General features: G+C 73.7%; 54 protein-coding genes and 1 pseudogene (1 of these 55 cut by a window edge). 22 read left to right on the top strand and 33 right to left on the bottom strand.

The genetic code is table 11. From position 1 onward, the window contains the following. A pseudogene (locus tag NUM_RS28070) lies at nt 1-1,696 on the top strand (hypothetical protein); the annotation flags it as partial. Nucleotides 1,697-1,817: 121 nt separating this feature from the next. After that, a complete protein-coding gene (locus NUM_RS28075; protein WP_207127965.1) occupies nt 1,818-2,441 on the top strand; it encodes a putative glycolipid-binding domain-containing protein in 624 nt (207 codons plus the stop codon). Between the two features lie 28 nt (nt 2,442-2,469). Here the strand turns inward: NUM_RS28075 and cds1 are convergent, their stop codons facing one another. From cds1 to NUM_RS28090, 3 genes are read right to left on the bottom strand one after another with little or no spacing between them, the layout of a single operon-like run. Further along, nucleotides 2,470-3,561: an L-cysteine desulfhydrase Cds1 gene (gene cds1, locus NUM_RS28080; RefSeq protein ID WP_207127966.1), complete on the bottom strand. Its 1,092-nt coding sequence runs from the start codon at nt 3,559-3,561 to the stop codon at nt 2,470-2,472. Between the two features lie 59 nt (nt 3,562-3,620). Then, a complete protein-coding gene (locus NUM_RS28085) occupies nt 3,621-4,172 on the bottom strand; it encodes a Clp protease N-terminal domain-containing protein (RefSeq protein ID WP_207127967.1) in 552 nt (183 codons plus the stop codon). Between the two features lie 2 nt (nt 4,173-4,174). Continuing rightward, nucleotides 4,175-4,396 (bottom strand): hypothetical protein, encoded by a 222-nt coding sequence (locus NUM_RS28090; protein ID WP_030446577.1) that lies wholly within the window; start codon nt 4,394-4,396, stop codon nt 4,175-4,177. 140 nt (nt 4,397-4,536) lie between these two features. On the opposite strand from NUM_RS28090, the gene NUM_RS28095 reads away from it, so the two are divergent. After that, nucleotides 4,537-4,992, top strand: coding sequence for a methylglyoxal synthase (locus tag NUM_RS28095; RefSeq protein ID WP_207127968.1), 456 nt, complete (start codon nt 4,537-4,539; stop codon nt 4,990-4,992). On the opposite strand, the gene NUM_RS28100 is transcribed toward NUM_RS28095, so the two are convergent. Further along, nucleotides 4,979-5,566: a hypothetical protein gene (locus tag NUM_RS28100; protein ID WP_207127969.1), complete on the bottom strand. Its 588-nt coding sequence runs from the start codon at nt 5,564-5,566 to the stop codon at nt 4,979-4,981. The two genes, NUM_RS28095 and NUM_RS28100, sit on opposite strands and share 14 nt — an antisense overlap. A 252-nt stretch (nt 5,567-5,818) precedes the next feature. Between NUM_RS28100 and NUM_RS28105 the strand changes: the two genes are divergently transcribed. Both NUM_RS28105 and NUM_RS28110 read left to right on the top strand, forming a co-directional pair. Continuing rightward, nucleotides 5,819-6,016 (top strand): hypothetical protein, encoded by a 198-nt coding sequence (locus NUM_RS28105; RefSeq protein WP_207127970.1) that lies wholly within the window; start codon nt 5,819-5,821, stop codon nt 6,014-6,016. After that, nucleotides 6,013-6,399, top strand: coding sequence for a type II toxin-antitoxin system death-on-curing family toxin (locus tag NUM_RS28110; protein ID WP_207127971.1), 387 nt, complete (start codon nt 6,013-6,015; stop codon nt 6,397-6,399). The genes NUM_RS28105 and NUM_RS28110 overlap by 4 nt, the downstream gene beginning before the upstream one ends. Here NUM_RS28110 and NUM_RS28115 read toward each other — a convergent pair. Further along, the gene (locus NUM_RS28115; protein WP_225918905.1) at nt 6,389-6,883 is read right to left on the bottom strand and encodes an Lrp/AsnC family transcriptional regulator; all 495 of its coding nucleotides are present in this window, start codon (nt 6,881-6,883) and stop codon (nt 6,389-6,391) included. The two genes, NUM_RS28110 and NUM_RS28115, sit on opposite strands and share 11 nt — an antisense overlap. Before the next feature lie 135 nt (nt 6,884-7,018). Between NUM_RS28115 and hppD the strand changes: the two genes are divergently transcribed. The 3 genes from hppD (at nt 7,019) to hisC (ending at nt 10,351) form a co-directional block, all read left to right on the top strand. Beyond that, on the top strand, nt 7,019-8,218 hold the full coding sequence (gene hppD / locus NUM_RS28120) for a 4-hydroxyphenylpyruvate dioxygenase (protein WP_207127973.1): 1,200 nt from the start codon (nt 7,019-7,021) through the stop codon (nt 8,216-8,218). Nucleotides 8,219-8,424: 206 nt separating this feature from the next. Beyond that, a complete protein-coding gene (locus NUM_RS28125) occupies nt 8,425-9,279 on the top strand; it encodes an RDD family protein (RefSeq protein WP_207127974.1) in 855 nt (284 codons plus the stop codon). Continuing rightward, complete coding sequence (gene hisC, locus NUM_RS28130; RefSeq protein ID WP_207127975.1) at nt 9,272-10,351, top strand: histidinol-phosphate transaminase; 1,080 nt, start codon at nt 9,272-9,274, stop codon at nt 10,349-10,351. The genes NUM_RS28125 and hisC overlap by 8 nt, the downstream gene beginning before the upstream one ends. Nucleotides 10,352-10,540: 189 nt before the next feature. Here hisC and NUM_RS28135 read toward each other — a convergent pair whose 3' ends face one another. After that, the gene (locus tag NUM_RS28135; protein ID WP_207127976.1) at nt 10,541-11,410 is read right to left on the bottom strand and encodes a winged helix-turn-helix transcriptional regulator; all 870 of its coding nucleotides are present in this window, start codon (nt 11,408-11,410) and stop codon (nt 10,541-10,543) included. A gap of 78 nt (nt 11,411-11,488) precedes the next feature. Between NUM_RS28135 and NUM_RS28140 the strand changes: the two genes are divergently transcribed. Continuing rightward, complete coding sequence (locus tag NUM_RS28140) at nt 11,489-12,712, top strand: MFS transporter (protein ID WP_207127977.1); 1,224 nt, start codon at nt 11,489-11,491, stop codon at nt 12,710-12,712. A gap of 167 nt (nt 12,713-12,879) precedes the next feature. Here NUM_RS28140 and NUM_RS28145 read toward each other — a convergent pair whose 3' ends face one another. The 4 genes from NUM_RS28145 to NUM_RS28160 all read right to left on the bottom strand — a co-directional run bounded on the left by NUM_RS28145 (nt 12,880) and on the right by NUM_RS28160 (nt 17,619). Continuing rightward, entirely contained in the window at nt 12,880-13,626 is a 747-nt protein-coding gene (locus NUM_RS28145; protein WP_207127978.1) for a guanyl-specific ribonuclease, read from the bottom strand. A gap of 165 nt (nt 13,627-13,791) precedes the next feature. Further along, nucleotides 13,792-15,351, bottom strand: a complete 1,560-nt coding sequence (locus NUM_RS28150; RefSeq protein ID WP_207127979.1) for an MFS transporter — start codon at nt 15,349-15,351, stop codon at nt 13,792-13,794. A 91-nt stretch (nt 15,352-15,442) separates the two neighbouring features. Beyond that, nucleotides 15,443-16,675: a fumarylacetoacetase gene (gene fahA / locus NUM_RS28155; RefSeq protein WP_225918906.1), complete on the bottom strand. Its 1,233-nt coding sequence runs from the start codon at nt 16,673-16,675 to the stop codon at nt 15,443-15,445. After that, nucleotides 16,672-17,619 carry a hypothetical protein gene (locus NUM_RS28160; RefSeq protein ID WP_207127980.1) on the bottom strand — a complete coding sequence of 316 codons (948 nt, stop codon included), beginning with the start codon at nt 17,617-17,619 and terminating at the stop codon, nt 16,672-16,674. Before NUM_RS28160 ends, fahA begins: the two co-directional genes overlap by 4 nt. 132 nt (nt 17,620-17,751) lie before the next feature. Between NUM_RS28160 and NUM_RS28165 the strand changes: the two genes are divergently transcribed. Then, nucleotides 17,752-18,918: a homogentisate 1,2-dioxygenase gene (locus NUM_RS28165; protein ID WP_207127981.1), complete on the top strand. Its 1,167-nt coding sequence runs from the start codon at nt 17,752-17,754 to the stop codon at nt 18,916-18,918. Between the two features lie 187 nt (nt 18,919-19,105). On the opposite strand, the gene NUM_RS28170 is transcribed toward NUM_RS28165, so the two are convergent. The 4 genes from NUM_RS28170 to NUM_RS28185 form a co-directional block, all read right to left on the bottom strand. Continuing rightward, on the bottom strand, nt 19,106-20,152 hold the full coding sequence (locus NUM_RS28170) for a tetratricopeptide repeat protein (protein WP_207127982.1): 1,047 nt from the start codon (nt 20,150-20,152) through the stop codon (nt 19,106-19,108). 464 nt (nt 20,153-20,616) lie between these two features. Then, on the bottom strand, nt 20,617-21,093 hold the full coding sequence (ispF, locus tag NUM_RS28175; protein ID WP_207127983.1) for a 2-C-methyl-D-erythritol 2,4-cyclodiphosphate synthase: 477 nt from the start codon (nt 21,091-21,093) through the stop codon (nt 20,617-20,619). A 50-nt stretch (nt 21,094-21,143) separates the two neighbouring features. Continuing rightward, complete coding sequence (ispD, locus tag NUM_RS28180; protein WP_207127984.1) at nt 21,144-21,869, bottom strand: 2-C-methyl-D-erythritol 4-phosphate cytidylyltransferase; 726 nt, start codon at nt 21,867-21,869, stop codon at nt 21,144-21,146. A gap of 21 nt (nt 21,870-21,890) precedes the next feature. Further along, nucleotides 21,891-22,376 (bottom strand): CarD family transcriptional regulator, encoded by a 486-nt coding sequence (locus tag NUM_RS28185; protein WP_030446561.1) that lies wholly within the window; start codon nt 22,374-22,376, stop codon nt 21,891-21,893. A 305-nt stretch (nt 22,377-22,681) separates the two neighbouring features. Between NUM_RS28185 and NUM_RS28190 the strand changes: the two genes are divergently transcribed. Then, the gene (locus NUM_RS28190; RefSeq protein WP_207127985.1) at nt 22,682-23,419 is read left to right on the top strand and encodes a hypothetical protein; all 738 of its coding nucleotides are present in this window, start codon (nt 22,682-22,684) and stop codon (nt 23,417-23,419) included. A 22-nt stretch (nt 23,420-23,441) separates the two neighbouring features. Here the strand turns inward: NUM_RS28190 and NUM_RS28195 are convergent, their stop codons facing one another. The 3 genes from NUM_RS28195 to NUM_RS28205 form a co-directional block, all read right to left on the bottom strand. Continuing rightward, nucleotides 23,442-24,590, bottom strand: coding sequence for a type III polyketide synthase (locus tag NUM_RS28195; protein ID WP_207127986.1), 1,149 nt, complete (start codon nt 24,588-24,590; stop codon nt 23,442-23,444). Then, complete coding sequence (locus NUM_RS28200) at nt 24,584-25,756, bottom strand: acyl-CoA dehydrogenase family protein (protein WP_207128045.1); 1,173 nt, start codon at nt 25,754-25,756, stop codon at nt 24,584-24,586. The genes NUM_RS28195 and NUM_RS28200 overlap by 7 nt, the downstream gene beginning before the upstream one ends. A 79-nt stretch (nt 25,757-25,835) precedes the next feature. Then, entirely contained in the window at nt 25,836-26,636 is an 801-nt protein-coding gene (locus NUM_RS28205) for a methyltransferase domain-containing protein (protein WP_207128046.1), read from the bottom strand. 262 nt (nt 26,637-26,898) lie between these two features. Between NUM_RS28205 and NUM_RS28210 the strand changes: the two genes are divergently transcribed. The 5 genes from NUM_RS28210 to NUM_RS28230 all read left to right on the top strand — a co-directional run bounded on the left by NUM_RS28210 (nt 26,899) and on the right by NUM_RS28230 (nt 31,827). Further along, nucleotides 26,899-27,660 (top strand): UbiA family prenyltransferase, encoded by a 762-nt coding sequence (locus NUM_RS28210; RefSeq protein WP_225918907.1) that lies wholly within the window; start codon nt 26,899-26,901, stop codon nt 27,658-27,660. A gap of 135 nt (nt 27,661-27,795) precedes the next feature. Beyond that, nucleotides 27,796-28,488 (top strand): hypothetical protein, encoded by a 693-nt coding sequence (locus NUM_RS28215; RefSeq protein ID WP_207127988.1) that lies wholly within the window; start codon nt 27,796-27,798, stop codon nt 28,486-28,488. Between the two features lie 85 nt (nt 28,489-28,573). After that, nucleotides 28,574-30,046 (top strand): DNA repair protein RadA, encoded by a 1,473-nt coding sequence (radA, locus tag NUM_RS28220; protein ID WP_207127989.1) that lies wholly within the window; start codon nt 28,574-28,576, stop codon nt 30,044-30,046. A 258-nt stretch (nt 30,047-30,304) separates the two neighbouring features. Continuing rightward, nucleotides 30,305-31,336 (top strand): DNA integrity scanning diadenylate cyclase DisA, encoded by a 1,032-nt coding sequence (gene disA / locus NUM_RS28225; RefSeq protein ID WP_370467076.1) that lies wholly within the window; start codon nt 30,305-30,307, stop codon nt 31,334-31,336. Nucleotides 31,337-31,458: 122 nt separating this feature from the next. Further along, the gene (locus NUM_RS28230; RefSeq protein ID WP_207127991.1) at nt 31,459-31,827 is read left to right on the top strand and encodes a hypothetical protein; all 369 of its coding nucleotides are present in this window, start codon (nt 31,459-31,461) and stop codon (nt 31,825-31,827) included. Nucleotides 31,828-31,830: 3 nt separating this feature from the next. Here the strand turns inward: NUM_RS28230 and NUM_RS28235 are convergent, their stop codons facing one another. The 3 genes from NUM_RS28235 to sigJ all read right to left on the bottom strand — a co-directional run bounded on the left by NUM_RS28235 (nt 31,831) and on the right by sigJ (nt 34,443). Further along, the gene (locus NUM_RS28235; RefSeq protein WP_207127992.1) at nt 31,831-32,550 is read right to left on the bottom strand and encodes a hypothetical protein; all 720 of its coding nucleotides are present in this window, start codon (nt 32,548-32,550) and stop codon (nt 31,831-31,833) included. 102 nt (nt 32,551-32,652) lie between these two features. Continuing rightward, on the bottom strand, nt 32,653-33,432 hold the full coding sequence (locus tag NUM_RS28240) for an SDR family oxidoreductase (protein WP_225918908.1): 780 nt from the start codon (nt 33,430-33,432) through the stop codon (nt 32,653-32,655). A 90-nt stretch (nt 33,433-33,522) separates the two neighbouring features. Beyond that, nucleotides 33,523-34,443, bottom strand: coding sequence for an RNA polymerase sigma factor SigJ (gene sigJ / locus NUM_RS28245; RefSeq protein ID WP_207127994.1), 921 nt, complete (start codon nt 34,441-34,443; stop codon nt 33,523-33,525). A 184-nt stretch (nt 34,444-34,627) separates the two neighbouring features. On the opposite strand from sigJ, the gene NUM_RS28250 reads away from it, so the two are divergent. Both NUM_RS28250 and NUM_RS28255 read left to right on the top strand, forming a co-directional pair. Then, nucleotides 34,628-35,128: a carboxymuconolactone decarboxylase family protein gene (locus NUM_RS28250; RefSeq protein WP_207127995.1), complete on the top strand. Its 501-nt coding sequence runs from the start codon at nt 34,628-34,630 to the stop codon at nt 35,126-35,128. Between the two features lie 88 nt (nt 35,129-35,216). Then, nucleotides 35,217-36,104, top strand: a complete 888-nt coding sequence (locus NUM_RS28255; RefSeq protein ID WP_207127996.1) for an A/G-specific adenine glycosylase — start codon at nt 35,217-35,219, stop codon at nt 36,102-36,104. 169 nt (nt 36,105-36,273) lie between these two features. Here NUM_RS28255 and NUM_RS28260 read toward each other — a convergent pair whose 3' ends face one another. The 3 genes from NUM_RS28260 to lysS form a co-directional block, all read right to left on the bottom strand. Beyond that, nucleotides 36,274-38,796: an ATP-dependent Clp protease ATP-binding subunit gene (locus tag NUM_RS28260; RefSeq protein WP_207127997.1), complete on the bottom strand. Its 2,523-nt coding sequence runs from the start codon at nt 38,794-38,796 to the stop codon at nt 36,274-36,276. 523 nt (nt 38,797-39,319) lie between these two features. Then, nucleotides 39,320-39,676 carry a histone-like nucleoid-structuring protein Lsr2 gene (locus NUM_RS28265; protein ID WP_207127998.1) on the bottom strand — a complete coding sequence of 119 codons (357 nt, stop codon included), beginning with the start codon at nt 39,674-39,676 and terminating at the stop codon, nt 39,320-39,322. Between the two features lie 173 nt (nt 39,677-39,849). Beyond that, nucleotides 39,850-41,304: a lysine--tRNA ligase gene (lysS, locus tag NUM_RS28270; protein WP_207128047.1), complete on the bottom strand. Its 1,455-nt coding sequence runs from the start codon at nt 41,302-41,304 to the stop codon at nt 39,850-39,852. A gap of 214 nt (nt 41,305-41,518) precedes the next feature. On the opposite strand from lysS, the gene NUM_RS28275 reads away from it, so the two are divergent. Next, nucleotides 41,519-42,247, top strand: a complete 729-nt coding sequence (locus NUM_RS28275; protein ID WP_207127999.1) for a class I SAM-dependent methyltransferase — start codon at nt 41,519-41,521, stop codon at nt 42,245-42,247. Between the two features lie 191 nt (nt 42,248-42,438). Here NUM_RS28275 and NUM_RS28280 read toward each other — a convergent pair whose 3' ends face one another. Beyond that, nucleotides 42,439-43,080, bottom strand: coding sequence for a TetR/AcrR family transcriptional regulator (locus NUM_RS28280; RefSeq protein ID WP_207128000.1), 642 nt, complete (start codon nt 43,078-43,080; stop codon nt 42,439-42,441). 112 nt (nt 43,081-43,192) lie between these two features. Between NUM_RS28280 and NUM_RS28285 the strand changes: the two genes are divergently transcribed. Beyond that, entirely contained in the window at nt 43,193-44,383 is a 1,191-nt protein-coding gene (locus NUM_RS28285; RefSeq protein ID WP_207128001.1) for an FAD-dependent oxidoreductase, read from the top strand. A gap of 120 nt (nt 44,384-44,503) precedes the next feature. Here the strand turns inward: NUM_RS28285 and NUM_RS28290 are convergent, their stop codons facing one another. The 7 genes from NUM_RS28290 to NUM_RS28320 all read right to left on the bottom strand — a co-directional run bounded on the left by NUM_RS28290 (nt 44,504) and on the right by NUM_RS28320 (nt 51,568). Continuing rightward, the gene (locus tag NUM_RS28290; RefSeq protein WP_207128002.1) at nt 44,504-45,793 is read right to left on the bottom strand and encodes a S53 family peptidase; all 1,290 of its coding nucleotides are present in this window, start codon (nt 45,791-45,793) and stop codon (nt 44,504-44,506) included. 149 nt (nt 45,794-45,942) lie between these two features. Next, complete coding sequence (locus tag NUM_RS28295; protein ID WP_207128003.1) at nt 45,943-46,695, bottom strand: type III pantothenate kinase; 753 nt, start codon at nt 46,693-46,695, stop codon at nt 45,943-45,945. Further along, entirely contained in the window at nt 46,695-47,666 is a 972-nt protein-coding gene (nadC, locus tag NUM_RS28300) for a carboxylating nicotinate-nucleotide diphosphorylase (RefSeq protein ID WP_207128048.1), read from the bottom strand. The genes NUM_RS28295 and nadC overlap by 1 nt, the downstream gene beginning before the upstream one ends. Nucleotides 47,667-47,689: 23 nt before the next feature. After that, the gene (locus NUM_RS28305; RefSeq protein WP_225918909.1) at nt 47,690-49,345 is read right to left on the bottom strand and encodes an L-aspartate oxidase; all 1,656 of its coding nucleotides are present in this window, start codon (nt 49,343-49,345) and stop codon (nt 47,690-47,692) included. Further along, nucleotides 49,342-49,782, bottom strand: coding sequence for an aspartate 1-decarboxylase (gene panD, locus NUM_RS28310; protein ID WP_207128004.1), 441 nt, complete (start codon nt 49,780-49,782; stop codon nt 49,342-49,344). Before panD ends, NUM_RS28305 begins: the two co-directional genes overlap by 4 nt. A gap of 8 nt (nt 49,783-49,790) precedes the next feature. After that, nucleotides 49,791-50,654, bottom strand: a complete 864-nt coding sequence (gene panC, locus NUM_RS28315) for a pantoate--beta-alanine ligase (RefSeq protein ID WP_207128005.1) — start codon at nt 50,652-50,654, stop codon at nt 49,791-49,793. Beyond that, entirely contained in the window at nt 50,651-51,568 is a 918-nt protein-coding gene (locus NUM_RS28320) for a Rossmann-like and DUF2520 domain-containing protein (protein WP_207128006.1), read from the bottom strand. Before NUM_RS28320 ends, panC begins: the two co-directional genes overlap by 4 nt. A gap of 356 nt (nt 51,569-51,924) precedes the next feature. On the opposite strand from NUM_RS28320, the gene NUM_RS28325 reads away from it, so the two are divergent. After that, nucleotides 51,925-52,962: a DUF1611 domain-containing protein gene (locus NUM_RS28325; RefSeq protein WP_225918911.1), complete on the top strand. Its 1,038-nt coding sequence runs from the start codon at nt 51,925-51,927 to the stop codon at nt 52,960-52,962. A 131-nt stretch (nt 52,963-53,093) separates the two neighbouring features. Here NUM_RS28325 and NUM_RS28330 read toward each other — a convergent pair whose 3' ends face one another. Further along, a complete protein-coding gene (locus tag NUM_RS28330) occupies nt 53,094-53,759 on the bottom strand; it encodes a response regulator (RefSeq protein ID WP_207128008.1) in 666 nt (221 codons plus the stop codon). Further along, the gene (locus NUM_RS28335; RefSeq protein WP_308440597.1) at nt 53,756-55,228 is read right to left on the bottom strand and encodes a sensor histidine kinase; all 1,473 of its coding nucleotides are present in this window, start codon (nt 55,226-55,228) and stop codon (nt 53,756-53,758) included. The genes NUM_RS28330 and NUM_RS28335 overlap by 4 nt, the downstream gene beginning before the upstream one ends. 99 nt (nt 55,229-55,327) lie before the next feature. Between NUM_RS28335 and NUM_RS28340 the strand changes: the two genes are divergently transcribed. Then, nucleotides 55,328-55,390: the beginning of an SAM-dependent methyltransferase gene (locus tag NUM_RS28340; protein WP_207128009.1), read on the top strand. Its footprint extends 945 nt past the window's final position; the window shows 63 of its 1,008 coding nt (coding positions 1-63); its start codon is at nt 55,328-55,330; its stop codon lies beyond the right edge, outside the window.

Raw genomic sequence — 55,390 nt, forward strand, 5'->3', positions numbered from 1 at the left:
GGAGCACGGCGCCGACGACCCGGCCGCCGCGGGCGGCGCCCAGCCGGCGCAGCCCGGGTGGCCGCCGGCGAACCCGAACGGCGCCGGCCCGGCCGGCGCACCCGCGCACCGCAACGCCGCCGACCCGTACGGCCAGCAGCAGGGCCAGCCGCCGGCGCAGTACGGCGACCCGGCCGGCGCCGACCCGTACGGTGCCGCGTCCCAGGGCGCCGGTTCCTACGGTGCGGCGCCCGCGGACGCCGGCCCGGGAACGTACGGCGCGCCGCAGGGCGCCGGCACCTACGGCGCCGCACCGCAGGAGCAGGGCGGGTACGGTGCCGCCGAGTCGCAGAGCGGGTACGGTGCCGGCGATTCGCAAGGCGGGTACGGTGCCGGCGAGTCGCAGGGCGGCGCGACCTACGGCGCACCCGCGCCCCAGGACCGTGGCGGCTTCGCGGGCGGGCCGCAGGACCAGGGCGGCTACCGGTCGCCGGCACCGCACGACCCGGGCCAGTACGGCGCGCCGCAGGGCGACGGTCCGTACCGGTCGGCGAGCCAGGCCGGCGCACCTCCGAGCCAGCCGTACCAGCCGCCGGCCCAGAACCGCGCGCCCGACGACCAGTACGGCGGCCAGCAGTACGGCGCGGGTCAGCAGCCCGGCGGTCAGCAGTACGGCGGGGTCTACGGCGGTCCGCAGCAGCCCGACCAGCAGTACGGCGGGCCGGCACCGCAGGACCAGGCGTACCCGCCCGGCCAGTACGGCGGTCAGCAGCAGTACGGCGGTCAGCAGCAGTACGGTGGCCAGCCGCCGGCCGGTGGCCAGCCCGGCACGTACGGCACGGCCGCCGATCCGCGTCACCCGAACTCCGCGCCGCCGTTCCCGGCGCCGCCGGAGCCGAACGGCGCCGCACCGGACGCCGGTTCGTGGTGGCGCGGCTCGGAGCGGGCCGGCGGCGAGCAGGCGCGGCGGGACGGCGGTGAGGGTGGCGGGACCGGTGGGGGCGGCCCGGGGGCCCCGATCACCCCACCCCGACAGCAGAATCCCGCGTTCCTGGGTGACGGGGCCGAGGCTCCGCCCGGCACCCTGCCACCCGCGCAACGCTTCGCTGCCCAGCTCGCCGCCGAGCACGACCGCACCGCGGTCGATGCGGACCGCCCGCAGGCACCCGACCGGAACGAGTACCGGTCCGCCGCCCCGGGTCGGCACGAGCAGCAGTACGACCAGTCCGCCGGTGCCGCGCACCGGCAGCAGCCGGGTACGGTGCCGGACCAGTCCGGCGCCGCGCCCCGGCACGACGTCACCGCACCGGCCGCACCCGGGCAGGTCGGCACCGCCCGGCCGGGGCACGACGGTGCCGGTGAGCCGCGGTACGCGACCGATCCGCCGCCCCGACCGTGGACCGACGCGGACCGCGCCGCCACCGGGCCGGACGGCGCCGCCGTCCCGGGCGCCCCGCCGGCCACCAGGCCGGGCGGCGCCGCCGTTCCGGGCGCCCCGTCCGCCGCGACGCCGCGGGCGACCGGCTATCCCGCGCTGAACCCGCTGGAGACCACCGGGTCGCTGGCCGGCAGCATCCTCGGACCACGAAACGCCGCGCCGGACGCCACCGGCGACCTGCGCCAGCAGACCTCCACCCGACGCACCCTGCTGGTACTGCTGGTCGGCGTGGTGTTCCTGGTACTGATCGGCGTGGCGCTCTGGGTGATCCTGGCCTGAGGCAGGTGCGGACCGGGCCGGTGCACCGCCGCGCCGGCCGGCGCCGTGGCAGGCTGGTCGGGAGTCGCCCGGCGCGGGGCGCCGCGACTCGACGCGGCGGGTGGTCGACACGGGAGGCGAGATGGCGACGCTGGGCAGGTCGGCGCTGTGGCGGCGGCTGGACACCACCGGCACCGAGCACGTGCTGTACGACGACAGCCAGGGGCTGCGCGCCCGCGGCACCATCATCAGCGCCGACCCGGTGCCGTACGTGTGCCAGTTCCAGCTGCTCACCGACGAGACGTGGGCGACCCGGATGTTCGAGGTGGAGACCGAGGGCGCCGGCTGGCGGCGCCGGGTGCGGCTGGAACGCGCCGCCGGCCGGTGGCGGGTCACCGCGAACGAGTCGGGCCGCCTCGACCAGCTGCTCGCCCGGGCCGGCCGGCCCGGTGCGGCGCTGCCCGGCGCCGAGCTGCCGGAGGAGTTGGCCCCGGCCACCGACGTCGACCTGCAGTTCTCCCCGCTCACCACGATGCTGCCGCTGCGCCGGCTCGGGTTGCTGCACGAGCCGGACACGGTGCCGCACACGATCACCGCGGCCTGGGTGCTGCTACCGGAGCTGACCGTGCTGCCGAGCGAGCAGACCTACCGGGCGATCGGCGACGACAAGGTGCGCTACCAGTCCGGTTCGTTCGCGGCCGAGCTCGCCGTCGACCCGGACGGCCTGGTCCGCCACTACCCCGGCCTGGCCGACCGGGTCGTCTGACCCCACCGGCGCCCGGGACGGGCGGCGCTCAGGGTTCGCGCCAGTGGCCGGTGGCGAGGAAGCGTTCGACCGTGGCCAGGTACGGCGCCGGGTCCAGGTGCTGTGCGGCCAGCCAGTCGTCGTCGTAGTACGTGCACGCGTAGCGGTCGCCGGAGTCGCACAGCAGCGTCACCACGCTGCCGGTCCGGCCGGCCGCGCGCAGCTCCGCGATCAGCGCGAACGCCCCGCACAGGTTGGTACCGGTGGAGCCGCCGACGCGCCGCCCGAGCAGCGTCGCCGCGGCCCGCATGGCGGCGATCGAGGCCGCGTCCGGCACCCGCATCATCCGGTCCACCACGCCGGGCAGGAACGACGGCTCGACCCGGGGCCGGCCGATGCCCTCGATCCGGGAGCCGGCGCACACCGTGTGCTCCGCGTCGTCGTCGACCCAGCCCTGGTAGAACGCCGAGTTCTCCACGTCGACGACGGCGAGCCGGGTCGGGTGCTGCCGGTACCGAAGGAACCGGCCGATGGTGGCGGACGTGCCGCCGGTGCCGGCGCCGACCACGATCCACTCCGGGATCGGGTGCCGCTCCAGCGCCAGCTGCTCGAAGATCGACTCGGCGATGTTGTTGTTGCCGCGCCAGTCGGTGGCCCGCTCGGCGTAGGTGAACTGGTCCATGAAGTGGCCGCCGAGCTTGCCGGCCAGGGTGCGGGCCTCGTCGTACACCCGGGAGGCGTCCTCGACCAGGTGGCACCGGCCACCGGCGAACTCGATCAGCTCGATCTTCTCCGGGCTGGTGGTCGCCGGGATCACCGCGACGAACGGCAGCCCGAGCATCCGCGCGAAGTACGCCTCGCTGACCGCGGTGGAGCCGGACGACGCCTCCACGATCGTGGTGCCCTCGGTGATCCAGCCGTTGCACAGCCCGTACAGGAACAGCGACCGGGCCAGCCGGTGCTTGAGCGAGCCGGTCGGATGCACCGACTCGTCCTTGAGGTACAGGTCGATGCCCCAGTCGAAGGGCAGCGGGAAGGCGAGCAGATGCGTGTCGGCGCTGCGGTTGGCGTCCGCGGCGACCTTGCGCACCGCGTCCGCCACCCAGCCGCGGGCGGCGTTGCCCCGGTCGAGTTGTTCCACCCGGCGACGGTACCGCGCGGTGGGCCCCGGCTCCGGCACCCACCACAGCAGCGGCAGGATCACGCGGCCCGGTGCGGCAGTTCCCGCTCGACCGCCTCGCGTACCGCGTCCGGTTCGACGCCGAGCGCCCGAAGCGTCGCGGTCGCCGGGTTCGGTTGCCCGCGAACCACGCCGAGCAGGATGTGCCCGTCGTTGAGCTCGGTGTCCTTGCGGTGCACGACCTCCCGCACGGCGAGCTCCAGCACCTTCTTCGCGGCCGGGTCGAACGGGATGTGCCCGGCCTGGAACGGCCGTGGCGACCGGTCCAGCGCGCCGGGGCCGAAGGACTCCTCGGCGGCGCGCTTCACCTCGGCCAGGTCGATGCCGACGGTGGCGAGCGCGTCCGCGTCCAGCGCGTCGTCGTGGTCGCGACCCAGCCCCGCCACGTACGCCCGGGCGGGTTCGAACGCGACGCCGAGCGAGCCGAGCGCGGCGGCGGCCGGGCCCCGGTCGATGGCGAGGATGCCGAGCAGGATGTGCTCGGTACCGACGTGGTCGTGCCGCAGCGCCCGGGCCTCTTCCTGGGCCATGACCACGGCCGCGCGGGCGCCCTTGGTGAACCGTTCGAACATCGTCAGCGATCCTTTCGACCCTTGGCGTGTTTCTTGTGCACGGCCTGCCTGCTGACCCCGAGCAGCACCGCGATCGACTCCCAGGACCAGCCCGCCTCGCGCGCCGCGGCCACCTGCAGCGCCTCCAGGCGCTCGGCGAGCTCGCGCAGCGCTCGTACCGCCCGGAGGCCGATCGCCGGGTCCTTGCTGCCGGCCGCCTCGGCCAGCTGCACTCCAGTAGCCATACCGTCAACTTACGTTGACACGGCGGCAGTGTCAACCTTGGTTGACGAGCACCGGGCCACCGCAACAGCCATGACCCCTGCCGGCCACGCCGCCGGCGGGCACACTGGAACCGCCCGATCGGCGAGGGGGACGGGACATCATGCCGCAGCAGACCCGGACGGTACGGACGATCGCGATGGTCGCGCACGACAACAAGAAGGTCGAGCTGTTGCGCTGGGCTGACTTCAACCGGGCCACCCTGCACGGGCACCGGCTCTACGCGACCGGCACCACCGGCTCGATGCTGCAGTACGAGTTGGGCCTGCCGGTCACCCAGTTCCTGTCCGGCCCGGTCGGCGGCGATCAGCAGATCGGCGCGAAGATCGCCGAGGGCGAGATCGACATGCTGGTCTTCTTCTGGGACCCGCTGGAGGCACAGCCGCACGACCCGGACGTCAAGGCGCTGCTGCGGCTGGCCACGGTCTGGAACATCCCGGTCGCGATGAACGTCGCCACCGCCGACTTCCTCATCTCGTCACCGCTGTTCCACGGCGACTACGCACCCCGGCGCCCCGAGTTCGCCCCCCGCGACCCCACCGACCTCACCCCGGAGTGACCGAGCTTCGGCCGGACGATGGTGCCCACTCCGTACGGGTCGCGGCGATCTTCTCGACGTCGAACTCACCGGCCGCGATCGCCACGAACCGGCGCAGCCACCCGATCGGCCGTTCACCCCGCCCGGCGGCCACGGCGATGCGGTGCGCATCGGCCAGCGCCGCCGTCATGGCGCCGACGAACTCTCGCCACCGGCGCGACCCCGCCCACGGCTTTCCGTTGGCCCGCACCGACTCCGGACGCATCCGCCGGAGCCGCCGCCGGAGGCTGAGGGACGCGACGAGCGCGCCCGCCGCCACGACCACTGCAGCCAGCGCCAGGCCGATCGCCGCGAGGGAGCCGTTGAACAGGCCACTCGCGACGTTCGCCGCCATGGACACGAGGCACACCAGGAAGGCGTTCCGCAGCGCCGTCCGGAACCAGGGGCGGCCGAGCCCCCGCATCGCGACGTACTCGGGGCCGGTGAGCCCCGCGCCGAGCGCCAGGGCCGCAATGCTCCGCTGCTCCGACTCGAAGCCCTCGCCCTCCGGCCCGGCGTCCTCCGCCGAAGGGACGGAGCGCTCGCCGGTCGTCATGCCCACCTCCCGGTACGCCAACCGACAAAGCGTACGAGGCGGTCGCGAGCGCCGGGTGTCAAGACGCGCTGCTGCGGCCGAGCCACGAAGGCGGAACATCCGGTCGTGGCGACGCCCGACGCCCTCGCTCCTCGCCGCTGCTCCATGGCGACCAGGCGCCCCAACGCCCGAGTTCGCCGCCCGCAGTCCTATCGACGTCGGCGCTCAGCGAACTAGTACCGATTTTGGTACCGGATCGGGTACCATCGCGGTATGGCAGCACTCAACGTGGCTTTCAACGACGACGAGATGGACGAGCTGCGCCAAGTCGCCGAAGCGGAAGGCGTCAGCATGAAGACTCTGGTGCACAAGGCGACGATTCACTCGCTGCACGAGCGCAGGGTGCGGATGGCGACGAAACGTACGGTCGACGCGCTGGCCGAGGTGAACAAGCGGCTGGCCGAGCTGTGACCGAATCGGTCGAATACCTCGACATCGAGGACGTCATCGCCATCGCGAGCACGATCGCCGGCGAACGGGTCGCACCACGCGACTTCGGCTTGCTCGCCTCGGCAGTGGCCCGGCCGCAGGCGAGCATGTTCGGGCAGGACGCCTACCCGGATCTGCACGTGAAGGCCGCCGCGCTGCTGCATTCACTCGCCGCCAACCATGCCTTCGTGGACGGGAACAAGCGCACCGCACTCAACTCGGCGATCGTGTTCCTCGACATCAACGGTCATCCGCTGAGCAAGCCGGTGGACGTCGACGCCATGGTGAAACTGACCCTCGCCGCGGCGCAGTCGCAGCTCGATCTCGCCGAGATCGCCGGCGGCCTTCGCGCGTTCACCGATTGACCGTGGCGGCCTCGGTGACGAGGGGGAGGACGCGGTAGGGGATCTGCTCGTCTAGGGCGATGATCGTGGAGCAGCGCACCACCCCGTCGTACCCGAGGATCAGGTCGATGACGCGCTGCAGGTCGGCGTTGGAGCGGGCCACCACCCGGCACATCATGTCGCCGGCGCCGGTGATCGTGTGCGCCTCCAACACCTCCGGGATCGAGCCGAGGTGCCGGGCCACCGCGCGATGCCCGCGCTCCTGCCGGATCTCCAGGGTCAGGAAGCCGGTCACCGGGTAGCCGAGGGCCACCGGGTCGATGCTCGGCCCGTACCCGCGGATCACGCCGCGGGAGGTCAGCCGGTCGAGGCGGGCCTGCACGGTGCCGCGGGCGACGCCGAGCCGGCGGGAGCACTCCAGGACGCCGATGCGGGGCTCCGCGGTCAGCAGGGACAGCAACCGGACATCCAGGCTGTCCAGTGAATGTCCCGTTTCGCTGTACACGTTGCGCACTGTCTCACCGCCTGTCACCGGGTTTCGGAACAACCTGACCAGCATTCTCGCGCACTATTGCCCAGCGGTGGCCGGCTGCACGATGCTGCCGGCATCCAACCGGTACGACAGCCTGGGAGGCGCACCATGACCACCGCCATGGACCGTCCGGCCGAGAACATCGACGAGGCCACCCTGATCGGTGCGGTCGAGCACGACATCAGCGCCGACCCGTTCCCGGTCAAGGGGCTCGACCACGTCCGGTTCTACGTCGGCAACGCCAAGCAGGCGGCGCACTACTACTCCTCCGCGATGGGGATGACCGTGGTCGCCTACCGCGGGCCGGAGCAGGGCCAGCGCGACCTGGCCGAGTACGTGCTGACGTCCGGCTCGGCGCGGTTCGTGATCACCGGCGAGGTGCACGCGGGTACCGCGGTGGGCGAGTCCTGGGTCAAGCACGGCGACGGCATCGTCGACCTGGCCATCGAGGTACCGGACGTGGACAGGAACTACGCGCACGCGGTGGCGCAGGGTGCCGTCGGGTTGGAGGAGCCGCACGACCTCAGCGACGAGCACGGCACGGTGCGCGTCGCCGCGATCGCCACGTACGGCGAGACCCGGCACACGCTGATCGACCGGTCGGCGTACGACGGGCCGTTCCTGCCCGGCTTCGTCGCCCGCGAGCCGATGGTGAACCGGCAGCAGCTGATCGACGCCGGCCTGCAGCCGAAGCGGTTCTTCCAGGCCATCGACCACGTCGTCGGGAACGTCGAGCTGGGCAAGATGGACTACTGGGTCGACTGGTACAAGAAGGTCATGGGCTTCACCAACATGCAGGAGTTCATCGGCGACGACATCGCCACCGAGTACTCCGCGTTGATGAGCAAGGTGGTCGCCTCCGGCACCCGGAAGGTGAAGTTCCCGCTCAACGAGCCGGCCGTGTCCAAGCGCAAGTCGCAGATCGACGAGTACCTGGAGTTCTACGGCGGGGCGGGCGCGCAGCACATCGCGATCGCCACGAACGACATCATCGCGAGCTACGACGCGATGAGCGCCGCCGGCGTCGAGTTCCTCAAGACCCCCGACTCGTACTACTCCGACGCCGAGCTGCGCGCCCGGATCGGCACCGTCCGGGTACCGATCTCCGAGTTGCAGGACCGTGGCATCCTCGTCGACCGGGACGAGGACGGCTACCTGCTGCAGATCTTCACCGCGCCGCTGCAGGACCGGCCGACGGTGTTCTTCGAGCTGATCGAGCGGCACGGCTCGATGGGGTTCGGGAAGGGCAACTTCAAGGCGCTGTTCGAGGCGATCGAGCGCGAGCAGGAGCGCCGCGGCAACCTCTGAGGGATCCGTCCGGGCCGCGCCAACGACGTCGCGGCCCGGGCCCCGGCCGGTCGCCCCCGGGGGCGGGGGCGGACGTTCCGGTTGCTGCTACCCGTAACCTTGCTCTGTCAGCTTTCGCCGGGCCCTCCACCGTGCGTGGGTGGTCGCGCCCACCGGCACCGCGCCCGCTCGGGCCTGGGTCGGCACGGTGGTGTCGAGGAAGGTTCATGGGCAAATCGATCTCGCCGGGGTGGTACAAGGATCCGGCCGCGCCGGAGACGCAGCGTTACTGGGACGGCGAGCAGTGGCTCGGCGACCCGCTGCCGGCCGACGCCACACCGCCGGCCACCCCGCCCCAGCCGCCACCGCCACCGCCACCCGTCCCGGAGACCCCGCAGGTACATCCGGGCTGGACCGCCGCCGAGGTGCCGCAGCCCGGCACGCCGGGCCCCGGTCAGCAGGTGCCACCGGAGCTGTTGCGCCCCGGCGCCGTGCTGCGGGCGTTGCCGAAGCCGACGATGCCGGCCGGGTTCGTGTCGGCGTCGCTGGAGCGCCGGCTCGGCGCCCGGCTGATCGACATCGCCATCGTCGGGGTCCTCAGCATCGTGGCGAACGCCTGGCTCGGCTACAAGTACGTCGCCGCGCTGATGCCGTACGTGCGGGAGGCGATGGTCGACCCGCAGACCGAGGTGCCGAACGATCCGCAGCTGACCACCCTGCTCTACGCGATGATCGCCATCTCGCTGGTGCTCTGGTTCGCCTACGAGGTGATCGGTACGGCGCGCAACGGGCAGACGTTCGGCAAGCGGCTGGTGGGCATCAAGGTGATCCGGCTCGACGGCGCGCCTGCCGACTTCGGCTCGTCGTTCCGCCGCTGGGCGGTGATGGCGATCCCGAACCTGTTCTTCCCGTGCTGCGCGCCGGTGCAGCTGATCGACGTGCTCTGGTGCACCTGGGACAAGCCGCTCGCGCAGTGCATCCACGACAAGTCGGCCCGCACCATCGTGGTGTCGGCCCGGCCCACCGACCTGCCGCCGCCCGCGGACCGGCCGGCCAACGACGGAAGGACGTCTCATGAGTGAGCACGATCGTCGTCCCCTGACCCGGCCGGACCTGGCCGCGCTCCCGCCGTACGTGCCGGGGCGCAGTCCGGCCGACCTGGCCCGCGAGCTGGGCATCCCGGCCGCGATCAAGCTCGCCTCCAACGAGGTGCCGTACGGGCCGCTGCCCGGCGTCACGGAGGCGATCAGCGCAGCGATGGCCGAGGTCAACCGGTACCCGGACGCCGCGGTGATCGCGCTGCGCGACGCGCTGGCGGAACGGTACGAGGTGGCCCCGGACCGGATCGTCACCGGCTGCGGCTCGGTCGGGCTGCTCGACCTGCTCTGCAAGTCGACCTGCCAGCCGGGCGACGAGATCGTCTACTCGTGGCGCTCCTTCGAGGCGTACCCGCTGGTCGTGCTCGGCGCCGGCGCCCGCTCGGTGCAGGTACCGAACAAGTCGGGACACGGGCACGATCTGGACGCGATGCTCGCCGCGATCACGCCGGCGACCCGGCTGGTGCTGGTGTGCAACCCGAACAACCCGACCGGGACGGCGCTGCACCGGGCCGAGCTGACCCGGTTCCTGGACGCGGTGTCGGACGACGTGCTGGTGGTGCTGGACGAGGCGTACCGGGAGTTCATCACCGACGAGGAGGTGCCGGACGGGCTGGTCGAGTTCGCCGACCGGCCCAACGTGGTGGTGCTGCGGACGATGTCGAAGGCGTGGGGCCTCGCCGGGCTGCGCTGCGGCTGGCTGGTCGCCTCGCCGGAGGTGGCGAACACGCTGCGCACCGTGCTCACCCCGTTCGCGACGAACATGCTGGCGCAGGCGGCCGCGATCGCGGCGCTGCACGCTGCCGACGAGATGCGGCGCCGGGTCGATCTGGTCCTGGCCGAGCGGGACCGGCTGCTGCCGCAGCTGCGCGCGCTGGTCCCGGGCACGCCCGCGTCGCAGGCGAACTTCTTCTGGCTGCCGGTCGCGGACCCGGTCGGGTTCGGCAAGCAGTGCGAGAGCCACGGCGTGATCGTCCGCCCGTTCCCGGAGGGCGTGCGCGTCACGATCGGCACCGCCGAGGAGAACGACGCGTTCCTCGCCGCCGCCCGCGGCTGACCCGCATCGCGGCGGGCCTGGCGCCGCGTCGCTCGGCGGCCGGTGCCGGTGCGGCCCGCCGGCGCCGCCCCCGAGCCGCTGCGGCCCCGCCGCCGGGCCGGCGGGGCCGTACCGCCGTCGCGGGCCGGTGCGGCCGATCGGCCCGCCGCCGGGCCGGCGGGGTCGTACCGCCGTCGCGGGCCGGTGCGGTCAGCCGGACTCGACGAGGCGCAGGGCGTCGTCGACCGAGGCGGCCGGGTCGGTGATCGGGTAGTCCACCGCGCGCACCACCCGGTCGGCGTCGACCACCAGCGTCAGCCGCTTGAGCCGGTCGACGCCGGCGGCCCGGAACGTCGGCAGCCGCAGCGCGGCGGTCAGCGCGAGTTCGGCGTCGGACAGCAGCGGGAACCGGATGCCCTCGTGTTCGGCGAACGCGTCGAGCTGGTCCGGCCGCTGCGTGCTGATCCCCCGTACGCTCGCGCCGGCGGCGGCGAAGTCGGCCGCCCGGGCCTGGTAGGTACGCGACTCCAGGGTGCAGCCGGGTGCGCCGGGGATGTCGCCCCAGCCGGGTGGGTAGCCCTGCACGCCCGGCCGGTACGCGCCAGGGAAGCAGAACAGCACGGTGCGCCGGGTGTCGGCGACCGGGTCGACGGCCCCGTCGCCGCGGCCGAGCAACACCGGCGGGATCCGGGTACCGACCAGGGCGCGGGCGGCGCGCACCTCGGCGGAGCCCTCGACGCCGGTGGCGCGCAGCGTGCCGTCCCCGCTGACGTACCGGGATCCCCAGTCCTGCAAGGCGATCAGCACGGGTAGCAGGCCGCGGCCGGCGTCGGACAGGTGGTACTCGTACCGCGGCGGGTGGTCCTGGTAGCGGCGGCGGTCGAGCACGCCGTGCTCGACCAGGGTGGCGAGCCGCTGTGCCAGCACCTTGCGGCTGACGCCGAGCTCGGCGGCGAGCGCGTCGAAGCGGTGCAGGCCGCCGGCCACGTCGCGCACCACCAGCAGCGTCCACCAGTCGCCGACGACGCCGAGCGCCTGGGCGATCGAACAGTCGGCGTCGGCCAGGTCCGTGTAGCGCATCTCTCCCCTGCTTTCGCCGTTCCGCCCTCGCCATTATAGTCAGTTCCCATTGGGAACTTACTGCTTCGGAGGAGACGCGTGACGACGCTCGACCGGCGCGCCGCGACCGGCGCGTTCTGGCGGTACTGGACCGCGTCGACAATCAGCAACGTCGGCGACGCGGTCACCGCGGTGGCCCTGCCGCTGCTCGCGGTGACCACCCTGCACGCCACGACGTTCCAGGTCAGCCTGATCGCGGCCGCCTCGTACGTGTCGTGGCTGCTGATCGGGCTGCCGGCCGGCGTGCTCGTCGCCCGGCTGCCGCTGCGCGGTACCCAGGTGGCGATGGACCTGCTGCGCGCGCTCGCGCTGCTGTCCATCCCGGCCGCCGCGGCCCTCGGCGTACTGCACCTGCCGCAGCTGGTGGTCGTCGCGCTGGTCGTCGGGCTGGCCAGCGTGGTGTTCTTCGTCGGCAACTCGACGCTGCTGCCCGCGATCGTCCCGGCCGACCAGCTGACCGGACGCAACAGCCTGACCTCCGGTACGCACGCGGCGACCCAGCTGTCCGGCCCGTCGCTCGGCGGCGTACTGGTGCAGGCGGTCGGTGCGGTCACGAGCCTGCTGTTCGACGTGCTCAGCTACCTGGTCTCGGCGATCCTGCTGGCCGCCCTGCCCCGCCCCTGCCGCACCGGGGACGCGCCCACCGGTTCGCCGCTGCGGATGATCGCCGACGGCCTCCGGTACGTCGCCCGGCACCGGCTGATGCGCTCCTGCGTCGCCGCCGCGACGCTGGTCAACTTCGTCTGCGGCGCGCTGCTCACGCTCACCCCGGTGTTCCTGGTCCGTACCCTCGGCGCGGCGCCCGGCCTGGTCGGCGTGCTGATGGCGACCGAGGGGGTGGGCAGCCTGGTCGGCGCCGCACTGACACCGCGGATCGCCCGCCGGCTCGGTTCCGCCCGGGCGTTGTTGCTGGCCGGCACCGTCGCCGCGGTACTCGCACTGCTGATGCCGCTGGCCCGCGGTGGCTGGGGGCTGCTGGTGTTCGCCGCCGGCAACGCCGGCTTCGCGGCCGGTGTGGTGGTGCTGAGCGTGCTCACCCGTACCCACCGGCAGACCGTCACGCCGCCGGAGCTGCTGTCCCGGGTGATGGCGACGGTGCGGTTCGTCTCCTGGGGCGCGATCCCGCTCGGCGCGCTGGTCGCCGGCCTGGCCGCCAGCGCCGTCGGCAACCGCGACGCGCTCGCGCTGACCTGCGCGTGCACCTTCGCCGCTCCGCTGGCGCTGGTGGTCGGCCCGGTCCGCCGGCAGCGCGACCTGGACTGACCGCGGGCGGGCACCGGTCGGTGCCCGCCCGCGTGACCGGTTGGTTCGCGACGCCAGTAGGTGCGCCGCGGTGCCCTCGGCGAAGCCCGCAGGCCGGGCCGCACCGCGATCGCCGGACCAGCGATCGAAGGGAGCCGGACTGCCGGCGACCGCCAGTAACGTGATCGCTAGGACTGGACCTGGCAGAAGCTGCCGTAGTCGTCGCCGGTGTAGTAGTACTCGCCGCCGGAGCCGCTGATCAGCCGGCGGTCACCGGTGCCGGAGTCGCCCGGCGTGGGCACCACGTACAGGTGGTAGTAGTCGGCCGACTCGGCCGGCAGCACGCCTTCGCGGTTCTCGTACACGGTGCCGTCCTGCTCGTACGGGAACGGGCCGCCCGCCTCGACCAGGCCGATGGTGTCCTGCACCTGCGACGGCAGGTCGGTGCACGCCGGTACGCCGCCGCCACCGCCGCCGCCGTTCGCGTCGGTGATCTCGCAGAACGTCTCGTAGTGGTCACCGGTGTAGTAGTAGTGCGGCGGGTCGGTCACCGGCGAGCCGCCGGTGACGATGCGGCGGGTACCGCGGTTGGGCGAGTCCGGCGTGATGACGGTGTACTCGTGGTAGTAGCCGGCCGACTCGGCGGGCAGCACACCCTCCCGGTTGTCGAACACCACCCCGTCGTTGTCCGGGTAGGGGAACGGCCCGCCGGAGTGGATCAGGTTCACCGTGTCGGTGGCCTGTGCCGGGAGGCTGCCCAGCGTGCAGTCGGAGATGTCGGCCGGCGCGGCGACGGAGGCCGCGGCGACGTGGTGGGCCGGTGCCGGGCTGGCCGGTTGGGCCTGGGCGACCCCGGTACCGATGGCGAAGACCCCGGCGAGCCCGGCGACGGTGGTCACCAGAGCCCGGCGGAGCGTCAGGGCATGTAGTCTCATGTCCGGATAGTACGAATAAATCGGTTAACGGCGCATCCCCGGGCCGCGAAACTTCTCGTCGGATCCGATCGGCACCGATCGATCTCCGCCGGCCCGACGGCTCCCCCGGCGCGCGCCGGTCAGACATCGCGGCCGGCCCAGCCGCAGGTCCGAGGCCTGCCGCGGTCAGTGGCCGTCGCCGCCCGGGCGCAGGTCGCGCGGGATCAGCACCAGGCTGACCAGCGCCGCGAGCAGCAGGATCACCGCCGAGACCAGCGCCGTGTCCACGAACGCGTGGCCGAACGCGGTGAACGCACCGGCCAGCGGCCCACCGGTACCGGGCGGGTGGCCCAGGTCGGTGGAGATCTGCGCGGCGTTCCCGACCGACTCGGCGGCCGGACCGGCGTGCTCGGCCGGCAGCGTCGGCAGGTGCGCGCGGTAGAGCCGGACCGCGAGGCTGCCGAGCGCGGCCACCCCGAACGCGCCGCCCAGCTCGTAGCTCACCTCGTCGATCGCGGCGGCGCTGCCGGCCTGCTCGGCCGGCGACGACGCCATCAGCAGTACCGACGCGATCGTCGACGCGGCACCGGCGCCGAGCCCGGTCAGCGCCAGGAACGCACCGACCGGCGGGTACGTCAGCGCACCGGTACGGGCGGCGAACCACGGCACCGCCATCCCCACCGCGACGAGCAGCAACGCCAGCGCCAACACGTACCGCGGGGCGAACCGGACGATCAACGCCGGCGCGACGAGGGTGCCGACGATCAGCGTGAGCGGCAACGGCAGCAGCCGCACGCCGGCCTCCAGCGGCGAGTCGCCGTGCGCGTACTGGAACCACTGGCTGGCCAGGAACAGCAATCCGACCAGGCCGAACATGGCGAGCGCGATGGCCGCCACGGCACCGGTGAAACCGCGCCGGGCGAACAGCCGTACGTCCAGCAGCGGGTGCCGGCGGTGCAGCGAGTTGCGGATGAACGCGTACCCGCAGACGACGGCGACGATCAGCGAGACCCAGACGACCGGGTCGTGCAGGCCGTTCCTGCCGGCGAGCTTGATCGCGTTGGCGATGCCGACGATGGCGAGGATGGACAGCACCACGCCGGCCCAGTCCCACCGGGACGGCACCGGCCGGTGGTAGTCGGGCAGCAGCCAGCGACCGAGCACCATCGCGGCCATCGCGATCGGCACGTTGATCAGGAAGACCGCGTGCCAGCTGAAGTGCTCCAGCAGCCAGCCGCCGAGCAGCGGGCCCAGCGCCATCCCGGCGCCGAACACCGCCGACCAGACGCCGAACGCGAACGTCCGCTCGCGCGCGTCGGTGAACACCTGGCGCAGCATCGACAGCGTCGCCGGCATGATCGCGGCACCGCCGACGCCGAGGCCGACCCGGCTCGCGATCAGCTCGGCCGGGCTGGTCGAGATCACCGCGCCGATCGAGGCGACACCGAAGATGCCGTACCCGATCAGCAGTACCCGGCGGCGACCGGTGCGGTCGCCCATCGCGCCGGCGGTGACCAGCAGCCCGGACAGCGCCAGCGCGTACCCGTCGACGATCCAGAGCTGCTCGACCGAGTTCGCGCGCAGGCCGTCGACCAGCGCCGGCAGCGCGACGTTGAGGATCGTCGCGTCCATCGCGATGATCAGCAGCGACGCCGACAGCAGCGCGAGGACCACCCAGCGGGAGCCCACGCCCGGGACCTCGACGGCGACCGGCTCGTCCGGTTCCGCGGCGCGGTGCCTCCCCATCCGACCACCCCCGAGCCGCAGAATACGTGGCGTGATCGGAGAACCGCGGACGGTTCGATTATCACGCCACCACGCGGGCGGGGGGGGCGGGTCAGTCGCGGGCCGGCAGGATCGTCCCGGTCACCTCACCGAACCCGATCGTCGTACCGTCGGCGCCCGGTGCGGTGGCGGTGATCGTGACGGTGTCCCCGTCGGCGAGGAAGACCCGCTCGGAGCCGTCGTCCAGCGTCACCGGCTCGGCGCCACCCCAGGTCAGTTCCAGGAAGCAGCCGCTGCCGCCGGGTCGCGGCCCGGACACCGTGCCGGAGGCGTACAGGTCGCCGGTGCGCAGGCTCGCGCCGTTCACGGTGAGGTGGGCGAGCTGCTGCGCGGCGGTCCAGTACATGCCGGCGAACGGCGGGCGCGACACCGTGCTGCCGTTCCAGTGCACCGCGAGCGACAGGTCGTACGCGCTGCCCGCGGGAAGCAGGTAGTCGGCCGGCACCGGGTCCTGCGCCGGCGCCGGCACCCGGGCGGCGGCGAGCGCCTCCAGCGGTACCACCCAGGGCGAGACGCTGGTGGCGAACGACTTGCCCAGGAACGGGCCGAGCGGCACGTACTCGAACGCCTGGATGTCGCGCGCCGACCAGTCGTTGACCAGTACCGCGCCGAACACCGTCCGGTCGAAGTCCACAGTGGACACCGAGGAGCCCTGCGGGCTCGGGGTGCCGACCACGAAGCCCACCTCGGCCTCGATGTCCAGCCGGATGCTCGGCCCGTACTCGGGCTCGCCGTCGACGAGACGCTGACCGGAGGGCCGGACGACGTCGGTACCGGAGACCACGATGGTGCCGGCCCGCCCGTGGTAGCCGACCGGCAGGCGGTGCCAGTTCGGCAGCAGCGGCGGCTGGTTCGGCCGGAACAGCCGGCCGACGTTGCCGGCGTGCTCCTCGAAGCAGTAGAAGTCGACGTAGTCGGCCACCTCGACCGGCAGGTGCACCGTCACCTCGCCGCGCGGTACCAGCGCGGAGCGCAGCGCCGGCTCGTACGAGGCATCGGCGACCAGCTCCAGCAGCCGGGCCCGCACCGCGTGCCAGACGTCGAACCCCTTGGCCAGGAACGGGTTCAGGCTCGGCGCGTCGAACACGGCCCGGTCCACCACACCGAACTCGTCGCGCAGCGCATCGTCCAGCAGCCCGGTGTTCGCGGTCGCGGCGAGCGACAGCACCTGGTCCCCGATCGCGACCGCGACGTGCCGCCGGCCACCAGCCTTGCTGACGATCCCGTACGGCAGGTTGGTCGCCGGGAACGGCGAGGACGCCGGGATCTCGATCCAACTGGTCACGCGTGGGCCTTTCTGGGCGCGGGCAGGTAGGAGAGCAGATCGGGATCGAGCAGGCCGAGCTCGACCAGGTCGGTCAGCGGCTCGGCCACGCTGCACGATCCGTACGAGGCGAAGCAGCCGCGGGTCTCGCCGGGCCCCGCCAGCATCGCGCCGGCCACCTCGGCCAGCGGGCCGGCCGCGCGGCCGGACAGCGCCTGCTCGGTACCGGCGAACGGCGGGTCCGGCAGCGCGCCGAGACACACCGCCGCCAGGACGTTCAGGTACCCGTGGTGCTCGAAGCCGGTCGCCGCCGCGGTGTGCCGCACCGCGTGGTGCAGCCCGGCGGTCAGCTTGAACGGAAGCTCACGCCCCCGACACCGGTCGACGAAGCCGGCCAGTTCCGCCTCGGTCGGGAACGCCTCGGCCGACAGCCCACCGGTACGCAGCTTCGCTCGGGCGCCGGTGCCGGCCAGCGCGTCGACGCCGTCGAGCAGGTGCGGACCGCGGGGCAGCTCGACGTACCGGCGCACCGTCCCGTCGCTCGTGGCGGGGACGATCGCGTCGAGCCGGGCGGCCACGTCGCGGACCGTGGCGACCGGGTCCGGCCCGGCGCCGACCGGGCACTCGAGCTGGCGCAGCGTCACGCGCGGCTCGGCCAGCGCGGCCGGGACGACCGCCTCGAGCTGGTCGATCGGCCCGATCAGGCCGATGTCCAACCGCGGCGGCAGGACCCCGAGCGGCCGGTCCGACGCGGCCGCGCCCGGCGCGCCGTTCAGGCAGTCGACCAGCTCGCCCCACCGTGCCGCCGGAAGCAGCAGCGGCCCAACCAGATCGGTGTACGGTGCGCTGCGGTGGTGTCGGTGTTCGGCCACCGCGACCGACATGGGGGCATTGCCGGGCGGGAAGAGGGCGGCGTCGTCGACGAGCGCACGAAACAGCGCCGGGATCGGCGACTCGGTTGACATACCGCTGACCGTAGTCGACGCTACGTGTATAGGACAATAGTGTCCGATTATCGGACGATCACCATTGGTGACAACCATCGTTGGTGCCGACCGGCGTGAACCGCCCGGCGGCACCCGTACCCGGGAGGGCCGATGCCGTACTACCGGCGGGTGGGCGAGATCCCACCGAAGCGCCACACCCAGTTCCGGCAGCCCGACGGCTCCCTCTACAAGGAGGAGCTGATGGGCCAGGAGGGGTTCTCCAGCGACTCCTCCCTGCTCTACCACCGCTACCCGCCGACCGCCATCCTCGCGGCCGACGCGTACGACGCACCGCGCGTCACCCGCACCCCGAACCACCCGCTCAAGCCGCGGCACCTGCAGACGCACAAGCTCGACACCACCGGCGCGGACGCCATCACCGGCCGGCAGCACCTGGTCGCCAACGACGACGTGCGCGTCTCGTACGTGACCGCCGATGCGCCGAGCCCGCTGTACCGCAACGCCATCGGCGACGAGTGCCTCTACGTCGAGGCCGGCACCGCGACGGTCGAGACCCAGTTCGGCGCCCTGGACGTACGCCTCGGCGACTACGTGATCATCCCGATGTCGGTGATCTACCGGGTGGTGCCCACCGGCGACGAGCCGCTGCGGCTGCTGTCCGTCGAGTCCACCGGCCACATCGGCCCGCCGAAGAAGTACCTCTCGGTCCGCGGCCAGTTCCTCGAACACTCGCCGTACTGCGAGCGCGACGTGCGCGGCCCGAGCGAGCCGCTGATCGTGGACGAGACCGAGGTCGAGGTCATCGTGCAGCAGCGCGGCGGCTGGACCAGGTTCGTGTACGCGCAGCACCCGTTCGACGCCGTCGGCTGGGACGGCTGCCTGTACCCGTGGGCGTTCTCGATCTTCGACTTCGAGCCGATCACCGGACGCCTCCACCAGCCGCCGCCGGTGCACCAGACGTTCGAGGGGCCGAACTTCGTGCTCTGCTCGTTCGTGCCGCGCAAGGTCGACTACCACGAGCTCGCGATCCCGATCCCGTACAACCATCACAACGTCGACTCCGACGAGATGATGTTCTACACCGGCGGGAACTACGAGGCCCGGCGCGGCTCCGGCATCGAGCAGGGCTCGATCTCGCTGCACCCGTCCGGCTTCACCCACGGCCCCCAGCCGGGCGCCGTGGAACGCGCGCTGGGCGTCGAGTTCTTCGACGAGCTCGCCGTCATGGTCGACACGTTCCGCCCGCTCGACCTGTGCGAGCCCGGCCTGTCCGTCGAGGACACCGGCTACGCCTGGACCTGGAACCGCAAGGTCTGACCGGCACGGTGCCGGTGGCCCACCGCCACCGGCACCTGCTGCACCAATTGCGGCCGGCGCCCGGGGCCCGCGGCCGCGTCGCGTCACCGGCCGACGTCAGCGCCCGCGGCATGCCGCGTTGCCGGCGGCGGCCGGAGACGGCGCCCGCGGCCGGCGCCAGCGGCTGCGGCCAACGGCTGCGGCGGCGTCAGCGGTTGCGGCCGGCGCGGTGCAGGTCGTCGGCGCGCAGCACCAGCGCGGCGAACGCGAACGCACCCAGCAGGATCAGCACTCCCAGCGGCCACGGCGACGCCACCAGCGCGAACACCAGCAGCATCGGCGGACACGCCAACACGCACCAGCAGCCGGCCGCGAGCCAGCGATCGAGCGACGGCAGCACCCGCAACGCCGGTTGCGTCCCGGCCGGCGGATGCACCCGGAAGACGCCGAACAGCACCACCCCGAGCAGCCCCACCACGGCGGCCACCACCCGCGCCGGGCCGCCACCGGCCAGCGTGGTCAGGGCCACGACCAGCGGGCCGCCCCACGCGTACAGCGCGCCGACCGCGAGGAACCGGGACATCCCGCTGCGCACGCCCCGACCGGTCGCGGGCTCCGCTTCGGTACGGTCGTCCGGCGGCGGCTTCCCGCCGGTCCGGGACGGGCGCAGCCGCAGTACCGACGGCTGCTCGACGTCCGCCGCCCGCGGGTCCAACCGGAGCGCCTCGGCGTGCGCGCGCCGGGCCAGATCGGCGAGGCCCAGGTCCGCCGCGACCGCCGACAGCACCAGGTGCGTCTCCGGCTCGTCCGGCGCCAGCCGGACCGCCTGCCAGGCCGCGTCCAGGGTGGCCTGGCCGTTGCGCACCTGGCGCACGATCGCCGCGTAGTGCAGCTGCCGCAGCCACGACTCCGGATCGACCTCGACGAGCCGTTCCGCGGCGTCGATCGCGTCCTGCTTGCGTTCCAGCGCGACCAGCGCGTACCCGCAGACGACCTGGCCCAGCAGGTGCTCCGGGTCGACGGCGAGCGCGGCCCGCGCCGGCGGCAACGCCTGCTGCGCGCGCCCCGCCCGCAGCTCCACCATGCCGAGCGTGGCCAGCGCCTCCGGGTGGTCCGGCGCCAACCGCAGTGCATCCCGCAACTCCTCGGCCGCCTCCGCGAAGTGGCCCAGGTCGTCGAGCAGGTCGGCACGCTGGATGAACGTGCGCACCTCGGCAGCGGTGTCCCGCCCCGTCTCGTCCGGCTCCCCCGTCACGCCCCGAGCCTAACGACCCCAAGCCCGAACCGACCCCCACTCGCCCCACGCCCCGCCCCGCACGTCCGCGGGAGACCCGGCCAACGTCAGCCACGGCGCCGATCCCCAAGCTTCCGAGACGGACCAGGCGTTCGCACCGCGTCACCGAAACCCGCGGGCCGACACGGCCAGGCGGCGTCCAACCCGATCCCCGATCCCCGACCTCCCGAGACCTCCCGACCTCCCGAGGCGAGCCCGGCGGTCTCCGGCCAGCAGCACCGACTCCCCGACGTTCCGAAGCGGCCCAGGCGGCGTCAGGATCTCGTCTCCGATGCCCCGGCGGGGGATGGTCAAGGGGGCGAAGGCCCCCTTGACGGGGAGGGGTGTGGGGAGGGGCGAAGCCCCCTCCCCACGGTCCCCCACGCGGGGTGAAGCGGACAACAGAGGTGGCCTTCGCAACGCCACCCCGGGAACACCCCGACTCGTCAGGCCCGGTACACCAGGGCCGTGGCGATCGCCGCCAACCCTTCGCCCCGCCCCGTGAACCCCAACCCGTCACTGGTGGTCGCGGACACCCGCACCGGCGCCCCACCCAACGCCGCGGACAGCGCGTCCTGCGCCTCGCCCCGGCGCGGCCCGATCTTCGGGGACCGCCCGATCACCTGGACCGCGACGTTGCCCACCGCGTACCCGGCGGCACCGACCCGGCGCGCGGTCTCGGCCAGCAACGCGGTACCGGCGGCGCCGGCCCACTGCGGTTCGGCGGTACCGAAGTTCGCGCCGAGGTCGCCCAGCCCGGCGGCGGACAGCAGCGCGTCGCAGGCGGCGTGCGCGGCCACGTCGCCGTCCGAGTGGCCGGCCAGCCCGGGCTGGTCCGGCCAGTACAGGCCGGCGACCCAGCAGTCACGATCGGCCTGGTACGCGTGGATGTCGGTGCCGACGCCGACCAGCGGGATGATCACGCCGCGAGCCTAACGAACGGCGCGACCAGCGAACGCCACCCGCGCCGGGGCTACGGGTCGACCAGCAGGGCGGCGACCTGCAGGTCGAACGGCCTGGTGATCTTGAGAGCGGACTCGGCGCCGGGCACCGTGGTCACCCGGCCACCCAGCCGCTCGACCAGCCCGGCATCGTCGGTCGCGCCGCCGTCGGTGTCGACCGCGTGCGCCGCGGCCAGCACCGTACGCCGGAAGCCCTGCGGGGTCTGTACCGCGCGCAGCACCGACCGGTCGACCGTACCGGTGACCGCGCCGTCCGGGTCGACCTGCTTGATGGTGTCGACGACCGGCAGCACCGGGATCACCGCGTCGCTGCCGGCGCGGACCGCCGCGGCGACCCGGTCGACCAGCTCCGGCGGCGCGAACGCCCGGGCCGCATCGTGCACCAGGATGATCGGGTACCCGCCGGGCACCGCGGCGAGCGCCAGCGCCACCGACTGCTGCCGCTCGGCGCCGCCGACGACCAGCCCCAGGCCCACCCCGGTACCGGCGAGGACCGGGGTGAGCAGCGCGGACACCGAGTCGACCGCGCCGGCCGGCACCGCGACCACGACGTGACCGACACAGTCGGCCTGCGCCAGCCGGCGCACCGCGTGCACCAGCAGTGGCGAACCGGCCAGCTCGCGCAGCGCCTTCGGCAGCCCGGGGCCGAGCCGCTCGCCCCGACCCGCAGCAGGCACGAGGACCGCGACGTCGCCGCGTCCTGCTCTCGACGCGGTCACGTCGCGGTCCTCGTTCATGCGTATTGCGTCGTGCTTGGCTCAGGCCTCGGACAGCACCCGATCGAGCAACGACTCTGCCTCGTCCTTGGTGCTCTTCTCGGCGAGGGCCACCTCGCCGACCAGGATGTCGCGGGCCTTGGCGAGCATGCGCTTCTCGCCAGCCGACAACCCACGCTCCCGCTCCCGGCGCCACAGGTCCCGCACGACCTCGGCAACCTTGAGCGGGTTGCCGGACGCCAGCTTCTCCAGATTTGCCTTGTACCGCCGCGACCAGTTGGTCGGCTCCTCGGTGTGCGGAGCGCGCAGCACGTCGAAGACCTTGTTCAGGCCCTCTTCGCCAACCACTTCCCGGACACCGACGATCTCGGCGTTTTCAGCTGGAACCCGCACCGTCAGATCGCCCTGCGCAACCTTGAGCACGAGGTACTGCTTTTCCTCGCCCCGGATGGTCCGGGTCTCGATTGCCTCGATGAGTGCGGCCCCGTGGTGGGGGTAAACAACGGTCTCGCCGACACTGAAAGCCATAGGTTCGAAACCCCTTTCGCTGTGTTAAGGGTAACACGCCGTTGCCCCGGACCGGGACTCCGGATGCCGCCATAACCGCTGGTCAGCGGCGTGTGAGGAGGCCTACTCGACTTGACAAACGGCGATTCGCACGGCACACGGAGGCCGATCGCGACTACAGGTGATCTAATGGGCACGAAAAGTCAGCTGTCTGCTTCGTCCCTAAACACCCACCGGCACGACCCGGATCCGATCTGGTCCGGTGCCACTCTGGTGCTCTCCGGGAACGTGAGAGAGAGTGGAAGCAAGCGGCCGAGGAGGCAGCGGTGAGCGGTCAACTTGGTGACGACGACGGCGGCCGCAGGTCGCCGGATCCCGACGGTCTGCCCGGCTTCCCACCCGAGTGGGGACGCATCGTCATCCCCGACGACGCCGCCGAGCTGGACCACGAGGCCACGAAGGTGCGGCGCGAGCTGCGCCGCGAGGCACTGCTGCAACGGCACGGGCTGCGCCCCGGGCGCCGGCTGCACCACCTGATGCTGCCGCTCGTGCTGCTCACCATGGCGGTGCTGGTCGCCACCACCAGCCTGTTCGCCGCGCTGTTCCCGCAGGGCCGGCGGGCCGGTGGTACCCCGAGCAGCAAGGCGACCGCCGTGCAGACCGGCGCGCCGCTGCCCGACCTCACCCTCGCCACCGCCTCGGGCGGGTCGGTCGCGCTGCGCGGCGTGCACCCGGCCGTCGTCCTGGTGTTGCGGCACTGCGCCTGCCGCAGCCTGATCAGCGGCACCGCCAAGGCGGCGGGCAGCCAGGTGCGGGTGCTCGTGGTCGGCGCGAGCACGGCACCGACGCTGCCGACACTGCCGGCCGGCAGCCGGGTCACCGCGGTACGCGACAACGACGACCAGCTCACCGAGGCGGTCGCCGCCGGCCAGCACCGGACGAAGCTCGCCGACAAGACCGCGACCGTGCTGCTGGTCGACCAGCACGGGGCGCTGACCGCCACCGTGCCCACCACCGTCGACCCCGCCGACTTCGCCGAACGGGTACCGGCCCTCGCCGGCTGAGCCGCGCCGCGTCGCCGCGTCGTCAGACGGCGCGCAACAGCACGGCGTAGAGCGTGAGGCCGGGGCCGAACGCGAGGGCGACGGTGCGCTCGCCGGGACGTACCGGCAGCTCCTGCAGCACCGCGAGCACCGTGCCGGACGAGCAGTTGCCGTGCTGGCGCAGCGTCGCGCGGGACGGCTCCAGCGCCGCGTCGGCCAGCCCGAGCCGCTCCTGCACCACGTCCAGGATGCGCGGGCCGCCCGGATGCACCGCCCAGTGCGCGACATCGGCGACGGTCAGGCCGTGCCGGCGCAGCAGCGTCGCCACCGTGTCCGGCAGCTGCCCGGCCAGCGTGTCCGGTACCCGGGCGGACAGCCCCATCCGGAAGCCGTGGTCGGTGACGTCCCAGGTCATCTGGTCGGCCGTGGCCACGTCGGTGGTCGCCGCCACGTCCACCACCGCCAGCCCCGGTACCGGCCGGGTCGCCTCGGCCGGCCGCAGCACCGCCGCGACCGCCGCGTCGGAGAACAGCGCGTGCGCCACCACCTGAGACAGGTCCCGGCTGGCCGGCTGCAGGTGCAGCGAGGTCAGCTCGACGCACAGCAGTACCGCCGGGCGACGGTGCACGGCGACGAAGTCGGCGACCGCGGCCAGCCCGGGCAGCGCCGCGTAGCAGCCCATGTGGCCGATCAGCAGCCGCTGCACGTCGTTCGGCAGGCCGAGCTCGGCGGCGAGCCGGATGTCCACCCCGGGCGTCACGTAGCCGGTGCAGGAGGCCACCGCGAGCAGACCCGGATCGCGTACCGACAGGCCGGCGTCGGCGAGCGCCGCGGTCACCGCGGCCCGGCCGAGCGGCAGCGCCTCGGTCAGGTACCGGCGCATCCGGTCCCCGGTGCCCATCGTCGAGACGTCCTCGACCAGCGGGTTGACCGCCGGATGACGCTGCCGCACGCCGGCGTGCGCGAAGATCCGGCCGGCACTGCGCACGTCCCGGTAGTGCTCGGCGAAGAAGTCGGCCCACAGCGTCGACTGCGCCACCGCGGGCGGGAAGGCCGCGGCGAGCCCGGCCAGTACCGGGGTGACCGCCGCGCCCGCGGCGTCGGTGCGGCCGGCCGCGGACGGCAGCGTGGTCGGCGCGGTCGCCGTCCGGTTCGGTGCCCGCGGGGCCGACACCGCGTCGGGGCTCACCATCGGGGAGCCGTCCCGGTGGCGTTCGGGTCGCCGCCGAGGGCGGCCACCCCGAGCCAGTCGGCGCACACGTCGCTGGTCGCCGGCTGGAGCGCGCCGCACCGGGCGTCCCGGTACAGCCGTTCCAGCGGCTGACCGCGGCGGGAGGCGCCGGCACCGGCCGCCTCCAGCAGGTCGCTCGCCACCCGCGCCGCGGTGTCGCCGGCGAGCAGCTTGGCCCGCCACACCCAGCGGTTCGTCTCGGGCGCCCCCGGGTCCTCGTCGACCCGGCGGGCCGCCTCCAGTACCGCGAGGCGGGTCGCGGCGACGTCGGCCTCGGCCCGGCCGATCCGGGCCCGTACCGCGGGGAGCGTCGCCAGGTTCCGACCCTCCACATAGGACACCACGGCGTCCACGGCGGCCTGCGCAACCCCGACGTACACCGCGGCGTAGCTGGCGACCAGCCACTGCGGCATCACCTGGGCGACCAGCAGGGCCAGCCCCTCGATGCCACCGAGCAGCGCATCGGCCGGTACCCGCACCGACAGGTGCAGGTCGTGGCTGGCGGTGGCGCGCATGCCGAGCACGTCCCAGTTCGGCTCGACCCGGACGCCGTCGCCGGCCGGTACCAGGAACTGGGAGACCTTGTCCGCCTCGGCCGACGAGCGGGCGGCGACGAGGTAGCCGGCGGCGCCCTCGGCGCCGGAGACGAAGCACTTGTGGCCGTCGATGACGAACCCGTTGCCGTCCGCGCGGTAGGTACTGGTCAGCTCGGACAACCGGGAGCCGGCCCGGGGCTCGCTCATCGCCACCGCGTACCGCGCGCCGTCGCGCACCGCGGCGGTCAGGATCGCGTCCCGGGCTGCGAAGTACGCGTCGGTCGCGCCGAGCGCGCGGGCCAGCTCGTCCGGGGTCTGCGCCAGCGCGCCGGTGACCGAGGCGTGCATGTTGTAGATCAGCGCGGTCGCGCCGTTGCCGCGGCCCAGCTCCATCGCCACCCGCGCGTAGTCGGCGAACCCGGCACCGGCACCGCCCAGCCGCGTCGGCACCATCAGCCCGAGCAGGCCGGCGTCGCGCAGCGCCGCAAGGTCCGCGGCCGGCAGCGCGCCGTCCACGTCGTACCCGGCCGCCCGCGCGGCGAAGTCCGGGACCAGCGCGGCGGCCGCCGCCACCGCCCGGTCGGGTGTCAGCGGCTGCTCCTCGGTCACCTCACGCGTGCTGGTCACGTCGCCTCCCTGAGAGCTCCTGGCCGCAGCCTGTGGACCGCCGTCACGGTGTCTCGCGCGGGGGCCGGTCGCGCCGCCGGCCGCGAAACTGGTAGAGCAGCGCCGGCGAGCCGCCGGGCCGCATGGTCACCGGGCCGCGCCCGGTCGCGACGAACCGCAACAACCCCGGTACCCCCGGCCGAAGCCCACGTACCTGCAGGTCCACGCCGTGCGCCCGGGCCGCGATGCGCAGCAGCCGGGGCGGTACGAACAGGTCCGGGTCGTGGATGCCGGCAGCGATCACCGGCCGGAACCGCAACCGGGCGCCGGGCCGGCGCGGGTGCAGCACCACCGCCGGTACCCGCTCGCCCAGCGTGACCAGGACCAGCCGGGCCAGCGCCGTCGCGTTGATCGTGTCCCCGACCAGCAGCCCGCCCGGCCGCAGCAGCCGCGCCGCCTCGGCGATCACCCGGGCCGGATCGGCGACGTGTTCCAGCAACTCACCGGCCACCACCACGTCGGCGCAGCCGGACGCGAGCGGCACCCGGTACGCGTCGCCGGCCAGCGGCGTCACCCCGTGCCGGCGGGCGACCCGCAGCGAGGTGTCGACCGGATCGATGCCGACGTGCCGGTACCCGCGACCGGCCAGCCACGGCGCGAGCAGCCCACCGCCGCAGCCCAGATCGACGAGCACCGCGCCGGGCCGGGGCGCCGGCGGTACCAGCCGGGCCCGCGCGGCGGCCAGCCAGCTCAGCGAGGCGAACACCCCGTCCGGGCTCCACCACTCGTCCCGCAGCCGCTCGTACTGGGACAGCTCGTTGCGGCCCCGGTGCGGGCCCGGCGCCCGATCGACGGTGTGCACCATCGCGATCACCCCCCGACCCTGTCACACGAACGGGATGCTCGGGAGGTTCATCGCGGTACGGGCACGCGCCGACCCGCCGTGCCGCGCCGGTTCGGTGCGCGCGGACGGGAGGCGGGTGCGGGCAGACTGGCCGGATGAGCGTCCGGAGCCTTGCCTGGTGAGCAGGCAGCGATTCGATCGTCCTGCGGCGAACGGCGGCGTTCCGACGAGCGTTCGGCGGACGGTGGTGGGCCTGGTCCGCGGCTGCCATCCGGAGCCTGTGGTGGCGGTCACACTGGTGGCCACGGCGCTGTCGGTCGCGGTCGGTCGCGGCGCCGCCGGTACCGCGTCGGTGGCCGCCGCGGTGTGCACCGGCCAGCTGTCCGTCGGCTGGGCGAACGACTGGCTGGACGCGGCCCGCGACCTCGCCGCCGGCCGCCCGGACAAGCCGGTGGTGACCGGGTTGATCGCGCCGGGCACGCTGCGCGCGGCGGCGCTCGCCGCGGCGGTGGCGACCGTACCGCTGTCGCTGCTGTCCGGTTGGCTGGCCGGCACCGTGCACCTCGCCGCGGTCGGCAGCGCCTGGCTGTACGACCGGCCGCTGAAGGCCACCCCCGCCTCGGTGCTGCCCTACCTCGCCTCGTTCGGGCTGTTGCCGGCGTTCGTGCTGCTCGGCGCGGGCGTACCGGTGCCGTGGTGGCTGCCCGCGGCGGGCGCCGCGCTCGGCGGCGGAGCGCACTTCTTCAACGCGCTGCCCGACCTCGCCGCCGACCGGGCCGCCGGCATCGCGGGGCTGCCGCACCGGCTCGGTGCCCGCAGGGCCTGGTGGGTCGGCGCGGCACTGCTGCTGGCCGCCTCCGGCCTGCTCGCCTACGGGGTACCAGGCTGGTACGGGCCGGCCGGGTTCGCGGTGGCGCTCGCCGCGCTGGCGGTGGGTGCGGTGGCGGGGCGCCGGCCGGGCTCCCGCGCCACCTTCCGGGTGGTGCTCGTGGTCGCCCTGGTCGACGTCGCCCTGCTGGTTCTCGCCGGCGCCGCCACCGGCTGACCCACCCCACCGGCGCCGGCGGCTCGTCGAGCCCGGCGCCGACCGGCGATCGGCACCTCTCCGCACGCACCGGTACGGCCGGCATTAGGCTGTCCGGTGGCCTACCTGGGCATTGCAGCAAGGAGGATCGGCACCGTGAGCCGCAGTGTTGTGTCGTCTCGATCGCCTCGGCTGCGTCGGTTCACCCGACGTGGCGCGCTCGCGCTGGTCGCCGGGGTGGGTGCCGCCACGGTGCTCGCCGGCTGCAGTGCCGGACAGATCTCCGAGACCGCGAAGATCCAGCCCGCTGTGCAGGGCGCGGACGCCCAGTCCGACTCCGGCACCATCGCGCTGCGCAACCTGACCGTGCTGTTCCGCGGCGACGGCGACGCGACGTACACGGCGGGCCAGGACGCGCCGCTGGTGGTCCGGATCGCCAACTCGGGTGCCGACGACGACGTGCTGACCTCGGTGAGCACCAACGCCGCCGAGTCCGTCGTCTACGTCGACAGCTCCGCCTCGCCGGCCGCGTCGCCGTCGGGCAAAGCGTCCCCGTCGGGCAGCGCGTCGCCGTCCGGCAGCGCCTCGCCGACGCCGAACGACCAGCCGCCCGGCAAGGACCGGTTCGACCTCAAGGTGGCGTCCCAGGACATGCTGACGCTGCTGCCGGACCAGGGCAAATACCTCGAGCTGTACAAGGTGCGCCGGGACCTGCGGTCCGGCCAGACGGTGCGGCTGGTGTTCCACTTCCAGAAGGCCGGCGACATCCGGATCGACGTGCCGATGGCCCCGCCGGAGCAGGTCACCGAGCGTTCCCCGGCCGGCGTCGAGCACCCGGAAGAGGGCTGAACCGAAGTCGTCCGGTGCCGCGGCACCGCGCCTGTCCGGGCGCGGCGCCGCGGCACTGTCGTACCCGGGGCATAGCGTTTCGGCCGTGACTTCCCGAAGCTCCGGCACTCGCTCCGGTTCCGCCTCCCGCGGTGCGGCGGTCCGCACCGTCCGCCCCGCGTACCACTGCGACGCGTGCGGGTTCGCGGTGCCGAAGTGGGTGGGTCGCTGCCCCGACTGCGGCAGCTGGGGTTCGATCGTCGAGGCGGCGCCGGCGGCGGCCGCACCGGCCGCGACGCCTTCGCTCGCCGCGCGCGCCCCGTCGGTACCGGCCAGTCCGATCGGCGCGGTCGATCTGGAGGAGGCGGCGCACCGGCCGACCGGGGTCGGCGAGCTCGACCGGGTGCTCGGCGGCGGGCTGGTGCCGGGTTCGGTGGTGCTGCTCGCCGGCGAGCCCGGGGTGGGCAAGTCGACGCTGCTGCTGGAGGTGGCCTACCGCTGGTGTGCCAGCGCGCCGGCGCCGGCCGCGGCCACCCCGTCGCTGGTGGTCAGCGGCGAGGAGTCGGCCGCGCAGGTGCGGCTGCGGGCCGAGCGCACCGGCGCGGTGCACGACAGCCTGTTCCTCGCCACCGAGACCGACCTGGCGAACGTGCTCGGGCACATCGACACGGTCAAGCCGGGTCTGCTGATCCTCGACTCGGTGCAGACGATCGCCTCCCCCGAGGTCGACGGTTCGGCCGGCGGGGTGACCCAGGTCCGGGCGGTGACCGCGGCGCTGGTCGCGGTGGCCAAGGAGCGCGGCATCGCCACCGTGCTGGTCGGCCACGTCACCAAGGACGGCGCGATCGCCGGCCCCCGGGTGCTGGAGCACCTGGTCGACGTGGTGCTGCACTTCGAGGGCGACCGGCACTCGACGTTGCGGCTGGTCCGCGCGGTGAAGAACCGGTTCGGCGCGGCCGACGAGGTGGGCTGCTTCGAGATGCACGACGGCGGCATCCGCGGCCTCGCCGACCCGTCCGGGCTGTTCCTGTCCCGACACGCCGACCCGGTGCCGGGCACCTGCGTGACGGTGACCGTGGAGGGCCGCCGGCCGCTGCTGACCGAGGTGCAGGCGCTGGTGGCGCCGTCGGTGCTGCCGTCGCCGCGGCGGGCGGTGTCCGGGCTCGACTCGGCCCGGGTGGCGATGGCGCTCGCGGTGCTGGAGCGGCGCTGCAAGGTGCGGCTGCACGACCGGGAGGTGTTCGCAGCGACGGTCGGCGGGGTGCGGGTGACCGAGCCGTCGGCCGACCTCGCGGTGAGCCTGGCGGTGGCCTCGGCGTCCCGTGACTTCCCGCTGCCGGCCGACCTGGTCGCGATCGGCGAGGTGGGGCTGGCCGGCGAGGTGCGGCCGGTGTCGGCGGTGCCCCGCCGCCTGTCCGAGGCGGCTCGGCTGGGCTTCACCCGGGCGCTGGTGCCGGTGGGCTGCGGCCCGGCGGCGACCGGGGTCGACGCGCCGGCCGGGCTGTCGGTCACCGAGGTGCCCGACCTGGGCGCGGCGCTGCGCGCGGTGGCCGACGCCACTCGGGCGGCGCGCGACTGACTCCGCCCGGTTCCTCCCGGTAACGGCGGTCTCGCGATTCAGCGTTGGCGGCAGACCGGAGCCGTACACATCGCTTCGGACACGAAGCGTGAGCGAGTGATCGTCGGGGCGGTGTTGCCGAGCCCCGCATTCCCTACACTGTGCCGGGCGGGGTGGCCCGTGACCGGAGCGGGGCGACCCCGGTTCTCCGGTGGTGATCGAAGGAGCGGCGAGGTGCCAATCGACCGGGATGATCCGCTGCGCGCGACGCTCGCGCTGATGGCGCCGGGCACCGCACTGCGGGAGGGCCTGGAGCGGATCCTGCGCGGCAACACCGGTGCGCTGATCGTGCTCGGGTACGACCGGGCCGTCGACGTGCTGTGCACCGGTGGCTTCCCGCTGGACGTCGAGTTCTCCGCGACCCGGCTGCGCGAGCTGTGCAAGATGGACGGCGCGGTCATCCTCACCAACGACTGCTCCCGCATCGTGCAGGCCGCGGTGCACCTGATGCCCGATCCGTCGATCCCGACCGAGGAGTCCGGCACCCGGCACCGCACCGCGGAGCGCGTCGCCCGGCAGACCGGGTACCCGGTGATCTCGGTGAGCCAGTCGATGCACATCATCAGCCTGTACGTGACCGGCCAGCGGCACGTGCTGGACGACTCGGCGGCGATCCTGTCCCGGGCCAACCAGGCGCTCGCCACCCTGGAGCGGTACAAGGCGCGGCTGGACGAGGTGTCCGGCACCCTGTCCGCGCTGGAGATCGAGGACCTGGTCACGGTCCGGGACGCGATGGCCGTGGTGCAGCGGCTGGAGATGGTGCGCCGGATCGCCGACGAGATCGAGGGGTACGTGATCGAGCTCGGCACCGACGGCCGGCTGCTCGCGCTGCAGCTCGACGAGCTGATGGCCGGGGTGGACGAGGACCGCGCCCTGGTCATCCGCGACTACTTCCCGCCGGGGCGGATCCCGCCGCAGGTGCACGAGGTGCTGGCGCAGCTCGACGAGCTGTCCGCGACCGAGCTGCTGGACCTGACCGCGGTCGCCAAGGCGCTCAGCTACCCGGCGACCACGGAAGCGCTGGAGGCGGCGATCAGCCCGCTCGGGTTCCGGCTGCTGGCGAAGGTGCCGCGGCTGCCGGCCGCGGTGGTGGACCGGCTGGTCGGCCACTTCGGTGGGCTGCAGCGGCTGCTCGGCGCCACCGTGGAGGACCTGCAGGCGGTCGATGGCGTCGGCGACAGCCGGGCCCGCACCGTCCGCGAGGGCCTGTCCCGCCTCGCCGAGGCCTCCATCCTGGAACGCTACGTCTGACCCACCCCGCTTCGATCCTCCGGCCCGCCCGGCGCGGCGTCGATCCGGCGCGGCACGGCTGACAGGTCCTGTCAGCCGTCACCACTAGCGTCTCGCGGCGAGACGACGGGACGGGAGTGCCGATGATCGAGGGCGTACTGATCGCCGAGAGCCTCCGGGTCGGCGGCGAGCTGTCCGGGCTACCACTGCGGCTGACCCGGGTCACCCGGGTCGCGGCCGGCGACACCGACGCCGGCCAACCGCCGCTCTGGACGCTGCTGTACTTCGCCGCCCCGGACGACGCCGCGGAACGGCTGGCCACCGCGCTGGCCGGCGCCCTCGCCCCGGTCGGTGGGTGGTACTGCGACTTCGGTACCGGCACGGAGAAGTTCGTGGTGTTCGCCGACCGGGTGTTCCGCTACCCGCGGGGCGAGCGGGCGGGCGGTGACGCGGCCCGGGCGTACGGGCGAAGCGTCGGGGTGCCGGCGCCGCAGCTCGACTGGGCCGAGTGACGGTCAGGTCACCGTCAACGGGTAGGGCTTGGCGTGTTTGGTGCCGACCCGGCCGTCCAGCGAGTAGGACCCGCGGGACAGGGCGTGCCGGGCCGTCTTGCAGCCCTTGCTCGCCGTGCGGCCGTCCCACACCAGCCGGTACGTGACGTGCACGCCCGGGTCGAACCGGCGGACGTCGGAGCCGTGGTTGGGGTCGCAGTAGTCCGACGACCAGACCGTCGTGTCACCGTGCTTGACGGACAGCTCCTGCTGGTCGGCACCGATGTCCCGGGTGCAGGCCTTGGTCGAGCCGTTCCCGATGGTCAGGTAGAGCGCCGGGGTCGAGCCGGCCGGCATCGTGCGCGGATCCACCCGTACCGACACGGTCAGCGCGTCGTCGCCGCAGTGCGCGGCCGGTTCGTCGTCGTCGGCCGGCGGCGGGACGGCGGAGGCGTCGACCGGGGCGCCGTCACCGCTGCCGGCGGTCGGGGTGGGGCTCGCCGACGGGCTGCCGGTGGGCGACGGGTCGCCGGTCGCCGGCGCCGTCGAGGACCCGGAGCCGGAACCGGCCCCGGGGCGCGACGACTGCTTCGTGCCGGCCGCGTGCGGGCCGGACGACGTCTCCGGCGCCCCCGGGCTGCACGCCCACACGGTGAGCACGACCACCAGCGCCACGCCGGCCAGCACGACCACCCGCCGTCGCCAGTAGACGGCGGGTGGGAGCGGGCCAACCGTCATCCGCATGCTCGAACACGTTAGCGACGACGTCGGCGAATGCCGGTAGGCGCGCCGGATCGACGGCCGCCGATCACCCGCGCCGCACCTGGCGTGCGGCACCCGGACCGGTCAGTACGGGCTGCTGATCGTGCCGTCCGCCTGCCGCAACCGCTCCAGGTACTCGGCGAACGTGACATGCCCGTCGGCGTGGTCCGGCGACAGGTGCGCGCCGTCCCGGAACGCCGCCATGGTGCGCCCCGGCAGCCGTACCGGCACCCGCAGCACCCGTCGCTGCAGCCCGGCGACCGACAGGTAGGTGCGCATCAGCTCGGGCAGCGAGGTGACCTCGGGCCCACCCATGTCCGGCACCCGGCCGGCCGGCTCACCCAGCACCAGGTCGGCCATCCGGTCGGCCACCTCGCCGACGTCGACCGGCTGCACCGTCAGGTTCGGTACCAGCGCCACCGGCGGGCGCGCGATCGGCCGCAGGAAGCGCAGCACCAGGTCGTGGAACTGGGTGGTGCGCAGCACCGTCCACGGCGCGCCGGACTGCGCGATGGCCAGTTCCGAGTTGAGCTTCGCCCGGTAGTAGCCGAACGGGATCCGGTCCACGCCGACGATCGAGATGTAGGTCAGCGGCCGGTCGCCGCGCTCGGCGAGCAGCCGCCGGGTCTGCGCCACGTCGCGCTCGGGATGCCGGTAGTCGGCGCTGGTCGCGCAGTGCGCGATCGCGTCCACCCCGTCCAGCGCCTGCGCCAGCCCGGTGCCGCTCTCCAGGTCGCCGCGGACCGAACCGGTCGGCAGCCCCTCCCGCCGGCTGAGCACCCGCACCTCGGCACGTTCCTTGAGCCGCTCGACCAGCGCCCGGCCGAGCACGCCCGTACCGCCTGTCACCAAAACCCTCGTCATGACCATCCGACGGTACGCCGGCCGGAAACGTGACGTGCCGCGATCGGCGCAGGTCGGGTTTCCCGCCGTATGCGGGGGAAATCCCGTTCCTCACTCCCAGCCGGCGCGCAGCTTCTCCGGGTTGCGTACCGCCCAGATCCGGCTGACCCGGTCGCCGGTGACCTCGATCGCGGCGACCACGACCAGCTCGTCACCGCGCCGCGCCACCAGGCCCGGCCGGCCGTTCACGGCACGCTCCAGCAGCGTCGTGCGCGGGCCGCCATCGACGAACCGCAGCAGGTACCGGACGATCCGGTCGCCGCCGTGGATCGGATGCCGGGCCGCGGTGACCAGCCCGCCACCGTCCACCACGACGGTGGCGTCCGGGTCGAGCAGGCCCAGCAGCGCGTCGATGTCCTGCGCCTCCCAGGCCCGGCGGAAGTCCCGGACCACCCGCTGCCGTACCGCGTCGTCCGGTGCCGCCGCGGGCTGCGCGGCGCGGAGCCGGCGGCGGGCCGAGGTGGCCAGCTGGCGGCACGCCGCCTCGCTGCGGCCGACGATCCCCGCCACGTCGGCGAACCGGTACCCGAAGACGTCGTGCAGGATCAGCGCGACCCGCTCGGCCGGCGTCATCGAGTCGAGCACGACCAGGAACGCCATCGTGATCGACTCGTCCAGGGTGACCCGGTCGGCCGGATCGTCGGGCGGGCCCGCCACCGGGCCACCGAGCGGCGTACCGTCGCCCGGCACCGGCTCGGGGATCCACTCGCCGACGTAGCGCTCCCGCCGGGCGCGGGCCGAGCCGAGCACGTCCAGGCAGATCCGGCTGGCGACCGTGGTCAGCCAGGCGCCCGGCGACACGATCTGCTCCCGCTGCGCCGCGGACAGCCGGTACCAGCGCAGGTACGTCTCCTGCACCACGTCCTCGGCGTCGGCGAGCGAGCCGAGCAGCCGGTACGCGAGGCTCGTCAGCGCGCGCCGCTCGCCGACGACCGCCGCCAGGCCCGGGTCGTCCACAGCCCCCGTGTCCATCCGCCCACCGTCCCTCTCGTACCGCGACTTCCCCACCGGTTCGACGAAACAGCACGTCCGGTCGTGACGCCACCGTCCGGCGCGGACATCACAGCGCCGCCTCACGTTCGGACGGGCCGCGTCGTCGAAGGGGCGAGGCGCCGGGACCGGCCGGCGCCCGTGCCGACGAGAGGAACCACGCGAGATGACCACGAGCACCGAACCAGCCGGCGCCACCTCCCGGCTGTCCAACCCGGCCCGGTACTTCCCGGAGTTGGGCACCGTGTCGACCGCGCTGGCCAAGGCCACCCGCAACGGCGCCGTACCGCGGGCGACGATCGGCCTGGTGCAGCTGCGCGCCGGCCAGATCGTCGGCAGCACGTACCACACCGTCCGGCAGACGGAGCTGCTGCGCAAGGCGGGCGAGCCGGAGGAGCGCATCACCGCGGTCGCGTCGTGGCGGGACGCGCCGTACTTCACCGACCCCGAGCGGGTCGCGTTGGAGCTGGTGGAGGCGGTACTGACGGCGAACCCGAGCGGTCAGCGGGTGGACGACGAGCTGTACGCCCGAGCCGCCGCGCACTACGACGAGCGGGGGCTGTGGACGCTGACCCTGGTGATCGGGCAGATCTGCCTGTTCATCCCGGTCGCGCTGATCGCTCAGCCGATCCCCGGCACCCCGATCGGCAAGAACTACCGCGAATAGCACTCCGCTGCGCTTCGTCCCGGCTGCGTTGCGCCTCGTCCCGGCGGTACAGGGGTCCGTCGGGGCGGTGTGGCAGGATCGGGCGGCGATGGACAGCTCGGTACTCCAGCGGCGGTTGGCCGCGCTCGTCGGCGACTGGTACGCCGAACACGCCCGGGAACTGCCCTGGCGGGCGCCGGGCGTCTCCGCCTGGGCGGTGCTGGTCAGCGAGATCATGCTGCAGCAGACCCCGGTGCACCGGGTGCTGCCGGTGTGGCGGGAGTGGCTGGCCCGCTGGCCCACCCCGCAGGATCTGGCCGTCGAGCCGGCGGCCGAGGTGATCCGCGCCTGGGGCCGGCTCGGCTACCCGCGCCGCGCGCTGCGGCTGCACGAGTGCGCGAAGGCGCTCGTGGAGCGGCACGGCGGCGAGGTACCGCGGGAGGTCGAGGCGCTGCTCGCGCTGCCCGGCATCGGCTCGTACACGGCGCGCGCGGTCGCCGTGTTCGCCTACGGCGACCGGCATCCGGTGGTGGACACGAACGTCCGCCGGTTCGTCGCCCGGGCCGTGACGGCGCTCGCCGACGCCGGGCCACCCCGTACGGTGGCCGACCTGGCCGCGGTCGAGGAGCTGCTACCGACCGACCCGGCCGACGCGGCCCGCGCCTCCATCGCGTTCATGGAGCTCGGCGCGCTGATCTGCACCGCCCGTGCGCCGCGCTGCGCGGACTGCCCGGTGTACGCCGAGTGCGGCTGGCAGCGCGCCGGCCGGCCGGCGGCCACCGGCCCGGCCCGGAAGGTGCAGAAGTTCGCCGGCACCGACCGGCAGGTGCGCGGCCTGCTGATGGCGGTGTTGCGGGAGGCGACCGCGCCGGTGCCCCGCGCCGCGCTGGACGCGGTGTGGCAGGACGGCACCCAGCGCGACCGGGCGCTGGCCGGCCTGCTCGACGACGGCCTGGTGCACCGGCTCACCGACGACCGGTACGCCCTGCCGTCCTGACCGGCTGCCGGTGGTGTCCACGCTGCGGATGCCGTGGGCGGGGGACGGACCGTCGACTACGCAGCGGCAACCGCCGGGCGTCGCCTTCCACGGGTAGCGACGACACCGGCCTGCAAACGACGCTGGCCCCGGACCTTGCGGTCCGGGGCCAGCGCGGTGTTGCCGACTGCTACTCGGTGGCTTCGCCGGCGCTCAGGTCGGCGGGCACCGCGTCCGGCACCTCGGCCGGCTTGGTGGTGCCGCGGAAGACCAGGTGCGACTTGTCGATGTCGGCCGGGTCGCCCTCGACGTCCACCACCACGATCTGGCCCGGGGTGATCTCGTTGAACAGGATGCGCTCGGACAGCGCGTCCTCGATCTCCCGCTGGATCGTGCGGCGCAGCGGCCGGGCACCGAGGACCGGGTCGAAGCCCTTCTTCGCCAGGAACCGCTTGGCCCCGTCGGTGAGCTCCATGCCCATGTCCTTGTTGCGCAGCTGCGTCTCGATCCGGGCGATCATGATGTCCACGATCTCCAGGATGTTGTCCTCGGACAGCTGGTGGAACACGACCGTGTCGTCGATCCGGTTGAGGAACTCCGGCCGGAAGTGCTTCTTCAGCTCGTCCTGGACCTTCAGCTTCATCCGCTCGTAGTTGCTGTCCGAGTCGTTCGACTGCGAGAAGCCCAGCGAGACCGCCTTGGCCACGTCCCGGGTGCCCAGGTTGGTGGTCAGGATGATCACCGTGTTCTTGAAGTCCACGATGCGACCCTGGCCGTCGGTCAGCCGACCGTCCTCCAGGATCTGCAGCAGCGTGTTGAACACGTCCGGGTGTGCCTTCTCGATCTCGTCGAACAGCACCACCGAGAACGGCTTGCGCCGCACCTTCTCGGTCAGCTGGCCACCCTCGTCGTACCCGACGTAGCCGGGAGGCGCGCCGACCAGGCGGGACACCGTGTACCGGTCGTGGAACTCGCTCATGTCCAGCTGGATGATCGAGTCTTCCGAGCCGAACAGGAACTCGGCCAGCGCCTTGGACAGCTCGCTCTTCCCGACGCCGGACGGGCCGGCGAAGATGAACGAACCGGACGGCCGCTTCGGGTCCTTCAGGCCGGACCGGGTGCGCCGGATCGCCTGCGAGACCGACTTGACCGCGTCCTCCTGGCCGACGACCCGCTTGTGCAGCTCGTCTTCCATCCGCAGCAGCCGGGAGGTCTCCTCCTCGGTGAGCTTGTAGACCGGGATGCCCGTCCAGTTGGCCAGCACGTCGGCGATCTGCTCGTCGTCGACCTCACTGACCACGTCCAGGTCGCCGGACTTCCACTCCTTCTCGCGCTGCGACTTCTGGTTGAGCAGCTGCTTCTCCGAGTCGCGCAGCTGCGCGGCCCGCTCGAAGTCCTGCGCGTCGATCGCCGATTCCTTGTCCTTGCGGACCTGGGCGATCTTCTCGTCGAACTCGCGCAGGTCCGGCGGCGCGGTCATCCGGCGGATCCGCATCCGGGCGCCGGCCTCGTCGATCAGGTCGATCGCCTTGTCCGGCAGGTACCGGTCGGAGATGTACCGGTCGGCGAGGGTCGCCGCGGCCACCAGCGCCTTGTCGGTGATCGAGATGCGGTGGTGCGCCTCGTACTTGTCGCGCAGGCCCTTGAGCATCTCGATGGTGTGCGCCAGCGACGGCTCGTCCACCTGGATCGGCTGGAACCGGCGCTCCAGCGCCGCGTCCTTCTCCAGGTACTTCCGGTACTCGTCGAGCGTGGTGGCGCCGATGGTCTGCAGCTCGCCGCGGGCCAGCATCGGCTTCAGGATGCTGGCGGCGTCGATCGCGCCCTCGGCGGCACCCGCACCCACCAGGGTGTGGATCTCGTCGATGAACAGGATGATGTCGCCGCGGGAGCGGATCTCCTTCAGGACCTTGCGCAGCCGCTCCTCGAAGTCACCGCGGTAGCGCGAGCCGGCCACCAGGGCGCCCAGGTCGAGCGTGTAGAGCTGCTTGTCCTTCAGCGTCTCGGGCACCTCGCCCTTGACGACCTTCTGGGCCAGCCCCTCGACCACGGCGGTCTTGCCGACGCCGGGCTCACCGATCAGCACCGGGTTGTTCTTGGTGCGGCGGGAGAGGACCTGCATGATCCGCTCGATTTCCTTCTCCCGGCCGATGACCGGGTCGAGCTTCGTCTCCCGGGCGGCCTGGGTCAGGTTGCGGCCGAACTGGTCGAGCACCAGCGAGGTGGACGGGGTGGCCTCACCGGTCGCGCCGGCACCGGCGGCCTCCTTGCCGCCCTGGTAGCCGGACAGCAGCTGGATGACCTGCTGCCGCACCCGGTTGAGGTCGGCGCCCAGCTTGACCAGCACCTGGGCCGCGACGCCCTCGCCCTCGCGGATCAGCCCGAGCAGGATGTGCTCGGTACCGATGTAGTTGTGGCCGAGCTGCAGCGCCTCGCGCAGCGACAGCTCCAGCACCTTCTTGGCGCGCGGGGTGAACGGGATGTGCCCGCTCGGCGCCTGCTGGCCCTGGCCGATGATCTCCTCGACCTGCTGGCGGACGCCTTCGAGGGAGATGCCGAGGCTCTCCAGCGCCTTGGCCGCAACGCCCTCACCCTCGTGGATGAGCCCGAGCAGGATGTGCTCGGTACCGATGTAGTTGTGGTTGAGCATCCGGGCCTCTTCTTGGGCCAGGACGACAACGCGACGGGCGCGGTCGGTGAACCTCTCGAACATTCCTTCGTGCTCCTCACGTGCTCGTGTCCCGGTTGCGGTCCTCGGTCACCCGGTTGTGAGCCTTGCCGGCGAGCCCGCGGGGGCTCCGGCCAAGCCACGAGCACCTGGTGGTGTCCGTGTCATCACTCTATCGCTGGCCGGTGACCTTCTCCTGACGGCGGCGGGCGGCCAACCCCCCGCCAACCCACCACGGGACACGGCCGGTCGGTCGTGACTGTGCCGGTGTACAGGACCTTTGAGTCAACCAGGCGCAGGGCCGGGCTGTTCCACCCCGCCGCGGGTGTACGCCGAGAGCGAAATCGGCGCGCCGCCGACGGCGCCGGGAACCTGCCCGGCGCGACCCGTTCACCCGGTCGCGGTCGGCCCGGCCGGTCGGTCAGCGGGCCGAGGGCGGTGGCCGACATCACCGTTCGAATCCGTCTCAGGACGCCAGGTGATCATCGGCTCGCCGGCCGGAACAGCATGCGGCCCGGACACACCGATCGGGTGTCCGGGCCGTCGTCGAGACTGCGGTCGGGTCGGCTCAGCGACCCGCCTCCGCGTGGTAACGCTCCACGATGTCGGCGGAAATGCGGCCGCGATCGGAGATATCGAGGCCTTTACGCTTTGCCCACTCGCGGATGGCGCGATTCTGCTCGCGGTCGCTGGCCGCCGAGGAGGTGCCTCGATTCCGCGGCGCGGCGCCGCTGCGGGCCACACTGCCGCGGCCGAGCTTGCGCGCCTTGCCGACGTACGTCGCGAGCGCGTCACGCAGGCCCTGGGCGTTGGAATCGGAAAGGTCGATCTCGTAGTTCATGCCGTCCAGGCCGAACTTCACGGTCTCCGCGGCTTCCCCGCCGTCCAGGTCGTCGACGAGGAGGACCTGTACCTTCTGCGCCACAGCGCGATCCCTTCTGGTGGTGATTACCGAGCTCGGGGAAAACAATAACTCATCGGCTCGGCGAATACGTCGTCGGGGAAAAACCCAACAGATAATTGGGCCGCCGTCGATGCTGCTTTACCCCGCGCCGGCACGCAATGACCGGTTCGCTGTGCGGGACGGTAGCCGGCCGACTACTCCGGGCGGACGAGCGGGAACAGGATGGTTTCTCGGATGCCGAGACCGGTGAGCGCCATCAGCAGCCGGTCAATCCCCATTCCGACCCCACCGGTCGGCGGCATGCCGTATTCCAGAGCGCGCAGGAAGTCCTCGTCCAGCTGCATCGCCTCGGCGTCACCGCCGGCTGCGAGCAGCGACTGCGCGGTCAACCGTTCCCGCTGCACGACCGGGTCGACCAGCTCCGAGTAGCCGGTCCCGAGCTCGAATCCCTGCACGTACAGATCCCACTTCTCGACCACCCCGGGGATGCTGCGGTGCGGCCGTACCAACGGTGACGTCTCGACCGGATAGTCGCGCACGAAGGTCGGTTCGACGAGACGGTCGGCGACCAACTCGTCGAACAGCTCCTCGGCGAGCTTCCCGGCTCCCCATGCCGGATCCACGGCAATTTCGTGCGCCTGCGCGTAGGTCACCAGCTTCGCGTGCTCGGTGGCCGGTGTCACCTCTTCGCCGAGCGCGTCCGACAGCGCCCCGTACATGCTGACCCGGCGCCATTCCCCGCCGAGATCGAACTGGCTGCCGTCCTGATGGGTGACCATCGTGCTGCCGTGCACCGCAAGGGCGGCGCGCACCACGAGCTCCTGGGTCAGATCGGCCACCGTGTCATAGTTCCCATAAGCCTCATAGAACTCCAGCATGGCGAACTCCGGCGAGTGCGAGGAGTCGACGCCCTCGTTCCGGAAGTTGCGGTTGATCTCGAAGACCTTCTCGATTCCACCGACCGCCGCACGCTTGAGATAGAGCTCCGGCGCGATCCGTAGATACAGATCGATATCGAGCGCATTCGAATGGGTGACAAACGGTCGCGCGGTCGCTCCACCGTGCAACGGCTGCAGCATCGGCGTCTCGACCTCGACGAAACCGCGCTCGTGCAGCGTGTCGCGCAGGCTGCGCACCACGTTCGCCCGGGTTCGTACCGTCTGCCGGGCCTGCGGGCGCATGATCAGGTCGACGTAGCGCTGCCGGACCCGCGCCTCCTCCGACATCGGCTTGTGCGCCACCGGCAACGGCCGCAACGCCTTCGAGGTGATCTGCCAGCGCTGCGCGAACACCGACAGCTCGCCGCGCCGGCTGGTGATCACCTCACCCTCGATGCCGACGTGGTCGCCCAGGTCGACCAGCCGCTTCCACTCGTCCAGCGACTCCTTGCCCACCTCGGCAGCGGACAGCATCGCCTGCAGCTCGGTACCGTCACCGGCGCGCAGGGTGGCGAAGCACAGCTTGCCGGTGTTGCGGACGAAGATCACCCGGCCGGCGACCGCGACCGTGTCCCCGGTCGCGGTGTCCGGCGGCAGCTCGCCGTACTTGTCGCGCACCTCGGCGAGGGTCGCGGTGCGGGGGAAACCCAGCAGGTACGGCTCGACGCCGTCGGAGAGCATCTTGGCCCGCTTCTCCCGCCGGACCCGCATCTGCTCGGGAAGCTCGTCCTGCTCGTCTGCGCTGCGCGGCTCGTCGGTACTCACGGCAACTCTCTGTTCGCTGGGTCGGTGACACGCAACGCTCAGCGTAACGAGTCGTCCCTCCCCCGCCGGCAAGCGGCCGGTGTGCAGACCTGATGGTGAAACGGTGGTGATCCGCGGCGGCGGCTCGGCACCACCGCGCCACGTCGGTAGCTTGGCGGGCATGGAGCCCGAGATCCGCGACAGACACCGGTTGTCCTTCGGCCCCGCAGCCGACCTGTACGACCAGGTACGCCCGTCGTACCCGAACGAGGCGATCGACTGGATGGTCGGGCCGGCGCCGCGCAGGGTGGTCGATCTCGGCGCCGGGACCGGCATCTTCACCCGCCAGCTGGTCGCCGCCGGGCACGACGTGATCGCGGTCGAACCCGATCCCGGGATGCGCGCCAAGCTCGCCGCGCGGGTGCCCGGGGTGCCGACACTCGCCGGCTCCGCCGAGTCGGTACCGCTGCCGGACGCCAGCGTGGACGCGGTGGTGGCGGCCCAGGCGTACCACTGGTTCGATCCGGCGGTGGCGCACCCGGAGATCGCCCGGTTGCTCGCGCCGGGTGGGGTGTTCGCGCCGGTCTGGAACCAGCGGGACAACGAGGTCGACTGGGTCGCGCGGCTGACCGAGATCGTCGGCAGCGAGGCGGTCGTCCCGCCGGAGCTGCCGGGTGAGCTGTTCGAGCCGATGCAGCGGGCCGACTTCCGGCACGAGGTGCCGATCTCGCCGGACGGGCTGGTCGCGCTGATCCGGTCCCGCTCGTACTACCTGACCTCGGCGCCGGCGGAGCGGGACCGGCTGGAGTCGGAGGTCCGGCAGCTGTGCGCGACCCATCCCGACCTGCGCGGCCGGGACCGCTTCCCGATGCCGTACCTGACGTCCGCGTTCCGCGCCGCCCGCCGCTGACCCGCGCCGCCCGCCGCTGAGCGCCACCGCCCGCCGCTGACCGGCACGGCCCGCCGCTGACCCGCGCCACCCACCGCTGACCGGCACGGCGCTCACCGCTGGCCGGCACGACCCGCCGCTGACGCCGCTGACCCGCGCGGCGCCGACCCGCGGAGACGGACGCTGCCCGGCGGCCGGCGACGGGAGCGCCGTCAGTCGACGGCGTCCGTTGCCGGCTCGCCGGCCACGTCGGGCACCGGGATGTCGGCGCCGTCCGGCGCTGGGTCGGCGAGGGCGCCGGTGAGGGCCAGGGTGGCGCGGCGGGCGGCGGCGAGCACGTCGGCCGGGTCGACGTCGGCGGGGGCGGCGAGCAGCGCGGCCCGGACCGTGTCGAACGTCATCCGCAGCAGGATCCGGCCCTGCGGGTCGGTGCGCTCGTCGGCGAGCAGGTCGATCAGCTCGTCGATGCCGCCGACCACGTCGATGCCGTGCCCGGTGATCCGCCGCATGACCGGCTGGTTCGCGTGCGCGAGCCGCATCGTCGCCAGGTGTTCCGCGGTGGTACCGGCGAGCCAGCGCAACGCGGTCCGGCGCGCCAGGTCGGGGGTCCGCGGCTGGTCGCGCACCCAGTCGATCAGCTCGTCCAGGTCGCGGCGGCGCTGCTCGACCAGGCTGGCGAGGATCTCCTCCTTGTTCCGGAAGTGGTAGTAGAGCGACGACCTGGTCAGGCCGAGCGCCTCGGTCAGGTCGCGGGTCGAGGTCGCCTCGTAGCCCTTCTCGGTGAACAGCTGTCGCGCGACGCGCTGGATCTGGGTGCGGGTGTCGGCGCCGCTGCGCCGCTCGCGTCCGGTCATGACCCTCCTCTCCTCTGCCGCCAGCATAGTTGCTTACCGAGCGCCCGTTCAGCTACCGTCCTACTTACCGAGCGGCCAGTCAGTTCGGCCGCGCTGTCGAAGGAGGATCGCCATGAGCACCGAACCCCGCAGCACCTCCGAACCCCGGATCGCGATCGTCGGCGCCGGACCGGCCGGCCTGATGTGCGCCCGGGTCCTGCACAACCACCGCATCCCCGCGACCGTGTACGACGCCGACACGTCGCTGACCTCGCGCGACGCCGGCGGAAGCCTCGACCTGCACGCCGACACCGGGCAGATCGCGCTCGCCGACGCCGGCCTGCTCGACGTGTTCGCCGCCCTCGCCCGGTACGAGGACCAGGCCAAGCGGCGGGTCGACCAGCACGGCACCGAGCTCGCCGCGTTCGTCCCGGACGCCGACGACGACGCCGCGCCCGAGATCGACCGCGGCCAGCTGCGCCGCCTGCTCGCCGGCAGCGTGCCCGCCGGTACTGTCCACTTCGGACACCGGGTGACCGGGGTCGAGGCGGTCGGCGACCGGTACCGGCTGCGCTTCGCGAACGGTGGCCACGCCGACGCCGATCTCGTGGTCGGCGCCGACGGCACCTGGTCCCGGGTCCGGCCGCTGGTCAGCGACGCCGCCCCGGCGTACACCGGGGTGTCGTTCGTGGAGGTGCGGTTCGACGACGTCGAGACCCGGCACCCGGACGTCGCCGCGCTGGTCGGCACCGGTCACCTGTTCGCCAACGACGGCGCCGGGCTGGCCATCGTCGCGCAGCGCAACAGCGGCGGGCAGATCCGCTGCTACCTCAGCATGCGCATCGAGGCGGACTGGCCGCGGCGGGCCGGGATCGAGCCGGACGACGAGGCGGCGGTCCGCCGCTACCTGCTCGACGCGTACCGGGGGTGGGACGCGCGGTTCCGGCCGCTGCTGACCGACACCGACAGCGGGTACCTGCACCGCCCGATCCACGCGCTGCCGGCGGGGCTGACCTGGCCGCACCGGTCCGGCATCACGCTGGTCGGCGACGCGGCGCACGTGATGCCGCCCCTCGGTGGCTGGGGCGCGAACCTCGCCCTGCTGGACGCCGCCGAGCTGGCCACCGCGATCGCGACCCAGCCGCCCGGGACGGCGCTCACCGGGTACGAGCAGCGGATGTGGGCGCGCTCCGGCCCGCTCGCGGCGGCGGCGAACGAGGGCCTGGCCCGCTTCGCCGGCGCCGCCGACCACATCCCGGACCACCGCGCCGAACACCAGCGGTACCAGGCCGACGCCGCCGCCTACCGCGCCGCCCGGGCCTGACGCCCGCCATGGCACGTCGGCTCGCCGAACCGGCAGTACGCCCGGCGGTCGCGGGCGCCCGGCGATCGGGCGGACGCGGGGCACGCCACCGGATGGCGCGCCCCGCGGGCCGGGTACCGGTCAGAACGCGCCGGTGCCGTTCGGGGTGCCGAGGCCGGTCGGGCCGTCGTAGCCGGGGCCGGCGGTGCACAGGTAGCTGCCACCGCAGCTGCCGTTGCTGCCGCTCGTCACGTCGTTCAGCGCCGACGCGTGCGAGTACGGGTACGACTGGTCGATCGAGCCGGTGTTGCCGGCCAGCGCGAACACCGAGGCGACGATCGGGGACGAGGCGCTGGTGCCGCCGACCTGCACCCAGCCGTCCGCGCCCTGGGCCAGGCCGAGCGCGAGCAGCAGGTCGCACCACGAGCTGGTGCCGCAGCTGTTGTACGTGTCGTACACGGCGACGCCGGTGTTCGGGTCGGCGACCGCGGAGACGTCGGCGACGGAGCGCTGCGCGCAGCCGCTGTCGTGCTGCCAGGACGGCTTCGGCTTCTGCGTGGAGCAGCCGGAGCCGGCGCCGGACCAGGCGGTCTCGGTCCAGCCGCGGGCGTTGCTCGCGGTGCTCAGGCTGGTCCCGCCGACGGCCGTCACGTACGGCGAGGCGGCCGGCCAGGACACCCCGTACCCGGAGTCGCCGGAGCTGGCGGTGATCGCCACGCCGGGGTGCCGGAAGTGGCTGTCCGCGTCGGTTTCGGTGGCGTCCTCGGCGCCGCCCCAGCTGTTCGAGACGGCGACGACGCCGCTCGTCGTGGCCGCGGTGTCCTCGGCCGCGCCGAGCGAGTCGGTGTCCGCCGAGTTCGCCTCGACCAGCAGGATGTGGCAGGACGGGCAGACCGCGGAGACCATGTCGAGGTCCAGCGAGATCTCCTCGGCCCAGCCGTAGTCGCCGGCCGGCAGCGGGCTCGCGGCGCCGTCCTGGTTCACCTTGCGGAAGCAGCCGTTCGCGGTCGTGCAGGCCGGCAGCCCGTACGCGGCGCGGTAGGTGGCGAGGTCCGCCTCGGCGGTGGGCGCGTCGTACGCGTCGACGACGGCCACGGTGCGGCCGGCCGCATCGGCGCTGCCCAGGCCGTACGCGTCGACCAGTTGGGCCGGGGTGAGCCCGACGGTGGTGGGGCTGCCAGTGGTCGCCGGCGCGACCGGCCGGCCGGCGCGGGTGCGTACCCGGCGCGGCGCGAACCGGCCGAGGCAGGACATCCGGCCGGGGCGGGCGGTGGCGCAGCCGAACGACCGGGCGCCGATCGTGCTGGTACCGGTGGCGGGGCGGGCCGGTGCGGCGGCGGCCGGGGCGGCGGCCAGGACACCGGCGACGAGGGCGCCGGCGGCGGCCAGTACGAGCGCCAGTCGGCGCGGGTGAGCGGTGGTGTCGTCCATCCAGACTCCTTCAGAGTGGGGACCCGCCGTGAGGGCGGAGGGTCCGCAACTGGTGGAACACGTCCGGATGGATGGTAAGGACGACAAACCGCCGAAATCAATGCATGACCGTCGATGGGTACCGAACGGGCGCCCGGGGTCGGGGTCGGTCAGACGTTCTTCGCGTGGACCAGGCGGAGACCGATCAGGGTCAGGTGTGGCTCGTGGTGGGTCACGGTGCGGCACTCACCGACGATCAGCGGCGCGAGGCCGCCGGTCGCCACCACCGCGCGCAGCTCGCCGACCTCGGCGGCGATCCGCCCGACGATGCCGTCCACCTGGCCGGCGAACCCGTACAGGATGCCGGACTGCAGCGCCTCGACGGTGTTCTTGCCGACCGCCCGGGGCGGCCGGGTCAGCTCCACCTTGACCAGCTGGGCGGCCCGCGCGGCGAGCGCGTCCGCGGAGATCTCGACACCGGGGGCGAGCGCGCCGCCGAGGAACTCGCCGCGCGCGCTCACCACGTCGAAGCTGGTCGAGGTGCCGAAGTCGACCACCACCGTCGGCCCGCCGTACAGGGTGTGCGCGGCGAGCGTGTTCATCACCCGGTCGGTACCGACCTCGCGGGGGTTGTTGTAGGTCAGCTGCACGCCGGTCTTCACGCCGGGCTCGACCACCACCACCGGCACCTGCGGGTAGTACGCCGCGAACATCAGCCGCAGCTCGTGCAGGACCGCGGGGACGGTCGAGCAGGCCGCGATGCCGGTGATCTTCGCGCCGTCCAGCAGCCCGCGGATCGTCAGCGCCAGCTCGTCGGCGGTGTTGCGGCTGTCGGTCTTGATCCGCCACGACCGGGTCAGGATCTCCCCGTCGAACGTGGCGAGCACGGTGTTGGTGTTCCCGACGTCGATGGCGAGCAGCATCAGCGGCCCCCGGCGCCGGTCGTCGAGCCAGCGCCGGCACCGGTCGTTCCCGCCGTACCGGCTTCGGTCGCCGCGGCCCGCGGATGGTCACCGGCGTCGGCCGCCCGGGGGCGCAGATCCATCGCGATGTCCAGGATCGGCGACGAGTGCGTCAGCGCGCCGACCGACAGGTAGTCGACGCCGGTCGCGCCGTAGTCGGCGGCCACGTCCAGGGTCAGGTTGCCGGTCGCCTCCAGCTCGGCCCGGCCGGCGACCGCGGCCACCACCTCGCGCAGCAGCTCGGTGGACATGTTGTCGCACAACAGGAAGTCGGCCCCGGCCTCGACCGCCTCCAGCGCCTCGGCCACCGTGGTCACCTCGACCTGCACCGGCACGTCCGGGAACCGCTCCCGCACCCGCCGGTACGCGGCGGCCACGCCACCGGCGGCCACCACGTGGTTGTCCTTGATCATCGCGACGTCGTACAGGCCCATCCGCTTGTTCGTCCCGCCGCCGGCGCGCACCGCGTACTTCTGCAGGAAGCGCAGGCCCGGCGTGGTCTTGCGGGTGTCCAGGACGGTGGCGCCGGTACCGGCCAGCGCGTCGGCCCAGCGGCGGGTGTGGGTCGCCACCCCGCTCGCCCGGCACAGCAGGTTGAGCGCGGTGCGTTCGGCGGTCAGCAACGCGCGGGCCGGGCCGACCACCTCGGCCAGCACGTCGCCGCGGCGCACCGCCGCGCCCTCCGGTACCCGCGCCTGGAAGCTCGTCGCGCCGTCCGACGCGAGGTCGAACACGGCTGCGGCGACCGGCAGCCCGGCGACCACGCCGTCCGCCCGGGCCACGATGTCGGCGACGTCGAGCTGCTCGGCCGGGATGGTGGCCACGCTCGTCACGTCGAGCCCGTCCGGGCCGAGATCCTCGGCCAGCGCGCGCCGGACGGTGTCCGACACCAGGTCCGGATCCAGCCCGGCGGCGGTCACGTAGTCCACGATGGACTGTCCCGGTACGACGGTGGTCACCGCGCCTCCTCGAACGTCTGGCTGATCTGGCCGCCGGGTCCGATCGTGGCGAGCAGGTGGCCCAACCACGCCGGATCCGCGTCGGCGAAGTCCTCCCGCCAGTGGCAGCCCCGGGTCTCCCGGCGGCTCGCCGCGGCGGCCAGCAACGTACCGGCGACGGTCACCAGGTTCGTCGCCTCCCAGGCCGGCGCCGACGCGGGCGCCCGGGCCTCGGCCAACTCGGCCACCTCGGCGGCGGTCGCGGCCAGCGAGTCACCGCTGCGCAGCACGCCGGCGCCCCGGGACATCGTCTTCTGCAGCCGTTCCCGTACCGACGGGTCGACCGCCCACGCGGCACCCCCGGCCGGTACCGGGTCCGCCTGCGGCGGCAGGTCGCGGGCCAGGTCCGCGCAGATCCGGGCGGAGAACACCAGCGCCTCCAGCAGCGAGTTGGAGGCGAGCCGGTTCGCGCCGTGCACGCCGGTGCACGCCACCTCGCCGCACGCGTACAGGCCGGGCACACTGGTGCGGCCGGACAGGTCGGTGCGCACCCCGCCGGGCGCGTAGTGGGCCGCCGGCGCCACCGGGATCGGATCGGTCACCGGGTCGATGCCGGCCCGGCGGCAGAGCGCGGTGATCGTCGGGAAGCGGCGCTCCAGCATCTCGCGGCCGAGATGCCGGGCGTCCAGGTACACGTGCTCGACGTGCTGCGCGAGCATCGTGCGGATGATGTTCTTCGCCACCACGTCCCGCGGCGCCAGCTCGGCCAGCTCGTGCCGGCCCAGCATGAAGCGGTTGCCGGCCGCGTCGACCAGGTGAGCGCCCTCGCCACGCAGCGCCTCGGACACCAACGGCTGCTGCGCCAACGCATCCCGGCCGCCGAGGTACAGCGAGGTCGGGTGGAACTGGAGGAACTCCAGGTCGGTCACCGCGGCACCGGCGCGCAGCGCGAGACCCACCCCGTCCCCGGTGGACACCACCGGGTTCGTCGTGGCGTCGAACACCTGGCCCATGCCGCCGGTGGCGAGCACCACCGCGCGGGCCAGGATCGCGCCGACGCCGTCCGGGCTGCCCTCGTCCAGTACGTGCAGGGTCACGCCGGCCGCCCGCCCGGTGCGGTCGGTCAGCAGGTCGAGCACCAGCGCGTGCTCCACCAGCTTGATCCACGGATCGCGGCGTACCGCGGCGTGCAGCGCGCGCTGCACCTCGGCACCGCTGGCGTCGCCGCCGGCGTGCACGATCCGGTTCGCGTGGTGGCCGCCTTCCCGGGTCAGCGAGAGCGATCCGTCCTCGTTGCGGTCGAACTCGGCGCCGAACCGGATCAGCTCGCGCACCCGCGCCGGCCCCTCGGTCACCAGGACGTCGACCGCGGCCGGGTCGCACAGTCCGACGCCGGCGATGTGCGTGTCCTCGGCGTGCGCGGCCGGGGTGTCGTGCGGGTCCAGTACCGCCGCGATGCCGCCCTGGGCCCACCGGGTCGAGCCGTCGTCGATGCGTTCCTTGGTCACCACGGTGACCCGCAGCCCGGCCTGCCGGGCGTGCAGCGCCGCGGTCAGGCCGGCGACGCCGGAGCCGATCACGCAGACGTCGGTCTCGTCCGTCCAGCCCGGGTCGCTCGCCGCGAGCCGGTGCGGCACCACCAGTTGCCGCACCGCCGCGGCCGGCGCGGTCACCGGGCGTCCACAGTGGACGCCGAAACCAGGTTGCCGGGCACCGGATCGCCGACGATGCCGGCCGGCGCGGCGGCCGGATCGCTGCCCAGCTCGATGATCCGGTTGTCCCGGTCGACGTGCACGACGTGCGGGCGGTACTCCCGGGACTGCGTCTCGTCCATCGCCGCGTACGACATGATGATGACCAGGTCGTCCGGGTGCACCAGGTGCGCCGCCGCACCGTTGATGCCGATCACGCCGGACCCGGCCGCACCGGGAATCACGTACGTCTCCAGCCGGGCGCCGTTGGTGATGTCCACGATGGACACCTGCTCGCCCTCGAGCAGGTCCGCCGCGGCCATCAGGTCGGCGTCGATCGTCACCGAGCCCACGTAGTGCAGGTCCGCCTGCGTCACCGTGGCCCGGTGGATCTTCGACTTGAGCATCGTTCGGAACATGGTCTCCCCTACTCCCGCACCGCGGTTGGCTTGTGGCCCACCTCGACGTGCAGGTTGTCGATGAGCCGGGTGGTACCGACGCGGGCGGCGACGAGCAGCCGCCCCGGCCCCACCTCGGGTGCCGGCCCCAGGTCGGGGTCGGTCAACGTCAGGTAGTCCAGCTCGACCGGCGCGGCGTCGAGCACCGCCCGGGCCGCGGCGAGCGCCGCCGCCGGCCCGCCGACCGCCGCCTCGGCACCGGCCCGCAGCGCCGCGGACAGTGCCAGCGCGGCGGCCCGGTCCGCTGCGGACAGGTACGAGTTGCGGCTGGAACGGGCCAGCCCGCTCGGTTCCCGGATCGTCGGCACCCCGACCACCCGCACCGGTACGGAGTCGGTACGCACGTCCAGGTCGCGCACCATCCGGCGGACCAGCGCCAGCTGCTGGTAGTCCTTCTCGCCGAAGAACACCGCGTGCGGCGTCGTCAGGTGCAGCAGCTTGAGCACGACGGTCAGCACCCCGTCGAAGAAGCCGGGCCGGCTCGCGCCCTCCAGCTCGCGCCCGAGCGGGCCGGGGTTCACCCGCACCACCGGCGGCCAGCTGGGGTACATCTCCGCCTCGGTCGGCGCGAAGACCGCGTCGACGCCGGCCCGCTGGCACAGCGCGAGGTCGTCGTCCAGCTGCCGCGGGTAGCGGTCCAGGTCCTCGTTCGGGCCGAACTGCAGCGGGTTGACGAAGATCGTCACCAGTACCGCGTCGCACTGCTCGCGGGCCGCCTCGATCAGCGCCCGGTGCCCGTCGTGCAGCGCGCCCATCGTCATCACCACACCGACCACACCGGACAGTCCACTTCGGACCTTGTACAGCGTGTCCTTGTCCCGCGCCACGATCATGAGCCGGTCCGATCGATACGCTCGGCCAGCACGCCGAGCAGCGCCTCCGCGTCGGTCGGCCGCAGCTGGCCGGAGCCGATCGCCCGGTCCGCGGTGCGCCGGGCCAGCGCCAGGTAGGCGGCCACCGAGTCCGGCGCGGTGGCGCCGATCGCCTCGACGTGCCGCCGCACCGTACCGGCGTCGCCGCGGGACACCGGGCCGGTCAGCGCGGCGTCGCCGAGCCGCAGCGTGTTGTCCAGCGCCGCGGACAGCAGCGGCGCGATCATCCGCTCCGGGTGCACCACGCCGGCCTGCCGCAGCAGGTCCACCGCCTCGTTCACGAGCGTCACCAGGTGGTTCGCGCCGTGCGTCAGCGCCGCGTGGTAGAGCGGCCGGTGCTCCTCGGCCACCCACTGCGGTTCGCCGCCCATCTCCAGTACGAGCACCTCGGCCGCGGGCCGCAGCGGCTCCGGCGCGGTCACCCCGAACGACACGTCGGACAGCCGGTCCAGGTCCTCCGGCCGGCCGGTGAACGTCATCGCCGGATGCAGCGCCATCGGCAGCCCGCCGTGCGCGAGAACCGGCTCCAGCACGTCGATCCCGTACGCCCCGCTCGGGTGCACGATCAGCTGCCCGGCCCGGAACGCGTCGGTCGCGGCCAGCCCCTCGACCAGGCCGCGCAGCGCGTCGTCCGGCACCCCGAACAGCACCAGGTCGGCGGTCGCGGCCACCTCGTCGGCCGGCCGGATCGGGGTACCGGGGAGCAGCCGCTCGACCCGCGCCACCGACGCCGCGGACACCGCCGTCGCACCGGACACCGAGTGGCCGGCCCGCCGCAGCGCCGCCGCCAGCACCGAGCCCACCCGGCCGGCGCCGATCACCCCGACCGACAGCCGCCCCGGCCGGTCCTGCGGGCTCGGCCCGCTCGGGCTCATCGCCGCCTCCGGCCGGTCGTCGTCGCCATGTTCATCGAAGATCCAGTCCTCCTACAGGTACCGGTCACGGCAAGTATTGCCCGCCGCGGTGCGGGGCCGACACAGCTTGTGGCATCGTTCACGAGCCCGAGAATCCGGTCTGTGGGTAAGTTCTCACCGCACTGGGCGTCCTGCGGCGGTTCCGGCGCTTCACGCCGGCCCGGAAGGGCTGTTCCCGGCTGCGCCCGGCCCGGCACATCGGGTGGCTGGCCATCCGGACACGCTCTAAGGTGTGGCGCGGTGCGGCCGAGCGGCCGGCACCACGACGCGCCCCGGGTGGCGGCGCGGGACAGCGCCGGAAGGGGCGAGCGGTGCGGATGGTGATCGACGCCGAGGGCGTCTTCGACGGCACGGGCCCCAAGCTCGCGCTCGGCGTGCTGCGGTACCGGTCGGACGACGTGGTCGCGGTCGTCGACAGTGCGCACGCCGGGAGGAACGCTCGGGAGATCACCGGGGACCCGCGGGTGCCGGCCGTCCCGGTCGTCGACGACCTGGACGCCGCGCTGCGGTACGGGCCGGACACCTTCGTGGTGGGCATCTCACCGATGCAGTCGACGCTCCCGGCGGGCCTGCGCGAGCGGATCCGCGCCGCGTTGGAGGCGAAGCTCGACGTGGTCTGCGGGCTGCACCACCAGCTCGGCGACGACCCGGAGCTGGCCGCGGTCGCCGACCTGGCCGGCCGCCGGATCTGGGACCTGCGCCGACCGCCGGAGCAGGACGTCCAGGTCGGTACCGGCGGGCTCACCCACCGGCCCGGCAGCCACACCGTGCTCGCCGTCGGCTCCGACTGCAACGCCGGGAAGATGACCACGATGGTCGAGCTGGACCGCGAGGCCGGTCGGCGCGGCCTCTCGTCCGGGTTCGTCGCGACCGGGCAGACCGGCATCCTGGTCGCCGGCGACGGCGTACCGGCCGATCACGTGGTGGCCGACTTCCTGCCGACCCTGATGCACCAGCACGTGTGCGCGGCGACCGCCGAGCACGACCTGGTCTTCGTCGAGGGGCAGGCTGCGCTCAACCACCCCTGGTACTCCGGGGTCAGCCTCGGCCTGCTGCACGGCACCGCCCCGGACGCCCTGGTGCTCTGCCACATCGCCGGCGCCCGCGACCTGGGTCACCTGCCGCTGGCGCTGCCGCCGCTGTCGGAGGTGGTGGCGATGAACGAGGCGGCCGCCACCTGGGGCGGTGGGCCGGCCGCCCGGGTGGTCGCGATCTCGCTGAACACCGGCCACCTGTCCGCGTCCGCGGCGGCCGACGCGATCGCCGCGGTCACCGACGAGACCGGGCTGCCCGCCGTCGACGTGTTCCGCTCCGGCCCCGCCGCCCTGCTCGACGCGGTCCTCGCGGCGCGCTGACCGCGCCCGTCGCCCGGGTGCCCACCGCCCGGTGCGCGCCCGGCCACGGCCCGCGCCCAGCGACCTGCGGCGGTCCAGCGCCGGGGGCGGACCGGGCCGGACCCGCCAGACACCGGACCGGGCCGGACCCGTCAGGCGCCCGGGCGGACCAGGCCGGTCTCGTACGCGAAGACGACGGCCTGGACGCGGTCACGCAGGTCGAGCTTGGTCAAGATCCGGCCGATGTGCGTCTTGACGGTCGCCTCCGCCACGACGAGCCGTTCGGCGATCTCGGCGTTCGAGAGCCCCTCCGCCACCAGCAGCAACACCTGCCGTTCCCGCTCGGTCAGGGTGCCGAGGCGGTCGTCGGGCCGCGGCGGGGCGGTCAGCTCGCCGGCGAACCGGTCGAGCAGCCGGCGGGTGACCCGGGGCGCGACGACCGAGTCGCCGGAGGCGACCACCCGGATCGCGGTGAGCAGGTCTTCCGGCGGGACGTTCTTCAGCAGGAAGCCGCTGGCACCGGCGTGCAGCGCGGCGAACGCGTCCTCGTCGGTGTCGAACGTGGTCAGCGCGAGCACCCGGGGCCGGTCCGGGCGCGGGTCGGCGAGCAACCGGCGGGTGGCCTCGACGCCGTCCAGCAGCGGCATCCGCAGGTCCATCACGACGACGTCCGCGGCGACCCGGTCGAGCAGCGCCAGCGCCGCCGCGCCGTCGCCCGCCTCGCCGACCACCTCGATGTCCGGCTGGGCGCCGAGCACCATCCGGAACCCGGCCCGGACCAGTTCCTGGTCGTCGACCAGCACCACCCGGATCGTCATCGGAGTTCCTGTCCTTCCGTCGCCGGCCGTGCGCCGACCGTACCGTGTTCGGCCGGTTCACCGGCCGGCGAGCCGCCCGGTCCGGCCGTCGCCGCGCCGAACTCGACCGAAGCACCGGCCTCCGCGGCGCCGGACTCGACCGAGGCACCGGCCTCCGCCGCGGTGGACTCGGCGCGATCCGCCGGCGTAGCGCCGTCGCCGCGACCCGGCTGCGGGCCGGCGACGTCCGGGCCCGGCAGTGTGCCGCCGCGATCCGACGGCGAGGTGGCGGGGTCGGCGGGGTCATTGCGGGTGGCGGGGTCGGCGGGGATGGGGAGGGTCGCGGCGACCCGCCAGCCCGGGGCGCCGCGGCGCGGTCCGGCGGAGAACGTACCGCCGTAGACGCCGACGCGTTCGCGCATGCCGAGCAGGCCGTGCCCGCCCGGCACCGGGTCGGGTACCGCCGAGTCGAGCGAGCCGCCGTCGAGGACGGTGACGGTGACCGACTCCGGCCGGTACCCGATCTCCACGGTGGTGTCGGTGCCGGCGCCGGCGTGCTTGAGCACGTTGGTCAGCGACTCCTGCACGATCCGGTACCCGGCGAGTTCCAGGCCGGGCGGCAGCGGCCGGGGCCGGCCCGAGGTGGTGACCGAGACCCGCAGCCCGGCCCGCTGGAACCCGTCGAGCAGTACGGACAGGTCGTTGAGCCGTTCGGTCCGGCGGTCCGCGGCCGGGTCGTCGGCGCCGTGGTCGCGCAGCACGGCGACCAGCCGGCGCATCTCGCCGAGCGCGCCGCGACCGGTGTCGGCGACGGTACGCACCGCGTCGCGGGCGGTGGCCGGGTCGCCGGCGAGCGCGTACGAGGCGCCGTCGGCCTGGGCGATCATCACGGCGAGGCTGTGCGCCACGACGTCGTGCAGCTCCCGGGCGATCCGGCTGCGCTCGTCCGCGACGGCCAGCCGGGCCCGCTGGTCACGCTCCTGCTCGGCGGTACGGGCGCGTTCCTCCAGGCTGCGCACGTAGAGCAGCCGGGTGCGCAGCACCAGACCGGTCAGCCAGACCGGGATCGCCCAGATCAGCAGCGTCAGGCCGCGCCGGTACCAGGTCACCGGCGGCGTACCGGTGCCGATCAGGCCGAAGACGCCGCAGCCGACGACGACGGTCGCGGCGGCGAGCCAGGCCCAGGCCATCCGGTCCGCGTACTTCACCACCGTGTACATCGCCAGCAGCACGGCGATGTCGTACGCCTGGAGCCGCTCGGCGAGGATCAGTTGCAGCAGCCCGAGCACGCAGGTGACCGCGAACACCTGGACCGGCCAGCGCCGGCGTGGCAGCAGCGTGACGGCCATGCCGAGCCCGATCAGGCCGCTCCACCACTGGCCCATGAACAGGACCAGACCGGAGAAGGCGGCCATGATCGCCGCGGCGGACGCGTCGAACGCCACCGACCGAAGCGGCAGCCGGAAGGCCCGCCGGATCCACCCCAACACCACTGCCACGGTACGTGCCTGCCCCGCCACCGTCCCGCCCCGGCACCGCCGGCGCCGGTGCGGCGGCGGCCGGAGGGCCGCGGGCGGCAGGATGGCGGGATGGCGGACACGGGCGCTCGGGTGCGGTGGCGGACGGCGATGGACACGGCGCTGTACGGCGAC

It is taken from the genome of Actinocatenispora comari (genome assembly GCF_017312725.1).
GTDB lineage: Bacteria > Actinomycetota > Actinomycetes > Mycobacteriales > Micromonosporaceae > Actinocatenispora > Actinocatenispora comari.

What these genes read in the sequence shown, in the direction of transcription:
- NUM_RS28075 (WP_207127965.1), top strand. Translation starts at nt 1,818, where the DNA reads ATGGCGACGCTGGGCAGGTCGGCGCTGTGGCGGCGGCTGGACACCACC.
- NUM_RS28085 (WP_207127967.1), bottom strand. Translation starts at nt 4,172, where the DNA reads ATGTTCGAACGGTTCACCAAGGGCGCCCGCGCGGCCGTGGTCATGGCC.
- NUM_RS28090 (WP_030446577.1), bottom strand. Translation starts at nt 4,396, where the DNA reads ATGGCTACTGGAGTGCAGCTGGCCGAGGCGGCCGGCAGCAAGGACCCG.
- NUM_RS28095 (WP_207127968.1), top strand. Translation starts at nt 4,537, where the DNA reads ATGCCGCAGCAGACCCGGACGGTACGGACGATCGCGATGGTCGCGCAC.
- NUM_RS28100 (WP_207127969.1), bottom strand. Translation starts at nt 5,566, where the DNA reads ATGACGACCGGCGAGCGCTCCGTCCCTTCGGCGGAGGACGCCGGGCCG.
- NUM_RS28105 (WP_207127970.1), top strand. Translation starts at nt 5,819, where the DNA reads ATGGCAGCACTCAACGTGGCTTTCAACGACGACGAGATGGACGAGCTG.
- hppD (WP_207127973.1), top strand. Translation starts at nt 7,019, where the DNA reads ATGACCACCGCCATGGACCGTCCGGCCGAGAACATCGACGAGGCCACC.
- NUM_RS28125 (WP_207127974.1), top strand. Translation starts at nt 8,425, where the DNA reads ATGGGCAAATCGATCTCGCCGGGGTGGTACAAGGATCCGGCCGCGCCG.
- hisC (WP_207127975.1), top strand. Translation starts at nt 9,272, where the DNA reads ATGAGTGAGCACGATCGTCGTCCCCTGACCCGGCCGGACCTGGCCGCG.
- NUM_RS28135 (WP_207127976.1), bottom strand. Translation starts at nt 11,410, where the DNA reads ATGCGCTACACGGACCTGGCCGACGCCGACTGTTCGATCGCCCAGGCG.
- NUM_RS28145 (WP_207127978.1), bottom strand. Translation starts at nt 13,626, where the DNA reads ATGAGACTACATGCCCTGACGCTCCGCCGGGCTCTGGTGACCACCGTC.
- NUM_RS28150 (WP_207127979.1), bottom strand. Translation starts at nt 15,351, where the DNA reads ATGGGGAGGCACCGCGCCGCGGAACCGGACGAGCCGGTCGCCGTCGAG.
- NUM_RS28160 (WP_207127980.1), bottom strand. Translation starts at nt 17,619, where the DNA reads ATGTCAACCGAGTCGCCGATCCCGGCGCTGTTTCGTGCGCTCGTCGAC.
- NUM_RS28165 (WP_207127981.1), top strand. Translation starts at nt 17,752, where the DNA reads ATGCCGTACTACCGGCGGGTGGGCGAGATCCCACCGAAGCGCCACACC.
- ispD (WP_207127984.1), bottom strand. Translation starts at nt 21,869, where the DNA reads ATGAACGAGGACCGCGACGTGACCGCGTCGAGAGCAGGACGCGGCGAC.
- NUM_RS28185 (WP_030446561.1), bottom strand. Translation starts at nt 22,376, where the DNA reads ATGGCTTTCAGTGTCGGCGAGACCGTTGTTTACCCCCACCACGGGGCC.
- NUM_RS28195 (WP_207127986.1), bottom strand. Translation starts at nt 24,590, where the DNA reads ATGGTGAGCCCCGACGCGGTGTCGGCCCCGCGGGCACCGAACCGGACG.
- NUM_RS28205 (WP_207128046.1), bottom strand. Translation starts at nt 26,636, where the DNA reads ATGGTGCACACCGTCGATCGGGCGCCGGGCCCGCACCGGGGCCGCAAC.
- disA (WP_370467076.1), top strand. Translation starts at nt 30,305, where the DNA reads ATGGCGCCGGGCACCGCACTGCGGGAGGGCCTGGAGCGGATCCTGCGC.
- NUM_RS28230 (WP_207127991.1), top strand. Translation starts at nt 31,459, where the DNA reads ATGATCGAGGGCGTACTGATCGCCGAGAGCCTCCGGGTCGGCGGCGAG.
- NUM_RS28235 (WP_207127992.1), bottom strand. Translation starts at nt 32,550, where the DNA reads ATGCGGATGACGGTTGGCCCGCTCCCACCCGCCGTCTACTGGCGACGG.
- NUM_RS28240 (WP_225918908.1), bottom strand. Translation starts at nt 33,432, where the DNA reads ATGACGAGGGTTTTGGTGACAGGCGGTACGGGCGTGCTCGGCCGGGCG.
- sigJ (WP_207127994.1), bottom strand. Translation starts at nt 34,443, where the DNA reads ATGGACACGGGGGCTGTGGACGACCCGGGCCTGGCGGCGGTCGTCGGC.
- NUM_RS28250 (WP_207127995.1), top strand. Translation starts at nt 34,628, where the DNA reads ATGACCACGAGCACCGAACCAGCCGGCGCCACCTCCCGGCTGTCCAAC.
- NUM_RS28255 (WP_207127996.1), top strand. Translation starts at nt 35,217, where the DNA reads ATGGACAGCTCGGTACTCCAGCGGCGGTTGGCCGCGCTCGTCGGCGAC.
- NUM_RS28260 (WP_207127997.1), bottom strand. Translation starts at nt 38,796, where the DNA reads ATGTTCGAGAGGTTCACCGACCGCGCCCGTCGCGTTGTCGTCCTGGCC.
- lysS (WP_207128047.1), bottom strand. Translation starts at nt 41,304, where the DNA reads ATGCGGGTCCGGCGGGAGAAGCGGGCCAAGATGCTCTCCGACGGCGTC.
- NUM_RS28275 (WP_207127999.1), top strand. Translation starts at nt 41,519, where the DNA reads ATGGAGCCCGAGATCCGCGACAGACACCGGTTGTCCTTCGGCCCCGCA.
- NUM_RS28280 (WP_207128000.1), bottom strand. Translation starts at nt 43,080, where the DNA reads ATGACCGGACGCGAGCGGCGCAGCGGCGCCGACACCCGCACCCAGATC.
- NUM_RS28285 (WP_207128001.1), top strand. Translation starts at nt 43,193, where the DNA reads ATGAGCACCGAACCCCGCAGCACCTCCGAACCCCGGATCGCGATCGTC.
- NUM_RS28290 (WP_207128002.1), bottom strand. Translation starts at nt 45,793, where the DNA reads ATGGACGACACCACCGCTCACCCGCGCCGACTGGCGCTCGTACTGGCC.
- NUM_RS28295 (WP_207128003.1), bottom strand. Translation starts at nt 46,695, where the DNA reads ATGCTGCTCGCCATCGACGTCGGGAACACCAACACCGTGCTCGCCACG.
- panD (WP_207128004.1), bottom strand. Translation starts at nt 49,782, where the DNA reads ATGTTCCGAACGATGCTCAAGTCGAAGATCCACCGGGCCACGGTGACG.
- panC (WP_207128005.1), bottom strand. Translation starts at nt 50,654, where the DNA reads ATGATCGTGGCGCGGGACAAGGACACGCTGTACAAGGTCCGAAGTGGA.
- NUM_RS28320 (WP_207128006.1), bottom strand. Translation starts at nt 51,568, where the DNA reads ATGAGCCCGAGCGGGCCGAGCCCGCAGGACCGGCCGGGGCGGCTGTCG.
- NUM_RS28325 (WP_225918911.1), top strand. Translation starts at nt 51,925, where the DNA reads ATGGTGATCGACGCCGAGGGCGTCTTCGACGGCACGGGCCCCAAGCTC.
- NUM_RS28330 (WP_207128008.1), bottom strand. Translation starts at nt 53,759, where the DNA reads ATGACGATCCGGGTGGTGCTGGTCGACGACCAGGAACTGGTCCGGGCC.